The following is a 56,909-nucleotide window of genomic DNA, read 5'->3' as shown; positions in this document are numbered from 1 at the left end:
GTACCCGACGCCATCCTGCTCGACGGCATGATGCCGGGCCTCTCGGGCTTCGAGACCTGCCGCCGCATCAAGGCCAACCCGGCGCTGGCGCACATCCCGGTCTTGTTCATGACCGGCATGTCGGAGACGCACGACGTGGTCGAAGGCTTTGCCAGCGGCGGTGTCGACTATGTGGTGAAACCGATTCGTGCGCAGGAGGTGCTGGCGCGACTGCACACGCATGCCCGTAACGCGCGCATCACCCGGATGGCGCGCGACGCCGTCGATGTGGCTGGCATGGGCGTGGTGTTCGTCGACACGCGCGGCCGGCTGGCTTGGCGCTCACCGCAAGCTGCCCTGTGGCTGCATGCGCTCGGCGAACCCGCCGAGCCCGGCCATTTGCCGGCGGCGCTCGAAGACTCATTGGTCCACGGCAGCACGCACGTCGTCACCACCGCAGGCGGCACGCGGCTGTCGGTGCGCAACCTAGGCGCGGCCACGCTGGGCGAAACCATGCTGCTGCTGGCCTTGCACAAAGAAGGCCCCGCCGCATTGGCGCGCCTCACCGAAGCCGCGCTCACGCCGCGCGAAACCGAGGTGCTGTCATGGCTCGCCAAGGGCAAGACCAACCGCGATATCGGAGACATCCTGGGCATGAGCCCGCGCACGGTGAACAAGCACCTGGAGCACATCTTCGAGAAGCTGGGGGTGGAGACGCGTTCTGCTGCGGCGGCGTTGGCGAGTGGGCATCTGGTGTGACGCGAAATGAGGCGCCCTCAAGCAGTCTTGCGTTTGACGATCTGCGCCGATGATTTTGGCCGGCCGCGCTGCTTCTCCCGGATCAGGTCTGCCAATAGCTTTACTTTGGGCTGCGGCGAGTCCTTGCGCCAAATGAGCATCGTCCTCACCGTCCGGAAATCACCCTTGAGTTTGTGCTCCGAAAGCCTCGCGCGCTCGGTGTAGGTGTCCAATACGGCGGCCGGAATGAGCGCGACACCCATGCCCGCTACGCAACACCCAAGGATGGCGTGGTAGGAGCCGACCTCGATGATCCGACGCGGCGCCATGTTGTCTCGAGCGCACCAGGCCTCCAGTCGTTGACGATGTGGACAGTCGGGCTCGAAAACCAACAGCGTTCCCTTGCGGATGTCGTGGGCAGAGCGAATCGGCGGGTGACCGACAGGACCAATAATTACCAGTTGCTCCGTACACACTGCAAGGCTGTCCAACCGCGGATCGGAGACTGGTTCAGCGACCAGCGCTGCGTCGAGTTCCCCCGACAACACGCGGATCGTCAGCGGACGAGGCGCGCCCGTGCGAAGTTCTATCGACAGCTCCGGGTAGCGCTCGTGGATTTGCCCGAGAAGCGACGGTAGACGGATGGCCGCTGTGCTTTCCATAGAGCCCAGATGAAGTACCCCGCGTGGCATTTGTTCGTGCATGGCACCACGCGCTTCCTCGGCTAGCAAAAGCAGGCGGTTAGCGAATTCAAGAAGCACCTTGCCCTGCGGTGACAACTGGAGACGCCGGCCCTCCCGGCCGAAGAGTGCGACACCGAGGTCGTCTTCAAGATTCTTGATGCGCGTCGTGACATTGGACGGAACACGATGCAGGAGCGCGGCCGCCCGCGTGATACCGCCGGCCGTGGCGACAGCTTGGAAAACGCGCAAATCGGACAAGTCCATATTCTCAATTCAAGAATAAAATAATTTTAATTATTCACTTTATAAGACAGCATCAGATTCCTAAACTGCGATCACTTCATTGTCGAAGTCTCACCGCTCCTTGAAAGACGCCCCATGATCGTGACCGTTTTCAGATCCAGACTGAACGCCGAATCCCAGAACGAATACCAACAATCTGCCGCACGGATGAGTGAACTTGCCAAGGGCATTGCCGGCTACATCTCGCACAAGGGATTCACCGCCGCAGATGGCGAACGTGTGACGATCGTTGAGTTTGATTCCGAGGAAGGCCTGCGGGCCTGGGCGACCCATCCCGAGCACGTGGAGGCCAAGAAAATGGGGCGGCAGGTGTTCTTCTCGGAGTACCGCGTGCAGGTTTGCAACGTCGTTCGGGACACCGCCAACAGAAAGCCCGCCACGCATCGCGTCGATGCTTGAATACGAAAAGGATGTCGATGCGGATGCGATCGTTCGCAACGCGGAGCGATCCAGCGACAAGCCGCGTCAACTTCAGGGTCGTTCCGCGGTACTGAATTCCTCCGGCGTGGCAGCACATCTCCGCCGTCACGAAATCTGGTCAACCCGTTCCAGGCCTGCGCTAACCGACTGCTTCTGGGCCGATAGCGGTCATTCAATGTGATTGCCCGTATCGGTCAGTTCGACGTGGGAGCATTGCTACTCCGCTTGCTCACGCGTTCTAGGAAGCCATCTACGACCGGCCCCCACAGCCCGGTCAAGGAAAGGATGTGATGGCCGTCTTGCCCCGAACGTGTTTCGAGCACATGAAACTGCCCCTGCCCCCCGGCAATCTCGAAGGCGTCGAAGCTCTTGCGACTGTGAGCAACGCTATAGAAAGGATCGTTTTCCGCATACAACCATAGGCTCGGCCCGGGGAACTTTGCTCCTCTCTCGGCGATGACGGGATTGATCATCTCGGATGCGAACCCATGTTCATCAACCCAGCCGCCTACAAAATTCAGAACGCCGCCGAAGAGATCGGGGTGCGACGCAGCGGATGCCAACGCAAGGAAGCCCCCACGAGAATGGCCTCCGATCAGAAGGTGGTCGCGGCTCACGTCAGCTCTCTCGAGCAGATGCTCTACAACGCACGCCAGGTCTCGCAGTGCGCGCTCGAATCCTGGAAGAGCGTATTGGGGATCGTCAGAGTACTGCGACCGATCTGGTTTGAAGCCTTCGTCGTAAAGTCCTCCCGACTTTCCGCGCCCGCGTCGCTGGGGGAAGACGACCATCCAACCGCGATCATTGAAGTGCTTCGCCAACGTTGGACTGGTCACCGTGCTGGTAAACAGCGACGGATCGTTTCCAACACCCGTCGAACCATGATTGAACACAAGCGTCGGGAAGGGACCCAGCCCATTCGGCTTGAACGTCACCATCTCGAGCGTGATCTCTTCGCCATGCTCGAACTCGCCGGTAGGCACGCGTTCGATGACGCGCCTCACTCCTGCACTCCCGTGTGATAGGACACCCGCTATCCATCTGCCGTCGACCTCGCGCCACAAAAGTTCAACAACCTCCGGATTTCTCATTCGAAACCGGAGGCTTGCGCCGTTTGTGAATCGACCTCGAAGTTCATTTCCATGAATCTGAGCGAGTACACGTTCGCTATAGACACCCTGACCATCGGATGCGCGCGCACAAACGATGGTGGCAGCGTGGAGAGAAAGATTCTCAACTATCAGCTTGACGTCGCAGCTCCGGCCCTGGCCGGCCCATCCGGACCACACCCCGGACCAGGCTGAGATCAATGCCGGCAGATCGCTCGGCGGCTGTATTACCGCGACGTCGGCTGGTGCGGCAGCTTCAACTGTGCTCTCAGAAGCTTCCGGCTCCAGAGCACTCATGAACTCGGGCCAAATTGCGGTGGTCTCTTGTTCGGCGGACATAGGCTGTCGAGTGCTACCTTCAAACATCGGGTTGTACCCGTACCCTTAAGCCGGCAATTCCAACGTCTCCCACTGACGCAGCAATGCGACCTGTCGGCGGAGCTGGTCAGAGGGCATCGTTTGCGAACCCCATACGGGGACTCGTCCTGCGTACTCTCCGAGCAACCAAAATTGCCGCACTGCCATGAACCGTGCGATGGCGGCAAAGTCCGCGTCTGCGACCGGTCTTTTAGCTCGGTAGGCGGAGATGTAATGTTTCCACTGCATCTCCGCCTTGTCGGTCACCTTGGCGTCCGGTACGCGCGGGTACAGGTTCCATGGGTAGACCGCGAGCTCATATGCCAGGTAGCCCGGTCCCGCCTCGTCAAAATCGAAAAAAACGGCTCGGCGTTGCCCTTGGGCGTCGGTAACAACGAAGTTGTTTTGGCCATGCGCGTCGCCGTGGCACAGCACGCGACTCAGTTCACCCAGGCCCAGGATTGCATCGTGTAGTCGCAAGCCCAGCTTCTCGAACTGGGGACGTAATTCGTCAGTCATGGACGGCGCGCGAAGCAGGCCTTCCAGCGGCCGCAGCAGAAGGTAATCCAGGTCAAGCACGTAGTCGCTTGCCGGGCCCTGGTAGCTTTCGCCACCTCTGTGCAAGTCGACCATTCCGTGCGCAAAGGCTTGGATGTCAGCAGTTGCCTCTCCGGTGAACTCCCCATCCAGATAGTCGAAGAGCATCAGCATCCGGGGGCCTTCCGGCAGCAGCACCTTTATGGCAACTTCGCCGGTCGCCGTAGTCACGCACCGAGAGACTTGGCAGCCGACGTGGGCCCAGTGCTCGAGCGCCGCAGCCTCGAACAAGATATTGGGACCACCTCGCGGGCGCTCGGCACAAAGCCTCGCCACAACGCGCCGCCCGCTGGCAAAGCTCAGGCGATAAACCTGATTAAAACTTCTGCGTAGGAATTCACTCTCGACGACATTGCCGAGGCCGTAGCGGTCCTGGACCAAGGCGGCGATGCTGACAGCCGTTGGCGTCGATTGCGCGATTTCCAATGGCATGTCGCCCCGCAAGAAAAGGGCGCGATTATGGCGCAACGATCGGTCGGGCTGGAACGACGGCCTCTGGCCGCTCTGCGCTTCTACATCGCACGAGCCAAGAGCGCTTGCGCGAGCAGCGTTTCTGCGAACGCTACTGCGGATCAGCCACACGATGGAACGTCGATCGTCTGATTCAGAGGTCTTGCCGTCGACCACATCGTCCGTCATGACCGCCCGATGACCCGATGACCCGATGACCCGATGACCCGGCGGCACAAGGCGTCAGCCGACTCGGCTTGCCAGTAAGCACCGACACGAACTATCGCGCTAACCGTTAGAGTTTTTAGCGAGGTTCACCTCGCACAACAAAGACTCGATGAACAACCAACAGCTCCCACCTGACCGATCCGCCGGCTCGACCCCGCTTCGACTGGCGCTGATCGCGGCCGTCGTCGCAGTGATCGCAGCCGCCTTCGCTTACACCGCGGGCTGGCTTTCGCCCGACCGCGTCACGCAGACCAAAATCGTCGACAACCTCGCGCCACCCGCCGGTGCAGCATTGGGTTTCCGCCGCAATCATTCGAAAGGCATCTGCTTCACCGGCACCTTCGACTCCAATGGCGCAGGCGCTGCGTTGTCCAAGGCGCAGGTCCTTTCGCCCGGCAGCTTTCCGGTCACTGGCCGCTTCAATCTTGCAGTCGCCGACCCGAATACCGAAGACGCGACCTCGCGCGTGCGAGGGTTGAGTCTGCGCATTCAATCGCCTGACGGGCAGGAGTGGCGCTCCGCCATGATCGATGCGCCGTTTTTTCCAGTCGCGAGTCCGCAAGCTTTCTACGACCTGCAATTGGCACAGCAGTCGAAGGCTCCTGACGCGATGAAGAACTTCGTCGGCACCCATCCGGAGCTGGCAGTGTTCGGCAAGTGGGCGGGCAGCGCACCCTTTACCGGCTCCTATGCGGAGGAGGCCTACAACAGCCTGAACAGCTTCATTTTTACCAACGCGCAGGGCCAGGATCAGGCAATACGCTGGTCGTTCATTCCGGCCGCGTCGCCGGTCGCGGTGCCGTTAGACGAGCTCAAGAAACGCGGCCCCGATTTCCTGGGCAAGGACATCACAGACCGTGTCGCGCAGTCGCCTCAACGCTGGAGCTTGATGGTCACCGCGGCCAACCCGGGCGACCCCACCGCAGACCCGAGCAAGGCCTGGCCTGAAGACCGCCGCAAGATCGATGTGGGCGCACTCGTCGTGCGCAAGATCGAGCCCGAAGCCGACGGCCCCTGCCGCGACATCAACTTCGATCCCGTCGTGCTGCCCGCGGGCATGCGCACTTCAGATGACCCGTTCCCGGCCGCGCGATCGGCTGCCTACTCGGTGTCTTACAACCGCCGGACCGCCGAAGAAAGCAGCTATCCGCGTACCGCTTCGGGAGCCAAGCAATGATTGCCAACACGAGCCCGATCAAGCATCGATTCACGCCACTCCAGCGTGCACTCCACTGGCTGATGGCGATCTGCATCATCGCGATGCTCTTCATCGGTGTCGGCATGGTCTCGACGATTAAGCCGCAGTACCTCACGCTGGTGTCGATCCACAAGCCACTGGGCATCACCATCCTCGTGCTCGCACTCATTAGGCTGATCGTTCGATGGCGTGATGGTGCACCGCCGCTGCCGATCGGCATGCCCGAGCCGATGAAGCTGGCGGCGCGCCTGTCGCATGTCGTTTTCTACCTGCTAATGATCGCGATGCCTCTGATCGGCTGGGCGATGTTGTCGGCAGCCGACTATCCGGTGATCGTTGCCGGCCTGCATCTGCCGGCCAACGTGCCGCCGAACCCAGGCTTGCACAGCGTGTTGTGGAAGACGCACCAGTTCCTGGCATTCACCTTCTTCGCGTTGATCCTCATTCATCTGGCGGCGGCACTGTTTCACAAGCTCGTGCGACGCGATGGCGTGTACGAGGCGATGGGGCCGACCGGTGGATCAGTTGCTGCAAGTCGCGCTGATTGAGCGGTCGTAGCTCGAGCCTGTTGAACCAGATGAGAACCGTCTTCCTCGTGAGTCGCGCCACATTGCTGGTGGGCGCCTTTTTGCTGGCCGAGTGGTCCAGCTTCGTCGTGAAGGCTGCCACCGAAGTCATGTAGCACCGCACCGCACCGCACCGCACCGCATCATCCAGCCTTCAACCGACACGCCGCCCGAACAATCCTGTTCACCGGATTCGGCTCCATGTCCCGAAACAACATCGGCCGCGGGTTGCCGCCGTAGTCCGCCACGGTGTGCGGCTCGCCTTGCCACAGCGGCTGCGCGTAGTACCTTGCCTGCACATAGGCTGCACGCCGCGCCTGGCAGTCGAAAACCACCTGCGACTCATAAGACCGGTAAGGGATGTTGTCCCAGTTGACGCGTTCCGCCGATCGATTGACTCGGACGTTCATGCGCTTGGACGCCGCCCTGTTGTCGCCTTCGACGCCGATAGCCACCGGGTCGACCTGCACCGTGTTGGAGGCCGGATCACCCGGATTGCCCGCCACGGTGAACCACTCAATTTGCAAGGGTGTTTGCGCATGCGCCGCCGAGGCCGCCGCCATCACCACCACCACCGCCGCTCCCGCCAGCCGCACCCTCATTTCGTCATCTCCGCTCTTTGTCGATGTAAACGTTTTCGAACATCGCGCGTCAAGCCGCTCAAGACGCACTCCCAAGCCGCTGCAACGCCTCCAACGACCGCAGCTCGATGCGGCCGTAGCCTAACCCGATCACTCGATCCTTTGCCAGCGCATTCAGTTCCTTGGACAGGGTCTGCCGCGTGACGCCGAGCATCATTGCCAGCGCCTCTTGCGGCAACCTGACACTGCGCCGAGGCTCGGCAGCTTGGGTTGCGTCACCCCGCGCCAGCGTGAGCAGACGCCGCGCAACACGAGCCCGCAGGCCGCGCAGCGTGGCGTCTTCCATCATCGCGTAGAGGCCGCGCACGCGCGCCGCCAGCAGGGCCGCGATGGCGTTGGCAAAGGCGACGTCGCGCATCTGCTGCGCGAAGGTTTCAGGCGGCACCACCAGCAGGTCGAGGGCGGTGAGCGCGGTCGCATCGTGCGTGCGGGGCGAGCCGTCGATAAGCGTGATTTCGCCGAACCAGTTGCCTGGCTCCAGCACAGCGAGGATCGCTTCGCGGCCGTCTTGCCGCAACGTCGAGATCTTGATGCGGCCAGCGGCCAGGCCATGAAAGCCGCCACCGGTCGACGGCAACGCATCGCCCTGCCGGAAGACCATCGTGCCCTTCGGCACATGCACCACCTCGGCCGCGGCGAGCAATGCGTCGCGTTGCGCGCGGGGGATGCCGGCAAACCACGGGTTGGACTCCATCGCGGCGCGATGCGGCGCTGAAAGACGAGGTTTTACAGGCGACGGCATGGGCTAGAACTGGAGATGTACCGGAGGCAGACCGGGGGTTTACCAGAGGTGATTATTGTCAAATTTTTGACAGTTGCACCGCGGGTGCAGGACTACAGTGGTCGCACGCCCTCAAACAACAACGGAAGACAGACACGATGAATGCAAGAGCGAACTTCGTCCGCATGCAGGACAGCACACGCGAAGACTGGCAAACGATCGGCGGTGAATTCATGCAGTTCGCAGGCGGCCTGCCGCAGCGCGTGGTCAAGCATCTGCAGATCCTGGAAGGCGACTACGGCGGCTTTCCGATCGACCGCTACACGCACTCGCTGCAGACCGCGACGCGCGCGCTGCGTGATGGCCGCGACGACGAGTACGTGGTGTGCGCACTGCTGCACGACATCGGCGACACGCTCGGCGCCTTCAACCACCCAGACATCGCTGCCGCCATCCTCAAGCCCTTCGTGACCGAAGACAACCTCTGGATGGTGCAGCACCACGGCATCTTTCAGGGCCACTACTTCTTTCACCACATCGGGCTCGATCGCAACATGCGCGACAACTTCCGCGAGAGCCCGCACTACGACCGTACGGCTGAATTTTGCGAGCTCTACGACAACCCGGCCTTCGACGCCACCGCCGAGACGCTGCCGATTGCCGAGTTCATGCCGATGCTGCAGCGCGTGATGGCGCAGCCACGGCAAAGCATCTACAAAGCGGCCGCAGTCAAGACCGCACCCGCGACCCCCGAAACCGTCTGAAGGAACACCCCATGAACGCCAGCACCCAAAACGTCAAGCAACTCGTCTCCGCCGAAGAATGGCAACTGCGTGTCGATCTCGCCGCCTGCTATCGCCTGGTCGCGCACTACGGCTGGAGCGACCTCGTCTTTACGCACATCACCGCGCGCATCCCCGGCCCGGAGCACCACTTCCTCATCAACCCGTATGGCCTGATGTTCGACGAGATCACCGCGTCGAGCCTGGTGAAGATCGACATGCAGTGCAACAAGGTGATCGACTCGCCCTACCCGGTGAACCCGGCCGGCTTCGTCATCCACAGCGCCGTGCACGAAGCGCGCGAAGACATCGTCTGCGTCATGCACACGCACACGCGTGCGGGCGTCGGCGTCAGCGCGCAAAAGAACGGCATCCTGCCGATCAGCCAGCAATCGACCTTCGTCCTGGGCTCGCTGGCGTATCACAACTACGAAGGCGTGGCCTTCCGTGAAGACGAAAAACCGCGCCTGCAGGCCGCCCTGGGCACCGCCAATTTCCTGATGCTGCGCAACCACGGGCTGCTGGTCTGCGGCAAGACAATCGCAGATGCGTTCTTGTCGATGTACACCTTCGAGAGCACCTGCCAGATCCAGATCGCGGCGCAGGCCGGCGGTGGCGAGCTGACGCAAGTGAATCCCAAGATCGTCGAAGGCGTGGGCCTGGCAATGAAGGTGCAGACCGGCGGCCTGGGCGGCACGTTCGTCTGGCCGTCGCTGATCCGCAAGCTCGACAAGCTGGACCCGACGTACAAGGACTAGCCCGGGAAGATCGATAGCGGCGTGCCCGAGCTGACCCGGGCACGCGCCAGAGCCCCGGCGCGCATACTCCGCACTTTGCGGGCCACCGCTGTGCGGCCCGGCTCACATGCCCGGTTACCAAGTCAAGCTGGAGCACATCGCCATCGAGGGCGTCCACGACCTCGTCATTCGCTCGCTGCTCGACCGCCAGCAATTCTCCGATCCGCAAGGCGAAGCGCACGACCTCGGGATCTCTTCCGCGACCTGGCCGCTCTTCGGGCTGCTCTGGCCTTCGGGCGCAGAGCTCGCGGCACGCATGGCACTTCGACCGGTGATCGCAGGCAGCCGCATTCTTGAAATCGGCTGCGGACTGGCACTGGCGAGCTTGGTCGGCCATCGACTCGGCAACGATATGACGGCCAGCGATTGCCATCCACTGGCCGCCGTGTTCTTGCTCGAAAACTTGCGGCTCAACAACCTGCCGCCGATGAAGTACCGGCACGGCGACTGGCGACTGGCGCCGCCGCATTCGACGCGCGCCCTGGTGCACGGCTTCTTCGATCTGATCATCGGCAGCGATCTCCTTTACGAACGGGACGACGATGCGCACTTGGCAGGCTTTATCGGCCGCCACGCCGCTGTTGGCGCCGAGGTGTGGATCGTCGACCCGAACCGCAGCAACCGCCCGGCCTTCAATCGTCAAATGGCGAACGAGGGGTTCTCGATGCAGGAAGAAAAGCTCGACCGGCTGGCGACGGCGCAAAGCGCTGCGTACAAGGGGCGCATGCTGACCTATCGGCGGGATTGAACGCTACGTTGTTGCGTGGCGGGCGACCGTAGACTTGTCTGCAATGACCCATACGATCTCTCCTGCGGTCGTCGCCGCCTTCGCACCGACCGGCACGCTGCGCGCGTCGATCAACCTCGGCAACCCGATTCTTGCCAACAAGGACGCGACCGGTGCACCGGTCGGCGTGTCGATCGACCTGGCCCACGAGCTTGCGCGTCGGCTCGGTGTCGGCATCGAACTGGTGCTGTTCGATAAGGCTGCAGCCTCGGTCGAGGCCGTCAAGAACGAGAAGGCCGACATCGGCTTCTTCGCCATCGATCCGGCACGCAGCGAAGGCTTGCGATTCACCGCGCCCTATGTACTCATCGAAGGCAGCTATCTGGTGCCGGACTTGTCTTCGCTCACCGACAACGCCGAGGTCGATCGTACCGGGCAGCGCATCGCCGTCGGCTCAGGCAGCGCCTACGACCTCTTCCTCACGCGCGAAATCAAGCAGGCCGAAATCGTTCGCATGGCCAGCGCTCCGGCGGTGCTTGCCGCACTGCGTGACGGCCAAGTCGAGGTCGCGGCCGGCATTCGGCAACTGCTTGAAGGCGAGGCGCAACGTGCGGCCGGCGTGCGGATGCTGCCCGGCCGCTTCATGGTGATTCAGCAGGCGATGGGACTGCCGGCATGTCGCGGCGCAGAAGCGCAAAGCGTGCTCGCCGCCTTCGTCGAAGAAATGAAAAGCACAGGCTTCGTTGCCGATGCGCTGAAGCGTCATCGCATTGAAGGGGCTGCCGTGGCGCCATCGCAGCCGGCGCCCGCCAAATCAATCTGAACTCGCAAGAAAGAACATATGACCACTCTCATCCAAACGAAGAGTCTGGGCGGCGCATTGCTCATCGCAGCACTGCTCGGCGCCTGCACCTCCACAGCCGTGAAAGTCGGCGGCGCCCCGGACAAGGCGCGCACCGATTGCATCACCGCCGCCGCGCGTCAATACAGCGTGCCGCGGGAGAGCCTGGCGATCACCAGCGCATCGTCACCACGCGATGGGCTCTATGAAATTCGTATTGCCAGTGCCGATGGTCGTCGCCAGGTGGTTTGCAATGCGGACGACAACGGAGCTGTGTTGGGGATCGTCCACGCGCGTTAGGTCGCACCAGCCCAACGTCGGGGGGAAGCCGCACCCGCTCCGACGCGATCAGCGATAACGCGCGACCGTCAGGCCTTCCGTATCGATCTCCGGCTTGCGCCCATCGATCAGATCCGCCATCACGCGGCCTGTACCCGCCGCCATGGTCCAGCCCAATGTGCCGTGGCCGGTCGCCAACATCAGGTTGTCGATGGACGTTGCACCGATGACGGGCGTGCCGTCCGGCGTCATGGGGCGCAGGCCCGTCCAGAAGGTCGCATCTTTGACAGGACCGCCGCGCGGGAACAGGTCGGTGACGACGTGTTCGAGCGTGTCACGCCGACCCTGATCGAGCGCGAGGTCGAAGCCCGACAACTGTGCCGTGCCACCGACGCGGATGCGATCGCCCAGGCGCGTCACCGCGACCTTGAAGGTCTCGTCCATCACCGTCGATTCGGGTGCGCCACTGGCGTCGGTGATCGGCACGGTGATCGAGAAGCCCTTGACCGGGTACACCGGCAAGCCGATGCCGAGCGGCTTGAGTACGGCCGGCGAATAGCTGCCGAGCGCGACCACATAGCGATCGGCTTCGAAGGTGCCGGCATCGGTACGCACGCCCGTGATACCGACGCCGTGACGTTCGATCGCCTGGATCGAAACGCCAAAGCGGAAGGTCGCGCCTGCGGCTTCGGCCAGCTTGGCCAGCGCCTGGGTGAACTTGAAGCAGTCGCCCGTCTCATCGCCCGGCAACCGCAAGCCGCCGACGAACTTTTCCTTGACGCCGGCGAGTGCCGGTTCGTACTGCACGCAACCTTCGCGGTCGAGCACTTGGTACGGCACGCCGGATTTCTTCAGCACTTCGACGTCTTGCGCGGTGCCGTCGAGCTGGTGTTGCGTGCGGAACAGTTGCAGCGTGCCCTGTGCACGATCGTCGTACTGGATGCCGGTGTCGGCGCGCAAGGCTTTGAGGCAATCGCGGCTGTATTCGGCCAGGCGCACCATGCGGCCCTTGTTGATCTCGTAGCGCGCCTCGGTGCAGTTGCGCAGCATCGACAAGCCCCAGCGCCACATGGCGGGGTCGAGCATCGGCTTGATGACCAGCGGGCTGTGCTGCATCAACATCCACTTGATGGCCTTGAGCGGCACGCCGGGACCAGCCCAAGGTGCCGAATAACCAGGAGAGACTTCGCCGGCATTGCCGAAGCTGGTCTCCATGGCCGGTGCGGGCTGGCGGTCGAGCACCGTGACTTCATGGCCGGCGCGGGCCAGGTAATAAGCGGTCGAGGTGCCGATCACACCGCTGCCCAGGATCAAGACTCTCATTCCAACCTTTGTTCGTTTCTTACAGATCCAGCGCGTCGTGCAATTGCTGTGCCGACCAGCGCTGCCGCATCGGCGACGCACCGGAAGACTGGCCCGCCTGCGCCGCCGCTTCCAGCAATGCGACCATCTTCGCATTGCGTGGCGCGGTGGCGTTCAGCGATTGGGCGAGCCGCACGACCTCGCCGCTCAGCGCATCGATCTCGGTGCGGCGGCCCAGCGCGAGGTCGTCGGCCATGCTGGAACGCGCCTTGGCATCGATCTTCAGCATGCGCGCGGCGACGATGCGAAAGAGCCAGTCGGGCAGCCTGAGCAAGCCCGGCAAGCGATGGGCCGGCACGGCAGCCACTTGCGCTGGCGCGATGCCCGCGCGCTGCAGCACCGACAGTGCCTCGTCGATCAACGCCGCGAAGCAGCGGCGATAACCGCGCTGCAGGAGTTGATCGCGCAGCGGCAAACCCGACAGCGCATTGACCGGGTTGTTGAGGTTGAGCAGCAGCTTGCCCCATTGCACGGGCAACAGGTTGGCATGCAGGTCGAGCGGAACACCCGCGCGCTCGAAGACTGCGGTCCATTCACGAAGCGATGCGTCGTCCTGCGCCGCGAGCCGGCCCGGCGTGCCGCGATGGAATGCACCGGGACCGATCTCCGCCACGTTGTACGGCACCATGCCGGGCAACACGTTCAGATGCGGCGCAGCACGCGAGGCCACGGCCGCGTTGGAGATGCCGTTCTGCAACGAGAGAACCGGCGTGCCGGGCGGCAAGACGGCGCCGAGTTGTGCGGCCGCCTCGGCGGTCGCGCCGCTCTTGACCGCAAGCAGCACGAGTGCGGGCCGGGCATTCGCCGGCACCTCGGCGAGCAATTGCAGATCGGCGGCGGCAACGTGATGCTTCGCGCCATCGAGGTCGGTCAATGACAGGCCATGCTGCGCGAGCGACTGCAGCACGCGTGGCCGGCCGACGAGGGTCACGCGCACGCCCGCCGCCGCGAGACTGCCGCCGATGAAGCAGCCGATGGTTCCCGCGCCCATCACCAGTACCTCTGGCACTTCGCCGGGCACACCGTTGGCAAAGGCACCGGTGATGGCTTGCACCGTGTTCAGGCGCGTTCCGCCACCCAGGCGTGCACGGACTTCAAAGCCGCCGGCAATGCGGCTGCATCGGTGCCGCCCGCCATCGCCATGTCGGCCTTGCCGCCGCCCTTGCCGCCCACTTGCTGAGCGACGAAATTGACCAACTCTCCAGCCTTGATCTTGGTCACGCTGTCGGACGTGACGCCGGCCGCGATCTGCACCTTGCTGCCATCGACGGCAGCAAGCACGATCACCGCGCTCTTCAGCTTGTCCTTGAGCTTGTCCATGGTGTCGCGCAAAGTCTTTGCATCGCCACCGTCGAGCTTGGCCACCAACAGCTTGATGCCGTTGACGTCGATCGCCTGCGCGATCAGCTCGTCGCCCTTCGACGAGGCGAGCTTGCCCTTGAGGGCCGTGACTTCCCGCTCCAGCGCCCGGGTCTGATCCAGCATTTGAGTGAGCCGGCTTTGCAGCTCGGCGGTCGGCGTCTTGAGCGTGGCGGCCACGCTGTGCACGGTCGATTCGAGGTCTTGCAGATAGTGCAGCACGTTAGCGCCGGTCACGGCTTCGATACGTCGCACGCCCGCGGCCACGCCGCCTTCGCTGACGATCTTGAACATGCCGATGTCGCCGGTTCGGCTCACGTGCGTGCCCCCGCACAGCTCGCGACTGGAGCCGATGTCGAGCACGCGAACCGACTCGCCGTACTTCTCGCCGAACAGCATCATGGCGCCGGTCTTCTGGGCCGATTCCATGTCCATCACGCGCGACTGCGTCGCAACGTTGGCAAGAATCTCGGCGTTGACGCGCTTCTCGATTTCGAGCGTCTGCTCGTGCGTGACCGCGCCGTTGTGCGCAAAGTCGAAGCGCGTCTTGTCGGCATCGACCAGCGAGCCCTTTTGCTGCACGTGCTCGCCGAGCACTTCGCGCAAGGCCTTGTGCATCAGGTGCGTCACGCTGTGATTGCGCATCGTTGCGGCACGGCGCACGCCATCGACCGCCGCCTTGACCGCATCGCCGACCTTCAGCGTGCCCTGCGTTTGCGTGCCGTGATGACCGAACACGTCGGCCTTGATCTTCTGCGTGTCTTCGACGCCGAACTGCACGCCTTCGGCCGTGATGAAACCCTGGTCGCCGACCTGGCCGCCGCTCTCGGAATAGAAGGGCGTGGTGTCGAGCACGACGATGCCGGGCTGGCCTTCCTTGAGCTCGGACACCGGCGCGCCTTCGAAGTAGAGCGCCTGCACGATGGCCCGCTCTTCGAGGTGCTCGTAGCCGGTGAAGGTGTTGCTGGTGCCGCCGTATTCGACGTTGCGGTCCATCTTGAACTTACCGGCCGCGCGGCCCTTGGCTTTCTGCTGTTCCATGGCGGCGTTGAAGCCGGCCTCGTCGACCGTGACGCCACGCTCGCGGCACACGTCGGCCGACAGGTCCAGCGGGAAGCCGAAGGTATCGTGCAGCTTGAAAGCGACGTCGCCGGGCAGCGCCTTGGTATCGCCGCCGAGTGCCGCGTCGAGGATTTCCATGCCGTTGGCCAGCGTCTCGAAGAAGCGCTCTTCCTCCTGCTTCAGCACGGCAGTGATGCGCTTCTCATCCGCCACCAGCTTCGGGTAAGCCTCGCCCATCAACGCCACCAGATCGGGCACCAGCTTGTGGAAGAACGGTTTCTTCTGCCCGAGCTTGTAGCCATGCCGAATGGCGCGGCGAATGATGCGGCGCTGCACGTAGCCGCGGCCTTCGTTCGAAGGGATCACGCCGTCAGCCACCAGGAACGCCGTTGCGCGGATGTGGTCGGCGATGACCCGCAGGCTCTTGTTGCTCTCGTCGGTTTCGCCGGTCTCCCGTGCCGCGGCCTTGACGAGCCTGTCGAAAAGGTCGATCTCGTAGTTGTTGTGCACGTGCTGCAGGATGGCGGCCAGCCGCTCCAGGCCCATGCCGGTATCGACGCACGGCGCGGGCAGCTTCTTGACCGATCCGTCGGGCTGCATGTCGAACTGCATGAACACGTTGTTCCAGATCTCGATGTAGCGGTCGCCGTCTTCGTCCGGGCTGCCGGGCGGGCCGCCAGCGATCTCGGGGCCGTGGTCGTAGAAGATTTCCGAGCACGGGCCGCAAGGACCGGTGTCGGCCATCATCCAGAAGTTGTCGGACATATAGCGTCCGCCCTTGTTGTCGCCGATGCGCACCACGCGTTCTGGCGGCAGGCCGATCTCCTTGGTCCAGATGTCGTAGGCCTCGTCGTCCTCGATGTAGACGGTGGCCCAGAGCTTTTCGGCCGGCAGCTTGTAGACCTTGGTGAGCAGCTCGAAGGCCCATGTGAGCGACTCGCGCTTGAAGTAGTCGCCGAAGCTCCAGTTGCCCAGCATCTCGAAGAAGGTGTGGTGCCGTGCCGTGTAGCCGACGTTCTCCAGGTCGTTGTGCTTGCCGCCGGCCCGCAGGCAGGCCTGTACCGACGCTGCGCGGACATACGAGCGCTTGTCTTCCCCGAGGAACACGTCCTTGAACTGGACCATGCCCGAGTTGGTGAACATGAGCGTCGGGTCGTTGCCAGGCACCAGCGAGCTCGACGGCACGACCGTGTGCCCCTTGGAGGCGAAGAAGTCGAGGAAGGTCTTGCGGATGTCGGCGACGGTGGCGTTGGCGGTGACGTTCGCCGAGCTGGAAGGAGATTGGGACATGGTGGTGGCTTTTCGCCGGCTTCGCGCAGCCGACTTGTTTCTTCGCAGTTTGGGGGCGTCCGTGAATCGTCGATGGGGGTCGTCGACCGGCCCGGAGGCTTCAATTTTAACGGTTCGGCAAGGCCCGGCACACCCGCGGGGACAGATGCAGGCATCCGACTTGCTAGTCTGCTTGCCAGTGAGGCAAGGTCTGTTCATCATGGCGGGCAACTTCGCGACACCCCATTGAATATTCCAACGACCGCCGAACCCCTAGTGCGCTTCCAGCGCGTCCAGAAGACCTACGACGGCGAGCATCTCGTGGTGCGCCAGCTCGACCTGGACATCCATCGCGGCGAGTTTCTGAGCCTGCTCGGCCCGTCGGGCTCGGGCAAGACGACCACGCTCATGATGTTGGCGGGTTTCGAGTCGCCGACCTCGGGCGACATCCTGCTCGATGGCCGGCAGATCACCGGCACGCCGCCGCACAAGCGGCACTTCGGCATGGTGTTCCAGAACTACGCGCTGTTCCCGCACCTGACGGTCGGGCAGAACGTGGCCTACCCGCTCACGGTGCGCAAGGTGTCGAAGGACGATCAGACGACTCGGGTGAAGCGCGCGCTCGACATGGTGCAGCTCGAGGGGATGACCGATCGACTGCCGGGCCAGCTCTCCGGCGGCCAGCAGCAACGTGTGGCGCTCGCGCGCGCGCTGGTCTTCGAGCCACAGCTTGTGCTGATGGACGAGCCGCTGGGCGCGCTCGACAAGCAGTTGCGCGAGCACATGCAACTCGAGCTGAAAGAAATCCATCGCCAGCTCGGCGTGACCTTCGTCTACGTGACGCACGACCAGGGCGAAGCGCTGACCATGAGCGACCGCGTGGCGGTGTTCAACGAGGGCGTGATCCAGCAGCTCGACACGGTCGACCGGCTGTACGAGATGCCTGCCAACCGCTTCGTGGCGGGGTTCGTCGGTGACAACACTGTGCTCAAGGGAACGCTCCAGACCGCGGGAGAGCATGCCGTCATGGCGTTGCCGAATGGCGGCCTGCTCGGTGGGTTGAACGTCGGCGGCTCGGCTACCGGCGCCGCGGTCGAGATGTGCATCCGGCCCGAGCGCGTGGTACTGCACTCCGCCGACGCAGCACCCGGTACAAACACGCTGGCGGCCGAGGTGGCGCGTGTCATCTACTACGGCGACCACCTGCGGCTGCTCTGCAACGTCGGCGCCGGGCAGACCGAAGCCACCGTCAAGCTGCCGATGTCAGGGCTCATCGGCCTGGCGCCGCCGCGGGCTGGCGACAGCGTTTCGCTTGAGTTCCCGGTCGCTCATGCGCGTATCTACGCGGTGTAGCCCCGCTGTTCTGTTCTTATTCTTATTCTTGTTTTTGCCCCGTCAACATAAAGGAAGACTCACCATGAAAAAGACTTTTCTCGCTTGTACCGTTGCCTTGGTGGCCGGCCTCGCCGCGCCGGCCTTCGCGCAGACGCAGATCACCGTCGTGAACTTCGGCGGAGCCAACGCCAACGCGCAGAAGAAGGCCTATTACGAGCCGATCGAGAAAGCGGGCATCAAGGTGGTGCCGGTCGAATACAACGGCGAGCAGGCCAAGATCAAGGCCATGGTCGAGACCAAGAAGGTTACCTGGGACGTGGTCGAGGTCGAGTCCCCCGACGTGGCGCGCGGCTGCGACGAGGGCCTGTTCGAAAAGCTCGACTATTCGAAAATCGGCAGTAAGGCCGACTTCCTGCCCTCGGCCGTCACCGACTGCGGCGTCGGCGTTTTCGTGTGGTCGACCGTGATGGCCTACAACGGCGAAAAGCTCAAGACCGCACCCACCAGCTGGGCCGATTTCTGGGACGTGAAGAAGATCCCCGGCAAGCGCGGCATGCGCAAGGGCGCACGCTACAACCTCGAGTTCGCGCTGATGGCCGATGGCGTGAAGCCGGCCGATGTCTACAAGGTGCTGGCCACCAAGGACGGCGCGGAGCGCGCCTTCAAGAAGCTGACCGAGCTCAAGCCCAACATCCAGTGGTGGGAAGCCGGTGCGCAGCCACCCCAGTTCCTGGTGGCGGGCGACGTGGTGCTGACCACTGTGTACAACGGCCGCATCGACGCGGCCAACCGCGAAGGCCGCGACCTCAAGATCTACTGGCCGGGCGGCATCTACGACCTGGACTACTGGGTCATCCCCAAGGGCGCACCCAATAAGGAAGCCTCGCTCAAGTTCATCCAGTTCGCGATGAAGCCGGAGAACCAGGCCGTCTATTCGCAGGCTATTCCGTATGGCCCGACCAACACAAAGACGCTGGCTTCGCTGGACAAGAAGGTGCTCGCAGACCTGCCGACCTCGGCGTCCAACGCCAAGGAGGCGCTGCAGTTCAACGTGTCGTTCTGGGCCGACCAGGGCGAGGCGCTGGAGAAGCGCTTCGCTTCGTGGGCGACACAGTAATCGCGCAAGCGACGCTGCCGTTTTTTAGATGACGATGAGCACGGCGGCGCTGGGCGCTGGCATCTCCGCGGAAGCGCCACCGGGCGACCTGCGGCATGCCCTGGCGCGCGCCGAGTCACGCCGAAAATGGCGCGCCTTTGCGCTCACGCTGCCGCTGCTGATCTTCCTGCTGCTGACGCTGCTGGTGCCGATCGTGGCGCTGCTGCAGCGCGCCATCCAAAACCCTGAAGTCGCGAACGCACTGCCCCGCACGGTGCGCGCGCTCGACGAATGGGACCGCAAGGATGCGCCGACTGCCGCGGCCTATGCGGCTGTCGCAGCCGATCTGGCCCAGCTGCCCGACAGCTCCGACGCGGGCGCCCTGGCGCGCCGCCTGAATACCGAAATCGCCGGCGCCCGTTCGCTGGTGATGGGCACCTTTCGCGCACTGCCGATCACCGGTACCCCGGACGAAGTCAAAGCTCGCCTGATCGAACTCGACCCGCGCTGGGGCGAGGCGCCGTACTGGCAGGCGATCGCCAAGAACGGCTCGCGCTGGACGGCCGACTATCTGCTCGCGTCGGTCGACCTGCGTCGCGACGCTGACGGCAGCATCGAACGCATGCCGCCCGACCAGCGCGCCTTCACCGGCATCCTTCTGCGCACTTTCAACATCAGCGCGGTGGTGACTTTCTTCTGCCTGCTGCTGGCCTACCCGCTCGCCTGGTGGCTGGCGTCGCTGCCGGCTCGCAAGGCCAACGTTCTGATGATCCTGGTGCTGGTGCCGTTCTGGACATCCATCCTGGTGCGCGTAGCGGCGTGGATCGTGCTGCTGCAGTCCGAAGGGCTGGTCAACCGCGGGCTGATCGGCATCGGCCTCATCGACAACCCGCTGCCGCTGCTCTTCAACCGCACCGGCGTGATCATCTCGATGGTGCATATCCTGTTGCCCTTCATGATCCTGCCGCTCTACAGCGTGATGAAGAGCGTGCCGCCGACCTACGTGCGCGCGGCCATCTCGCTCGGCAGTCCGCCGCTGGCCGCGTTCTTCCGGGTGTACGTGCCGCAGACCTATCCGGGCATCGGTGCCGGTGCGCTGCTGGTCTTTATCCTGGCCATCGGCTACTACGTGACGCCGGCTTTGCTGGGCGGCGCAAGCGACCAGATGCTGAGCTACTACGTCGCGCGCTATACGAATGTCGAGGTCAACTGGGGCATGGCATGCGCGCTGGGCTCGCTGTTGCTGGTCGCCACGCTGGTGCTTTATGCGGTGTATCGGCGCATCGGCAAGGCCGATCTGAGCTTGGGCTGAAACAGCCAATCTACCCGATACGCAAACGACGGCCATGCCCAAGTTCCTCGACCTCCCGGTGTTTCCGGTGTTCCCGGCTTACGCCACCTTCGCCGACAAGCTCGGCTGGTGGGCGGTGCGCTGCTTCTGCGTGCTGGTGCTGGGCTTCCTCCTGGCGCCGATCCTGGTAGTGATCCCGCTGTCGTTCTCCGACAGTTCCTTTCTTGCGTACCCGATCCCGGCATGGTCGCTCAAGTGGTATCGCAACCTGTTCGAGTCGTCCGAATGGGGACGCGCAGCGCGCAACAGCTTTATCGTCGCACCCGCGGCAACGGTGGTCGCAACCGCACTGGGCACCCTGGCAGCAGTCGGCTTGTCGCGCACCGACTTCCGCTTCAAGGGCCTGCTGATGGCCGTGCTGATCTCGCCGATGGTGGTGCCCATCGTGGTGGTCGGCGTCGCAACGTACCTCTACTTCGCGCCGATCGGGCTGGCCGACACTTACTTCGGGCTGATCGTGGTGCATGCAGCGCTCGGTGCACCCTTCGTGCTGACGACGGTGCTGGCCACGCTGGCGAGCTTCGATCACAACCTGGTGCGAGCCTCGCTCAGCCTGGGCGAGACGCCGTTCAATACGTTCTGGCGCATCACGCTGCCGATCATCGCGCCGGGCGTGATCTCCGGTGCGCTGTTCGCTTTCGCAACCTCGTTCGATGAAGTGGTGGTGACGCTGTTTCTTGCCGGACCCGATCAGGTCACGTTGCCGCGCCAGATGTTCACCGGTATCCGCGAGAACATCTCGCCGACCATCGCTGCAGTGGCGACGTTGCTGATCGTGTTCACAACCATTTTGCTGCTGGTGCTCGAGTGGTTGCGCGGGCGGCGCCGCTGAGAACGATGCGGGTGCCATGACCGCGCGCTGGCTGGCCGATGCCGTGTTGGTACTGCACGGCCTTTTTATCGTCTTCGTGCTGATCGGCGCGGTCGGCGTTGCGCGCTGGCCGCGGCTGGCCTGGGCGCACCTCGCGGCCGTTGCGTGGGCCGTGTACGTGGCGGCAGCAGGCCGCATCTGCCCGCTCACACCCATCGAAAACACCCTGCGCCGGGCGGCAGGAGAAGCCGGCTACGACGGCGGCTTCATCGAACACTACCTGCTCGCCTCGATCTACCCGGACGGGCTGACGCGCGGCGTGCAGATCGGGCTCGGCATCTTCGTGCTGGCGCTCAATTTCGCACTGTATGCGCGATGGCTTGCAAGGCGCCGACGCGCTTCAGACCGGCCCTAGACTGGCCTTAGACCGACCACTTGGCCATCAGCTTTTCAGCACCCATCGAGTCGTAGTTCTCGAAGGGCTGATGGATCCACGGATTGGTCGGCAAGAACTCGACCGAATAGTCAGGTGTAAACGTCGACAACGCCTTGGTCCAGATCACTGCGCTGCGCAGCTCGGAGATCGGCGCGTAGTTGGTGCGCAGCATCTCCATGACGGCGTGCAGCGTGTGGCCCGAGTCGGCCAGGTCGTCGACCAGCAGCACGCGTCCCGCGATCTCGCCCTTCGGCGTGGTGATGAAGCGCGCAATATCGAGATGGCCTTGCACCGTGCCGGCGTCGGCGCGATACGAGCTGGTCGACATGATGGCCAGTGGCTTGTCGAAGATGCGCGACAGCACATCGCCGGGCCGCATGCCGCCGCGAGCGAGGCAAAGGATGGTGTCGAACTCCCACTCCGACTGGAAGATCTTGATCGCGAGCTTCTCGACCAGATTGTTGTACTCGTCGTAACTTACGTAGAGGTGCTTGCCGTCTTCGGTCAACATGGGAACGGTCTCCTGGGATCAGTCTGCGAGAAAAGGGTGCCGCATCATGATCGTGTGATCGCGATCCGGGCTGGTCGACACCATGTGAATCGGCACGCCGGTGACGTGTTCGATGCGCTGCAAATACAGACGCGCCGCGATGGGCAACTTGTCGTACTGCGTGACGCCGACCGTGCTTTCGCTCCAGCCTTCGAGCTTTTCGTAGATGGGCGTGCACTGTTCGATTTCGTCAGCGCCCATCGGCAGGATGTCGGTGTATTCGCCATCGAGCATGTAGCCGGTGCAAAGCAACAACTCGTCGATCCCATCGAGCACGTCGAGCTTGGTGATGCAAAGGCCTGAAAGTCCGTTGACCTGCGCCGATCGCTTGAGCAGCGCCGCGTCGAACCAGCCGCAACGACGGCTGCGGCCGGTCGTCACGCCTTTTTCTGCACCGACGGTGCTCAGGTGATAGCCCACGGTGCCGGGCGTTTCCCAGTCGAGCTCGGTCGGGAACGGGCCGCCGCCGACGCGCGTGCAATAAGCCTTCGTGATGCCGAGCACATAGTGCAGCATGCCGGGGCCAACACCCGAACCCGCCGCCGCATTGCCGGCCACGCAATTGCTCGACGTCACGTAGGGATAGGTGCCGTGGTCGACATCGAGCAGCGTGCCCTGCGCGCCTTCGAACAACAGGTTGGCGCCCGCCTTGTGTGCATCGTTGAGCTCACGCGACACGTCGGCCATCATCGGCTTAAGCAGCACGGCGTGACGCATGGCTTCTTCGAACACCATGTCGTAGTCGATGGCCGGCGCGCTGAGCACCTGGGTCAGCACATGGTTGTGCAGGTCGAGCAACACGCGCAGCTTTTGCGCGAAGCGCTCCGGATGCTTCAGGTCTTGCACGCGCAGTGCGCGGCGTGCGATCTTGTCTTCATACGCTGGGCCGATGCCGCGCCCGGTGGTGCCGATCTTCTCGCTGCCGCCCTTCTCGCGATAGGTCTCGCGAGCGATGTCAAGCGCGGCATGGAACGGAAGAATCAGCGGGCAAGCCTCGCTGATGCGCAGCCGCGAACGCACCTCGACGCCGGCCTTCTCCAGCCCTTCGATTTCCTCGAAGAGCTTGGCAGCCGACAGGACGACGCCGTTGCCGATGTAGCACTTGACGCCCGGCCGCATGATGCCGCTCGGGATCAGGTGCAGGGCGGTTTTCACGCCGTTGATGACGAGCGTGTGGCCCGCGTTGTGGCCGCCCTGGAAGCGGACCACGCCCTGGGCGCTCTCGGTCAGCCAGTCGACCAGCTTGCCCTTGCCCTCATCGCCCCATTGGGTGCCGACGACGACCACATTTCTTCCGGTGGTTACGCTCATTTGAATTTCCTGAATCAGATCACTTGCACACTCCATTGGCCGGCGCGCTCGACGAGCTCGCGGTCGCAATGGAATTCTTCGATTTCGCTGCCGTGTCCCGGTAGCACGCACACCACGGTTTCCCCGGTTTGGCGCAGATCGGCGATCGCCTTGCGAAGCCCCGATGCATCGCTCCATGGCGCACGGATGGCGGCGCGCAACGGACGCGTCGGCACCACGCCGACGAGCTCACGCAGGTCGAGGCTGAAACCGACCGCCGGCCGATTGCGCCCGAACACCGCGCCGACTTCGTCGTAGCGGCCGCCACGCACCAGGGCATCTGCTGCGCCCGGCACGTAGATGCCAAAGCGCATGCCGCTGTAATACGCATAGCCTCGCAGATCGGCCAGGTCGAAGCTCACCTCGGCGCCATCGAGCCGCGCGGCGAGTTGCCTCAGATTGGCCAGCGCCGGCAGCACGCCGGGGATGGCCCTCAATGCCTTCTCGGCTTCGTCGAGCACGCTGACATCGCCATAGAGCTGCACCAGTGCCGCAAGCCCTTCACGCGATGTCGTCGGAAATTTCTGCGTGAGCGAATTAAGCTCGCTCGCATCCTTGGCGGCCAGCGCCGCATGCACGCGACCGATGGTCGCCGCATCGACCAGCACGCCTGCCAACAGTGCACGCACGATGCGCGCGTCAGCCATGTCGACGATGGCACCTTGCGGCACGTCAGCGGCATGAAGACAGTCGAGCGCCAGCAGCAAGGTTTCGGTGTCGGCTTCGAGGCCGGCATGGCCATAGATCTCGGCGCCGAACTGCAGCGGCTCGCGCGTGGCATGCGGCCTGTCCGGCTTGGTGTGCAGCACCGGGCCGCAGTAGCACAGCCGTGCGACGCCTTCCCGGTTCAGCAGGTGGGCGTCGATGCGCGCGACTTGTGGCGTGGTGTCTGCGCGCAGCCCCATGCTTCGGCCGGAAAGCTGGTCGACGAGTTTGAAAGTCTGAAGATCGAGTGCCTCGCCGGTGCCGGACAGCAACGATTCGAGGTGCTCGAGCAACGGCGGCATTACCAACTCATAGCCGTAGCCGCGGGCGGTATCGAGCAGTTGGCGACGAAGTTCTTCGATGTGGCGTGCCTCGGAAGGCAGTACATCGGCAATGTGATCCGGGAGGACCCAAGCGGACATGAGAAATGACGGGTGGGTTAAACCGGAATTCTAATTGCTGGGGCCGACGGCCCCGCGCTCAGATTGGCTGGGTCGAACGTTGGGCTAGCTCACCAGCCAAAGCAACACTAGCCCAAGGACGATGCTGCAAAGGCCGAAGAAGCGCAGCTGGCCATCGCGCAACTGAAGCAGTTGACTGAAGGCGCGTCGCCAGCCGCCCGGCGAGACCAGAGGCAGGATGCCTTCGATCACCAGCACCAGAGCCAGCGCGCTCCAGAATGTTTCAGCAGTCACACGGGCCCGGCATCAAGGCGGCACGTCAGCCAGCAACGCACATCAGCCGGCCATCAACGGCGCGGTGCCGCTGCAGGCGTCGTAGTCGAGCCCGAACTCTGCATCGCCCTGAAGAAGTCGGACGAAGGATCGAGCACCAGAACGTCGCTCTTCTTGTTGAAGCTCTGCTTGTACGCGTCAAGGCTGCGATAGAACTGCGCGAACTGCGGATCTTTGCCGAACGACTCGCTGTAGGCCGCAGCAGCTTGTGCATCGCCCTCGCCCTTGATTTTCTGTGCATCGCGGTAAGCGTTGGCGACCGTGACCTCACGCTGGCGATCCGCATCGGCACGGATCTTTTCGCCTTCGGCAAAACCGGTCGAGCGCAATTCGTTGGCGACCCGCTTGCGCTCGGCCTCCATGCGTCGATAGACCGACTCGGTAATGGCTTCGACATAGTCGACACGTGTAATGCGCACATCGACGATGTCAACGCCCCACGGCTTCGCGCCCTTGACCACGGCGAGCACTTCGCGCTGAACGTCCGCCATCAGCGCTTCACGTCGTACCGAAATCAGGTCGCGCACAGTGCGCTTGTTGATGTTCTCTTGGAACGCGTTGCGCACCACGCGGTTGAGTTGCACTGCACCTGCGTTCTCATCGATTCCGACGTTTCGAATGTATTCCGACGCATCGCTGATGCGCCAGCGCACATACCAGTCGATAACGACTCGCTGCTTTTCAGCCGTCAGCATCGGTTCGGTTTCGAGGCTGGAGAGCATCAACAAACGCTTGTCAAGATACGAGACATTCTGGAACGGTGGCGGCAGCTTGAAGTTCAAGCCTGGCTCTTTGATGACCTGCTTGATCTGGCCGAGCGCATACACGACCCCGAACTGGCGCTGATCGACAACGAATAGCGTGGAGCTGAGCAACACGAGAACCACCAGGATGGTGGAAGCGATGAAACCGATTCTGTTCATGTTCATGCTCCGGCTCAACGCGCGTCACGGTCGCGGGAACGACCATCGCGCGCTCGGGCTTCGCCACCATTGGGAATGACCGGAATCACCGATGACTGCGGAGTAGCGGTGCCCGCCACATTTGGCGAGGCACCATCGGCGGGCGCAGGCACCGGGCTGACGCCGCTCGATGCCATGAGTTTGTCGAGAGGCAGGTAGAGCAAGTTGGAGCCCGATTTGGAGTCGACCAGAACCTTGGTCGTATTGCTGTAGATCTGCTGCATCGCGTCGGTGTACATGCGGTCACGGGTGACCTGCGGAGCCTTCTGGTATTCGGTGAGCACGGCGCCGAAGCGTCCGGCATCGCCCTGAGCCTGGGCGACGATTCGCGCCTTGTAGGCATCGGATTCTTCTTTCAGGCGCGACGCGGTACCGGTCGCACGGGGAATGACGTCGTTGGCATACGCCTGGGCCTCGTTCTTGGCACGCTCCCTCTCCTGACCAGCCTTCAGCACATCATCGAACGCCGCCTGCACTTGCTCGGGAGGACGCACGCCGCCTTGCTGCAAATTGATCGCCACCACGTCGACGCCGACCTTGTAACGGTCGAGGATGGTCTGCATCAGTATGCGCACGCGCGGCGAGATCTGGTCGCGCTCTTCGGCGAGCGCCGCGTCCATCTTCATCTTGCCGACGACTTCGCGAACGGCTGTTTCAGCAACCTGGACAACCGTGTCTGCCGGTGCCTTGCTCTCGAAAAGATATGCCTGCGCGTTGCTCAAACGGTACTGCACCGCGAACTTGATTTCGACGATGTTCTCGTCTTCGGTCAACATGGCCGACTCACGCAGCCCGGTTGAACGCACGATGCTGTCGCGCCCGACGTCGACCGAACGGATCTGCGAGGTAACGACAAGCTCGTGACGCTGGATCGGGTACGGCAACCGCCAGTTGAAGCCTGCGCCCACCGTCTCTTTGAAGCGACCGAACTGGGTAATGACGGCCTGCTGGCCTTCGTTCACGATGAAGAAGCCGGTGCCGAGCCAGATGAGCACGGCAACCGCCGCCACCAGGCCGAGGCCGACGCCCGCGTTCTTCATGTCGGGGCGGAAGCCGCCGGGGCCACCGCCACCGTTGCCGCTAGGCCGGTTCTTGTCGCCACCGCCACCACGACCGCCGCCGAAGAGACCGCCGAGCTTGCGATTGAAGTCACGCCACAACTCATCGAGGTCAGGGGGGCCCTGGTTCGGGCCCTGGCCGCGCGGCCGATTGTTGTTGCCCGAAGGCGGTGGTGGCGGTGTACTTGGCGGATCGGCATCGGGCCGATTGGCGCCCGCGCGCTCGCCATTAGACGAGGGCTCGTCACCTCGCCCCCATTTTCCGTCGTTCAGGTTAAACATTCCCTGAAACCGGCTCCACACTGGCTTTGCATTCATTCGCTTCTGTTCTCTCGTCAGTGACGGGATTGTGCCCAATCAGTTTGCAGCATCGTGCAATTCAGCGTCGGACGCTAAGGTCATGGTCGCATCGGAAACCGAACCGGAGCGCAGTGCCAACTCGGCTCGCAATGCCGGCAGGCCTTCACCCGTATGCGCGCTCAGAAAAATCCTGGGAATCCGTACTCCCTCTATTTCCATCTCGTCAACCAGATGCAGCGGTTGTCGTCCAGTTTCAAGGGCGTCGATCTTGTTGAACACCACCAATTGCGGAACGCTGTCGGCACCGATCTCTTTCAGCACCGTTTGGACCTCGGCCATTTGCTCGGGGTAATGGGGATTCGACGCGTCGACGACATGCAAAAGCAGATCGGCATCGATGGCCTCCTGCAGCGTCGCCTTGAAGGCATCGACCAGCCCGTGCGGCAGATCGCGGATGAAGCCGACGGTGTCGGAGATGGAAACCTGGCGACGCGCGTCGCCCAAGTAGAGTGACCGAGTTGTCGTGTCGAGCGTGGCGAAGAGCTGGTCTGCCGCATAGGCACGCGCCTTGACCAGCGCGTTGAACAGCGACGACTTGCCAGCATTTGTATAGCCGACCAGCGAGATATTGAAAATCTCGCGGCGCTCGCGCTGACGGCGCTGGGTTCCGCGTTGCTTTTGCACCTTGGCCAGGCGTTCGCGCGTGCGCTTGATCGACTCGCTGATCATTCGACGGTCGAGCTCGATCTGCTTTTCACCGGGGCCACCACGGACACCGGCACCGCCGGTCTGGCGCTCCAAATGAGACCAGCGACGAACCAGTCGCGTGCTCAGATATTGGAGGCGCGCAAGCTCGACCTGCAGCTTGCCTTCATGCGAGCGGGCGCGTTGAGCGAAGATTTCAAGGATGAGAAAGGTTCGGTCATACACCGCCATGTCGAGCGTTCGCTCCAGATTGCGCTGCTGTGCCGGACTCAGGCTCTGGTCGAAGATGACTTCACTGGCGCGATGCATTTCGGCCAGTTCTTTGATCTCTTCGGCTTTGCCGCTGCCGATGAACAATGCGGCGTCGGGGGCTTTGCGCTTGCACACCACCCGTGCAATAGGGGTCAATCCGGCCGTTTGCGCGAGAAGGCCAAGTTCTTCGAGCTCTGCGTCGAAATGCGGCAACCCGAAGTCCACGCCGACGAGAACGGCGGCGCCTTCCTGGCGGGGAATCAGATCAGACAAGCGGAGTCAAATATGGAGAAAGGCGCGGCAGGCGAACCCGCCGCGCCGTTCAAGCGGCAACGTCGTCGTTCTCGGCAGCCGAGAAATTGACGGCGCGACCCGGCACGATGGTGGAAATAGCGTGCTTGTAGACCATCTGTGTCACCGTATTGCGAAGCAAAACGACGTACTGGTCGAACGACTCGATCTGGCCCTGCAGCTTGATGCCGTTGACCAGATAGATCGAAACCGGCACGTGCTCGCGACGCAGGGTGTTCAGAAAGGGGTCTTGAAGAAGCTGCCCTTTATTGCTCACGATATTCTCCGTGTTCAAGAGTTGTTGTTGGAAATCTCACCTTAACACAGGGTTTCTGCGCTGCAGCATTGGCATCCAAAACCCTCTGAAAATAACGGCACTCAAAATCCGGAACTTGAGGCGCTGTAGTGAGTCATCCGCGCTCTTTGGCATGCAATCCGTTACTTGCGATCTTTGTCGGCAAATGGGTTTGTCGACGTTTTGAACTCGATGCGCATCGGTGTGCCGACCAAATCGAATTCTTTTCGAATGCGTCCTTCGAGAAAGCGCTTGTACGCCTCGGTCACGTGTTCGAGCGAATTCCCGTGAATCACGATCACCGGTGGATTCATTCCGCCCTGGTGCGCGTAACGCATCTTCGGGCGGAACATTCCGGCACGTTGAGGCGACTGGAACTGCACCGCTTCGAGCAGCAAGCGTGTCAGCACGGGTGTCGACATCTTTCGGGTTGCCGATTTATGCGCCTGCGCAATCGACTGCCAGACCGGGCCCAGGCCTTGACGCTTGATCGCTGAGATGAAGTGCAGCGCCGCGAACTTCAAAAACGGTAACCGCGTTTCGATCTGCCGCTGAATCTGTTCTCGCTGGTAGCTGTCGATCGATTCCCATTTGTTGATGGCGATGACCACCGCGCGACCGCTCTCCAGAATGTAGCCGGCAATATGCGCGTCCTGGTCGGTCACGCCCTGTGATGCGTCGAGCAGCAGCAGCACGACGTTGGCCGATTCGATAGCCTGCAAGGTCTTCACGACCGAGAACTTCTCTATGGCCTCGAAGACTTTGCCCTTGCGGCGCAGGCCGGCCGTATCGATCAGCTCGAACTTCTGGCCGTTGCGCTCGAAGGGCACGGTGATCGCGTCGCGCGTCGTGCCGGGCAAATCGAAAGCGACCAGACGCTCTTCGCCGAGCCAGGTGTTGATCAGGGTCGACTTGCCGACGTTGGGACGCCCCGCGACCGCCAGCTTGATGGGCTTGTTCGGGTCGTCTTCGTCAGCGTCTTCTTCAGGGTCGACCAGATTCAGCGGCTCGAGTGCCAGCTCGACCAGATCGCGAATGCCCTGACCGTGCGCGGCCGAAATACCATGCACATCGCCCAGGCCCAGCTCGTAAAAGTCGACCAGCTTGGTGCCGTCCTGCATGCCTTCGGCTTTGTTGGCCACCAGCACCGTTGGCTTGCCCAGGCGTCGCAGTTCGTTCGCGATGTCATGGTCCTGCGCCGAGATGCCTTCCCGCGCGTCGACCACGAACACGACGACATCGGCCTCGGCGACCGCCTGCCGTGTCTGCTTGGCCATCTCCTTGAAGATGCCGCTGCCCGCGTCGGGTTCGAAGCCGCCGGTATCGATCACGATGAACTCGTGCTTGCCCTGGCGACCATTTCCGTAGTGGCGGTCGCGGGTCAGCCCGGCATAGTCCGCGACGATGGCGTCGCGCGTTTGCGTCAGTCGGTTGAAAAGGGTCGATTTTCCGACGTTGGGACGCCCGACCAGAGCAATGACGGGTTTCACAGTCGGGCTTTCAAAACTTATTCAGGCCGGTAGCCGTACACGCCGCCATTGCGGGTGACGACGACGACCGTGTTGCCGGCAAGGACCGGCGTGGCAGCGATGGCCGAACCATCGGTGGTCACGCGGTTGAGCGGCGAGCCGTCTTCGCGCGACAGGAAATGGACCAGGCCCGTGCTGTCGCCGACGACGACAGAGCGGCCGACCGAGAGGGGTGCTGTCAGATCGCGGTACTTCAGACGCTCGCTGACCCATCCGCGCTCGCCATCGGCACGACGCCAGGCCATCACGTTACCGTTCGATTCGGTGCCGTAGACGAAGCGATCGTCACCGCTGAGGCCTTCGGCGCCGGACGCCGGCTTGCTCCAGATGAGCGTGCCGCGCTGCGAATCGACGCAGCCCACGCTGGCGTAATAGGCACGCGCGCAGACGGTATCGCCAACCCGGCTCACGGTGCCGGTCAGGTCGACCAGGCGCTCCACGTCGTTGGTGCCGCGCGGCGCCGCGATCGGCGATTCCCAGCGCGACGAACCGTTGTTCGGATTGAGGCCGACGAGTCGCCCACCCACGCCGGTCACCAGGGTGTCGCCGACAGCGACCAGCACGCCGGGCTTCTTCAGCACGAGGTTTTCTGCGGTGCGCTGCTGCGACCAGAGACGGCGACCGGTTTGCCCATCCCACGCGCTGGTGGTGCGATCAGCGGCTTGCACGAACACCCTACGTCCCGCGACCAGCGGTGCCGTGTATGACTCGGCACTGAGGCGCTGCTTCCAGAGCACCTTGCCGTTTTCGAGCGCAACGAGTTCGTTGTTCCGAGTGACGACCGCGACGATAGTGCCGTCGCTGCCGACACCGGCCGTGAGAGGTGCACCGGCATTGCCACGCCAGGCTTCCTTGCCGGAACGCGAGTCGAGCATGACGACAGTGCCATCGGCACTGGCCACGACCAGCATGTCGCCGCTGACATCGGTCTGCAGCGGGAAGGTCACTGCCGGCAGTTTGGCGGTCCAGGCCTGGCGCACGCCGAGCACGGCGACGTTGGCCGGGAGTTCGGCCGGCTTCGGCTTTTCAGTGCCGGAACAGGCGGCGAGCACGGTGATCGCGACGATCGCGGCGCCCGCTCGCAGGGCGTGCTTCAGAGACACTAATCGCTTCAAATTCATGATGTGGTCTTGGCTGGGGTAACGGTGATGGTCGGCGCCAGGGTCTTCGGATCAACGCCGACGGCATTCAGCTTGATTTCGATCAGGCGGCGATAGTCACCACGACCTTCGAAGCCGGTCCAGGCTTTGCGGTATTCGGTCTTCGCTTCTTCACGCTTGCCCTGGGCCAGATAGATGTCGCCTTTGCGATCCGCCACCAGGGGCTCGAATTCTTTGGGCATGCCGCCGGAGAGCTGCTTCAAAGCGTCGTCGTAGGCCTTGCTGTCGAGCAACTCGGCCGACAGGCGTAGCTTGGCGATGGCCTGATAACCAGGGTCGACGGCCTTGTCGGCGACCCATGCGAGCGCGGCACGCGATGCCTCGTCGTTGCCCTTTTCATGCAGCGTCTTGGCCGCGAGCAGCCCCGCTTGCTGGGCATAGGCGGTGCCTGCGAATTTCTCTTTCATGTCCGCCAGCGCGCGCTCGATGCGCGCCGTGTCGCCGGCCTGTGCGCCACGTTCCAGCTCGTCATAGAGAGCAGCGGCCTGAGCAGCTTTGGTGCGCTGCAAGTACTGCCAGCCGTTCCACGCCATGAACGCGCCAGCCGCAATCAGCACGACCCAGGTGATGAGGCTGCCGTAGGTGGTCCAGAAATGCTTGAGCTGGTCGAGCTGTTCCTGTTCTTCGAGATCGAGTGGAGTTGCCATGCGCTGTCAGATGTAGAGAGCCCGAGATTGTAGGGTGGCGGCCCAGGTGGCCACCTCGGCGAGCGGTCGTGCGGTCTGGGCACCGCTGCCATCTCGTAGCGCTTTGACCATGACTTCGCCGCGGGTCAGCTCGTCGGCACCGAAGATCAGCGCGTACAAAGCGCCGCTGGCATCGGCCTTCTTGAACTGCGACTTGAAGCTGCCGAAGCCGTCGGCCGTGCCGGCATGCATCTGCACGGCAACGCCGGCCGCGCGCAGTTGCTGCAGCACCGGCATGGCTTGCGCGAGCGCTGCCGCATCCGGGATCACCGCATAAGCGTCTGGCACTGGCAAAGCGGTCGCACCGGCCTGCTCCTTCAGCAGCTCAAGCACGCGTTCAAGCCCCATGCCCCATCCCACGGCGGGCGTCGGCTTGCCACCGAGCACTTCGAACAGGCCGTCGTAGCGACCGCCGCCGCACAGGGTTCCCTGCGCGCCGAGTTCGGAGGTGATGAACTCGAACACCGTGTGACTGTAGTAATCCAGACCGCGCACCAGGCGGGGGTTAATCGTCCATTCGACGCCGCAAGCGGTCAACAGGGACTGCACGGTTTCGAGATGGCGGCGCGACGCGTCGCCCAGATAGTCCAGCAGGCGCGGCGCTGCCTCGACCAGCGGCTGCATCGCCGGGTTCTTGGTGTCGAGGATGCGCAGCGGATTGGTCTCGAGGCGACGCTGCGCGTCGGCGTCGAGCATGTCGGCGTTCTGCTGAAAGTGGGTGATGAGCGCCGCGCGATGCGCCTGACGTTCCACCGGCACACCGAGGCTATTGAGTTCGACACGGATGTTGCGCAGCCCGAGCGTCTGGAACAGCTGGTGCGCCAGCAGCATCAACTCGGCATCGACCTCCGGGCCCGAGAAGCCCAGTGCTTCCGCGCCGAGTTGGTAGAACTGGCGGTAGCGCCCGCGCTGCGGTCGCTCGTGCCGGAACATCGGGCCGGTGTACCAGAGCCGCTTGCCGCCGTCATAGGTCAGGTTGTGCTCGATGGCCGCACGCGCGACACCGGGCGTGTTTTCGGGGCGCAGCGTGAGCTGCTCGCCGTTGAGCCGGTCTTCGAAGGAATACATCTCCTTCTCGACGATGTCGGTGGTTTGCCCGGTGCCGCGCACGAAGAGCGCAGTGGGCTCGACGATCGGCGTGCGGATATTGCGATAGGCATAGCGCCCCATAAGTTCGCGCACCGTCTGCTCGAGCGCCTCCCAGCGCGCCGATTCGGGCGGCAATATGTCGTTCATGCCTTTGACGGCATTCAATTTATCGGCCATGGATTCCGGAAGGTCAGGCGACGACGGCGTGCTCGCCACCAAAGCGCTTTTCAATGTAGTTTTCGACGAGCTGATGAAACTCGTTGGCGATGTTGTCGCCGCGCAGTGTGAGTGCCTTTTCGCCGTCGATAAAAACGGGTGCGGCAGGTGCCTCGCCGTTGCCCGGCAAGCTGATGCCGATGTCCGCGTGCTTGCTTTCGCCGGGCCCATTGACGATGCAGCCCATCACCGCCACCTTCATGGTTTCGACGCCCGGGTACTTGGTGCGCCACACCGGCATCTGTGCGCGAAGGTAGTCGTCGATTTGCTTGGCGAGTTCCTGGAACGTGGTGCTGGTGGTGCGACCGCAACCGGGACACGCGGTCACGCTCGGCACGAACATGCGCAGGCCCAGCGCCTGCAGGATCTCGTTGGCGATCACGACTTCTTGGGTGCGTGCTTCGCCGGGTTGCGGCGTGAGCGACACGCGGATGGTGTCGCCGATGCCCTCTTGCAGCAGGATCGACAAGGCCGTAGCAGAAGCCACGGTGCCCTTGGTACCCATGCCTGCTTCGGTCAGGCCCAAATGCAGAGGATAGTCGCAACGCTTTGCCAGTTCGCGGTAGACCGATATCAGGTCTTGCACACCGCTGACCTTGCAGCTCAGTATGACCTGATTGCCGTCCATGCCCATCGATTCAGCGAGCTTGGCCGAATCGATGGCCGAAGTGATGAGTGCTTCGTACATGACCTGCTTCGCGTCCCAGGGCGCAGCACGCTGGCTGTTGATGTCCATCAAGCCCGACAGCAGCTCCTGGTCGAGGCTGCCCCAGTTCACGCCGATGCGCACTGGCTTGTTCCAGCGCATCGCGACATCGATCATCTGACCGAACTGGCGATCATGCTTGTCGCCCTTGCCAACGTTGCCGGGGTTGATGCGGTACTTGCTGAGCGCTTCGGCGCAGGCCGGATAGTCGGTGAGCAGACGGTGCCCGTTGTAGTGGAAGTCTCCGATCAACGGCACGTCGATGCCCATGCGGTCGAGCTGCTCGCGGATGTACGGAACCTGGGCCGCCGCCTCGGGCGTGTTTACCGTGATGCGGACCATCTCGGAGCCCGCGATCGCGAGTTCCTTGACTTGGATCGCGGTACCGATGGCATCGACCGTGTCGGTGTTGGTCATTGACTGCACGCGCACCGGTGCGTCGCCGCCAACCGTGACCGTGCGCGCGCCCCACGTCACCGTCGCCTGACGCGAACGCCGCGCCTTGGGCGCCGCTGACTCGATCGGAAAGCAATCGTTCATGATTTCACCTCGAAGCGTGCAACGCCGCCGCCCTTGGTCACAGGGCCCAAATCGAAAGCTTTGCCACGCACCTTCACATCGATGCCGGACGCGCGGCCGACGACGACGGTCAGCGGCAGACTGCCGGTGACCGAAACAGTCTCTCCGGTCTGCACGGTGCGGCGAAGCACCTGCTTGCCGTCGCCTTCAGTCACGGTCACCCAGGAGTCCGCGCGGGCGACGAAAACCAGGATGTCGCTGCCTGCAGCGACGGCTGCAGTCGTCGCGGTAGCACTGCCGACAGCACCGACTTGCGCTCCCGGGGACCCCACAGGGGCGGTGGTCGCAGGCGTCGCGGGCTGCACCGTCGCCGGCATGGCGGGCTCGACCACGGTGCCGGGTGCGCTTGCGGAGACGGGAGCCGATTCGGTCTCGGCGGGAGTTTCGGCCGCACTGCGCGACGTGATGCGCGCGAAGGCCGAGCTCACCTGGTCGAATGCGGACTGGGGAAGCCAGAACAACGCAGCGGCACCGATGAGCAAGAGCGCGACGACCGCAAGCAACGCGCCTGAAGGCAACAAATTCGAGCCTCGTCCCGATCGCGGCGCACCGGATCGGAAGCTACTGCTGATGGTGCGGTCGGCGTCGGCGAGCGCGGCGCGAGGCGAGCCGGGCATCTTCGCCAGTACCTTGACCGGATCGATCTTGAGCGCTCGCGCGACGCTGGCGGCAAGTGCGCGAGCGAAAGCCGGATCGGGCAAGGAGTCGATGTCATCGTCTTCGAGGGCCTGCAGCTTTTGCGCTGGCACCTTCAGCGCCGCAGCCACGACTTCGATGTGCAGGCCATGGGCTTCGCGCGCCTCGCGCAGCATGTCGCCAGCGCTCATGTTCGTGCTGTCGCCGACCACCAGCGGCGCCCCTTGCGAAGCGCCGAACTCACTGGCGCGTTCAATCATTGAAATTTCCGCGTTCGTACGCAATGGCCTCCCGCGACTGAGAGAAGCGGCGCTGCAACTGGCTGGCGAGTTGGCCCAGTGCTTCGCGATTATTCAGGCGGCGTTCGATCTTGATGCCGAGCCAGAGTGATTCGGCATTGGCGGACGGGCTGTTGTTGACGCGCCGGATGTAGAACTGGGCGCGTGTCATGTCGTCGCGCTGGAACAGCAAGGTGGCCAGATTGAACCCAATCACCGGGTTGCCGGGATCGATTTCATAAGCCTGCGTGAGGCTGCGCTCGGCATCGGCACGGTCGCCTGCCTTGATCTGGCACACGCCCTGCGTCATGAGCGTCTTGGCACGATCGGAGTAGCCCGGAATTGCCAGAGCCTGCCCAAACTGCTGCATGGCATCGCCGTTGCGGCCTTGCTGACACAGCAGCCAGCCGTAGTTGTGCAGCGTGTTTGGTTCGCGCGGATTGAGCGCGATGGCGCGGCGGAAGCTGTCTTCGGCCAGGCCGGCGTCGTCGAGCCGCATGTAGACAAGGCCGCGCAAGTTGTAGGCCTCCGAGTAGGTCGGGTCGGCTGTCAGGGATTGCTTGATTTCGTCGAGCGCCACCGTGGTCTGCCCGGCTTCGAAGTAGCCGATGGCGAGTTCAAGCCGCAGGCGGGCTCGCTTGCGGCCATTGCCTTCGTCGGAGTCGGTCAGCAACTGCGCGCCATTGCCGGCCGTGCTCGCCACCGCGCCGGTGCCCTTGTTGGCGCATCCGGCCAGCGCGATGCCGGTGACCAGGCAAAGAAGGAGGCGCGCCAACAGCGGTTGCGCGAACGAACGCGTCATCGAAAAAGCCATGCTCATCGCTTCAGTGCTCCTGAATGTTCGGTGTGTTCGAAGTCGTCGACATCTTCGCGGTGTTCGAACTGGGCCGCGCCTCGCGGACCGGGTGCAAAACGATGGTTCGGCCCGAGGTGGAAGCGGCACCACTCGCACGCCGTTCAGCCATGCGCTCGACAGCCCGCGTGCGGTCTTTGACATCGCCAGCCAGCTGTCCGCATGCCGCGTCGATGTCGTCACCGCGCGTCTTGCGGATGGTCGTCACCAGCCCGGCTGCACTCAGCGTCTTCGCAAAAGCCAGCACTCGGGCCTGCGGCGACCGCAGCAAACCAGACGCGGGAAACGGGTTGAAAGGAATCAAATTGAACTTGCACGAAATGCCGTGCTGGCGAACCAGCGCGACCAGTTGCTCGGCATGCTCGGGTTGGTCGTTGACGCCGTCGAGCATGCAGTACTCGAAGGTGATGAAGTCGCGCGGCGCGTGCGCCAAATAGCGCTTGCATGCTTCGAGCAATTCGACGATCGGGTACTTGCGGTTCAGCGGCACCAGGTCGTCGCGCAGTGCGTCGGTCGGCGCATGAAGCGACACCGCAAGCGCGACCGGACAGTCGGTACCGAGCCGGTCGATCATCGGCACCACGCCAGAGGTTGAGACGGTGACACGGCGACGAGACAAGCCGTAGGCGTTGTCGTCAAGCATCGTGCGAAGGGCCGGAACCAGCGCGGTGTAGTTCTGCAACGGCTCGCCCATGCCCATCATCACGACGTTCGAGATGACACGGCCTTCCTGGCCCGGATCGCGCTTCAAATGTTTGCGCAAAAAATGCTCGGCAAACCAAAGCTGCGCAACGACTTCGCCGGTCGTCAGATTGCGGCTGAAGCCTTGGTGGCCGGTCGAACAAAAGCGGCAGCCGACGGCGCACCCCGCCTGGGATGACACACACAAAGTGCCGCGATCGTCTTCGGGAATGAACACCGCCTCGACCGCATTGCCGTCGCCCACGTCGAACAGCCACTTGATGGTGCCGTCAGCGGACTCGTGCTGCGTGGTGACCGGGAGCGCTTCGATGCGCGCGGTGGTCGCCAGCTTTTCGCGCAGCGACTTCGCGAGATCGGTCATCTGCGAAAAGTCGCTGGCGCCGCGCTGATGGATCCAGCGGAAAAGCTGGGTCGCGCGGAAACGTTTTTCACCCAGCCGCTCGCAGAACGCGGCCAACCCCTCCAGATCGAACTCGAGAAGGTTGGCCGTCGTCATTGCGTCAGTCGGGCGGGCACCTCAACGTGCGTAGACGTTGAGGCCGGCGAAGAAGAAAGCGATTTCGTTCTTAGCGGTTTCAGGTGCGTCGGAGCCGTGCACTGCATTGGCATCGATGCTGTCGGCGAAGTCGGCGCGGATGGTGCCGGCAGCTGCCTTCTTGGGATCGGTCGCGCCCATCAGGTCGCGGTTCTTGGCAATGGCGTCTTCGCCTTCGAGCGCTTGCACGAACACCGGGCCGGAAATCATGAATTCAACCAAGTCCTTGAAGAACGGGCGTGCGCTGTGCACGGCATAGAACTGCTCGGCTTCATTGCGCGACAGATGCACGAGCTTCGCAGCGACGACCTTGAGGCCGGCGGCTTCGAAGCGAGAAACGATCTTGCCGATGACGTTCTTGGCGACGGCGTCAGGCTTGATGATGGAGAGAGTGCGTTCGATGGCCATTTTGAGATGCTTCCTGCTTGATTTTGAGACGATTCGTCAGCGCCGCACCCAATCGGTCGCCGCCATGACAAAGCCTCTGATTTTAACCGGCCGGGCCGAACGACCCATGACCGATCCATGAAAAACCGCGGGGCGGCGGTGCTTTCAGCGACCGCGACGGCGACCCCCGCCGCCGCCTGCATTGCCGCCACCACCACCACCGCCATAGCCGCCACCCGATCCACCGCCGCGCCGCGGCGCCTGGCGTTGCTCCTTGCGCTGCCTTGAAAAGCTGTCGGCGCCGATGTAGCCGACCGACGTCTTCATCGGATCGGGCTGATTGGCACCGCTCGGCGGACGGTCTTCGCCCTTGAAGCCGGGCTGACTGCCGCCGCGGTTGTTTCCACCGCCGCCGCCCTGGCCACCACGGCGAGGACCGCCGGGCGGGCCGCCATTTCCGCCACCACCGCCTCCGCCACCACCGCCTCGATTAGCGCCGCGTCCGCGGTCGCCACGCGGCGCTTGCCCGTCGCCGAGCGGACTAGGGATCGGGGCTTCACGCGAGTCGTCGCGCGGACCGCCGGCGTTGCGATCATTTCGGTTGCCGCGACGGTTCTTGTTCCGGTTGTTGCGACCGCCACCTTCAGGGCCCGGACCACGCGGACCTTGACCCTGTCCTTGCCCGAAGCCGGGCCGTGGCGCGCGCTCGGCACCGCCGGCACCCCCGCCTGCGGCGTCGAACAGCGAGCGAATATCTTTCTCGTCGAGCTCCATCCACGCGCCCCGCTTCAGGCCGCGCGGCAGCAGCATGGCGCCGTAACGAATGCGGATCAATCGGCTGACCGCGTGGCCGACAGATTCGAACAGCCGACGCACTTCCCGGTTGCGGCCTTCTGAAATCGTGACGCGGTACCAAAGGTTGGAGCCTTCGCCGCCGCCGTCTTCGATGCTGCCGAACTGCGCCATGCCGTCGTCCAACCGCACGCCTTCGAGCAGCTTTTGACGCTCTTCCTTGTTGATCGCGCCGAGCACGCGCACCGCGTACTCGCGCTCCAGGCCAAAGCGCGGATGCATCAACTGATTCGCCAGTTCGCCAGAACTCGTGAAAAGCAACAGACCTTCGGTATTCAGATCGAGCCGCCCGACCGACTGCCACTTGCCTTGTTGCAGACGCGGCAGCTTGCGGAACACCGTCGGACGGTTTTGTGGATCGTCGTGCGTCACCACTTCACCGATCGGCTTGTGATACGCGATGACGCGCGCCGGCGGTGGCGCGATGCGATAGCGAATCGGCTTGCCGTTGATCTTGACCTGATCGCCGTGCTGAATACGCTGGCCGATATGCGCGGGCTCGGCGTTGACAGAGATCCGACCCTGCAGGATCAGCGCTTCCATCTCAAGACGCGAACCGAGGCCAGCCTGGGCCAACACCTTGTGCAGCTTGGGGGAGTCGGCTTCGGGCAGCAGCACGCGCTTGAGCGCCGGCACCTCGGGGCTGTCTTCGTCGGCGTCGAACTGGCCTGAGACGACGTCGGCAAAGCGGATCGGCTGCGGCGGCGGTGCATTGCGCTGCTCCCGGTCAGCAGCCTTGCGGGCGCGATCGAGGTCGTCGTCTTCATCGTCGTCCTCGTCTTCTTCTTCGTCGTCGTCCTGATCGAAGTCCTCGTTGCGCGCGGGGGGCTCGGGCTGGCCGACGGCTGGCCCGGCGGTTACAGCGGCCACGATTGCGGGCGGCGCTGCGGCGTCCGAGGCCATGTCCGCAACAGACGGCAAGGCGTCCGACTGTGACGGCCCGATTTTCGCCGGGGTCTCGTCTGCGATCGGCTCCGCCGACTCCACGGCCTTCGGCCGACGCGGACGGCGTTTCTTCGGCGGTGGATCGGCCTGATCAATGTCAGCAAGCACAGCGGGCTTCGCGCCCACTTCGTCTTCAGCGGCAGGACCGGCCGGCAGCATCGCCGCGTCGTCGGAGTCGGAGGGGCTCATGGTGCAGTTCCGGAAGGGGCAGCGGTGGTGTCGACAGGCTCGGCTGCGGCATCGACGGGGGGGATGGTTGAGACGTGTGCTTCGGCTTCGACGGCAACTTCAACTGCGACTTCTGCAGCCGGCTCGTCCATCGGCAACGAGGCCTGGTCGGACTCGCCGAGTTGCTCCAGCGCATCGACCAAAGAGCCTTGCTGCATCGGCGAGCCGATCACCGGCAACTGATCGAGCGACTCGAGCCCGAGGTCGTCGAGAAACTGGCGCGTGGTGGCAAAGAGCGCCGGGCGCCCGACTGTTTCGCGATGCCCGATCACCTCGACCCAGTTGCGGTCTTCGAGCTGCTTCAGGATCAGCGAGTTGATGGTGACGCCGCGGATGTCTTCCATGTCGCCGCGCGTGACAGGCTGGCGGTAGGCAATGATGGCCAGGGTTTCGAGTACGGCACGCGTGTAGCGTGGCGGCTTCTCGGGATGCAACCGGTCGAGGTGGTCGCGCATCTCCGGCCGGCTCTGAAAGCGCCAGCCGGAGCCGACGCTTACGAGCTCCAGGCCGCGTTGCGCCCAGTCTTCCTGCAATTCGACGAGCAGCGTCTTGATGGTGTCGGCACCGAGTTCGTCGCCGAACAGCACGCGAAGGTCGCGAACCGGCAGCGGCTGGGCCGAACAGATCAATGCGGTTTCGAGAATGCGCTTGGCATCCGCCGTATTCATGGTTCGCGTTATCCGGGAAAAGGCGCTTTGGGGGCGCTTCGTTTCATTGGGATGGAAAGTGGCGCTGCCGGCACGCGGGCGTTGGCAGCGCAGGGCCGGATCATTGCCCGGCGAGGCCCTGAGGGCCGTCAAGCTCGATTGTAGTCCAGCCCCCAGGCTAGCAAGCCTGCGGCCAGATCGGCCGGCACCGGCGCATTGAACGACATCGGCTCCTGTGTCATCGGGTGCACGAAAGCCAGCCGGAACGCATGCAATGCCTGCCGCGAAAGCCCCGCTGCTGCCGCGCCGCCATACAGCGTGTCGCCCACCAGCGGATGCCCAAGAGACGCCATGTGCACGCGGATCTGATGTGTGCGGCCGGTTTCCAGCGTGCAACGCACGCTGCAGCCATGCGCATTGCTGTCGAGCCGCTCGACCAGCGTGCGCGCCGCCTTGCCTGGATGCCGTTCCAGATCGACGATGGCCATCCGGAGACGGTTGCGCGGGTCGCGGCCGATCGGCGCATCGACCTGCCGCGCCGCACCGCCTTCCCACGGCTTGTGCCCCATCGCGAGGTACTGGCGCTTGACCTCACGCGCGGCGATCAGCTCGACCAGCGCATCCATCGTGGCGCGCGTACGAGCGACCATCATCAGGCCGCTCGTGTCCTTGTCGAGCCGGTGCACGATGCCGGCTCGCGGCAGCAGAACCGCTTTGGGATCGAGCGCCAGCAAGCCGTTCAAGAGGGTGCCGCTCCAGTTGCCTGGCGCCGGATGCACCACCAAACCAGCGGGCTTGTTGATGACGCGCAGATGCTCGTCTTCGAACACGACGTCGATCGCCATCGCCTCGGGTCGAAAGGCCTGGCTCTGCGGTGTCGGTCGCAACTCGATCTGGCCGGCCTGGCCCGCGCGGACCGTCGTCGACGTCTTGGTCACCGTCCGCCCTTGCAGGGTCACCAGTCCGCCGTTGATCATTTGCTGTAAGTAGCTGCGCGAGAACTCGGGCACCAGCGTTGCCAAAGCTCGATCGAGCCGCTGCCCGTGCTCGTCGACGCCGATCGTGAAGGCACGCAATTCGCTCGCTTCGGCGATGTCAGCCAGGTCGCCTGGCTCGCTCGGGTCGCCGCCCTCCTCTGACGCCGATGCGCTAGGGAGATTGACGAAGGGGTCGGTCGATATAATTGAAGGCAACTGTTTCACGAAAGCCGTATGTGATGTTTCGCGCCAAATTATCGATGGTCCCCGCGTGGCTCGCGCTTTGCGCCGCAGCGTGGCTTGTCGCCGGCTGCTCGTCCACCAAAGAAGACAAGACCGCCAACTGGAGCCCGAACAAGATTTACTCAGAAGCCAAGGACGAGGCCGATGGCGGCTCGTACGACAAGGCCATCCCGTTGTACGAAAAGCTCGAGGGCCGCGCCGCGGGCACCCCGCTAGCGCAGCAAGCAGAACTGGACAAGGCCTACGCGCAATACAAGTCCGGCGAAAGGCCGGCAGCCATCGCCACCGTCGATCGCTTCATCAAGCTCCATCCGGCAAGCCCCGCACTCGACTACGCGTTCTACCTCAAGGGCGTGATCAACTTCAACGACGACCTCGGCCTGTTCTCTTTTGCAACCCGTCAAGACTTGTCCGAGCGCGACCAGAAGGCCGCCAAGGAATCGTTCCAGGCCTTCAAGGAACTGGTAACGCGCTTCCCGGCATCGCGCTATACGCCCGACGCCCGCCAGCGCATGAATTACATCGTGAATTCGCTCGCGCAATACGAAGTTCACGTAGCCCGCTACTACTACCAGCGCGGTGCCTACCTGGCCGCCATCAACCGTGCACAGCTGGCACTGGCTGACTACCGCGAGGTGCCGGCGCTTGAAGAGGCGCTCTACATCATGGTGAAGTCGTACGAGGCCCTCGGCATGAAGGAACTGCGCGACGACGCGCAACGCGTGCTGGCCACCAATTATCCGAAGAGCGAGTTCATGGCGACGGGGTTCCGGAAGAACGACGACCCGTGGTGGAAGGTCTGGTAACCCGGATCGACTGGATCGAGACCAACTGCCGCCGGCCTGTCGGTACCGATACGCTGAATCCCTAGGCTCGGAGTTCGGATAACGCCGCATCGAACTCTTCAGCGCTTTCGATACGCCGCATCGGCGGCAGCGCGGCAACAAGGCGGCGACCGTAGCCCATGGTGGCGAGACGGGCATCGCAGATCACCAGCACGCCGCGATCGGATTCGCGCCGGATCAACCGACCGGCACCCTGTTTGAGCGCCACGGCCGCCTCGGGCAATGAATAGTCGCCGAATGCGTTGCGACCCTGGGCCTCGAGCCGTTGCGAGCGGGCTTCGACCAGTGGATCGTTCGGCGGCGGAAACGGCAGCTTGTCGATCACGACCAGCTGCAGTACATCACCCGGTGCATCGAAACCCTCCCAGAATGACGCCGACGCGACCAGCACGCAGCCTGCGCGACCGACACCGGCGCCTTCCCTGAAGCGCTCCATCAGCACGCGCTTGGGCAACTCGCCTTGCGCCAACACTTCGGGACGGATCGACGGATCGATTGGCTCAAGTGCGAGCCGCAGCGTGTCGGCGATGGTTCGCAGTGCGCGCAAGGTCGTCGTCAGTACCAACGTTCTTCCGCCCAGCGCCGCCGCACCGCGGGCTGCGAGTCGGGCCACTTCGGTACCGTGCGCCGGATCGGCCGGCTTCGGAAAAGTGCGCGGCACGTAGAGAGCTGCCTGACGCGCGTAGTCGAACGGACTTTGAACGCGCAACACTTCGGCGGACTCCAGACCGCACGGCTCGGTGAACCAGCGCAGCTTGGGGTCGTCGCCCAGAGTGGCCGAAGTAAAGACCCAGGCACGGCCTCGTTCGCCGCCCTCCTTAGGCTTGGCGGCGCCAGCCGTATCCACAGCACAGGATCCATCCATTGCTTCGTCGGCTTCTCGGGCGCTAACCTGCTCGATCTTCAGAACCCGTCCACGCATGGCCTCGGCGATATCGAGTGGCGACTCGACCAGTCGCAGCTGTGTGCCGACATCCAGCCAGCGCACGGAGTCGGTCGCACAGGGCGTCGCGAAGCGTGCAGCGCGCTCGGCAAGCTGCCCGGCGCGGTCATGCAAGCGGACGAAGTCGGGGGCGATTTCGCTGACCGTGGCCAAGTTCTCGGCAGCATCTTCAAATGCGTGCTGCAGCATGTCGAGCGCGGCCTGCCACCCTTCGGCTGGCACGGTGTCTGGCGACGGACCCGCCCAGCGCAATTTGGTCCCTGGCCATTGCTTTCCGACCACCAGCCTAAGCTCGCGCGCTGCGCGCTCCAGTGCTGCGGCGAGTTGATGCCAGTCAACCAAACCGCGTGCATGTTGCAGCCCGGCAGCCAGCAGGTCACGCGAGAAGTCGAGTGCCTGCCCGCTGCCAAGCTGCGCGCCCAGGAACTGAACGCCGATTTCGTTGAGTTGATGCGCCTCGTCGAACACCACCACCCGCACGCTCGGCAGTAGCTCGGCCATGCCGGATTCGCGCACCGCGAGATCGGCAAAAAAGAGATGGTGGTTGATGACGACCACGTCGGCTGCAAGCGCCTCGCGCCTCGCCAGGTTCACATGGCACGGTTTGAATTGCGGGCACTGCGCCCCGAGGCAGTTCTCGCGCGTCGACGTCACCAATGGAATAAGCGGCGAACGTTCGTCGAGACCCGGTAGCTCGGCAAGATCACCGGTGCGCGTCGACTTGGACCACTGCTCGATCTTTGCCAGCGTGCGCACGGTGCCGCGCTCGGGCAGCGATGCGTCATGCCGCGCCAGATCGAGCCGGTGCAGGCACACGTAGCTGCCGCGCCCTTTAAGAAGAGCCGTGCGAACGGGCAGGCCGAGCGCTTCAACCAGTCGCGGCAGATCGCGGCCGAACAACTGGTCTTGCAACGTCTTGGTGGCGGTCGACAGCAGCACACGCTCACCGCTCAGCAGTGCCGGTACGAGGTAAGAAAAGGTCTTGCCGACACCGGTGCCCGCCTCGACGACCAGCACGCCGCCATGCTCGATAGTGCGGGCAACGGCGAGCGCCATCTGCGTTTGTCCGTCGCGTTCGCGAAACTGTTCGGCGGCACGCGACAACACACCGTCATGCGCGAACGCGTCGCGCACCTCCGACTCGAGTGCGCCCATCAGGCAGGCTCTTGTGGCGCGATGTCCCGAGCGACGCGGTCGATCCTGTCGCGCAATGCAAGCCGACGCTTCTTCAGTCGACGCAGCAACAGGTCGTCCTGCGGCGGCGCCACCTCGACGAGGCGATCGATGGTGGCGTCAAGATCGGCGTGCTCGATGCGCAGGTCGATCAGCTGGCGAGAAAGGGAGTGAAGATTGGTGTCCAACGGAGTAAATGCGGACCGGGTCAGGCGGGCTCCAGCGGCCGCGGTGCATGATCGCCCGATAATACGTCCACACATCTCCTCTGCACCCATGATTCGAGGTTTCCGACTCGCTGCCGCCACCGGTCTCCACAAGGGAGACCGGCCGTATCAACAAGACCAGGTTTTGATGCTGTCGCACGCCCGTACGCCGGGTTGCGTGCTGGGAGTCATCGCCGATGGCATGGGCGGTCGCAGCGGCGGCCGCAAGGCATCCGACCAGGTGATGATGACGGCGCGCCAGCTCTTTGCGCGCTACCGTCCGGAGCACGACGAACCCGGCAACATCCTGCGACGCCTGCTCGACGACGCGCACACGGTCATCAAGCTGACAGCGCTGTCAAGTGAGCAGGAACCTCACAGCACAGTGGCCGCGTTCTTGATGAACCCGCACGGCGACTGTGCCTGGATTCATGCGGGCGATTCGCGCATCTATCATTTCCAGCGCGGCCGGCTTATCAAGCGCACGCGGGATCACTCGTATGTTCAGGTGCTGATCGACCGTGGCGAGATCACCGAGCAAGAAGCCAACATTCACCCTCAGGGCAACATCCTGCTCGGCTGCCTCGGCATGACGGCCACGCCGCCGCCGATCGAAACCCATTTCATTCCGCAACTGCAACCCGGCGACGTGCTGATGGCCTGCAGCGACGGCTTGTGGCACTACTTCACCCCGGAAGAAATGGGTGCGGTGCTGTCGGAGCAGTCGCCGCGCGAAGCGGTCGAACTGCTGGTAAACGAAGCCCGCAAGCGGGCGCGTGGCACAGGCGACAACCTGTCGCTGGCGGTACTCAAGCTCGAGCCTCTGCCAAAGTAATCACCGGGCCGGCTGCGGTGCGGCCAAGGTGGCGCGCCCGCCTCGGGCTTGTGACGATCAGGGCGGCGGCGGCAGCGATGCCGAGCGCGGCTTGGTACGGTCGGCATTGCGCTTCTCGACCTCGGCACGGTGTGCCTCGGCCTTCCTTGCCTTGTCGTCGAACTGCTGCTGTTCGACCGGCGCCTGCGCACGCGACTTGGCAGTCTTCGCCAGATGCTCGGCGTTCGCTTTTTGCCTGTTCTCGAATTGCTCGCGCTTGGCGGCTTCGCCCGCAACGGCAGCCTCGCGACCGGTTGTGTGATCGGCCGCCCGTTGCTCGCGGTCAGCCTGTGACTTGAGTGCTTTGTCGCGTTGCTCAGCGGCCTCTTGCGCGCGCTGCGGTGCAGACTTGTCGTCGAGTCGGTCAAGGGCAGCGGCACCGCGACGCTTGCGCTCGGCATCGTTGATGATCGCTTCTTGCCGCTTGATGTTGTCCAGAGCAGCGCGCTTGCCCCTGCGACTGTCTTCGAGACAACTCTCGACCGCGAACTTCTTGAAGCAGGCAAACCGCTCCTCCTCGAACTTCTTGTCGACAGCGGCGCGCTCAGCAGTGAGTCGTGAGCGCTCTGCCGCCATGTCGGTGTTGCCGGCCGTCGCGACCGACTGCGCACAAAGCGGCGAAGACGCAACCGCGGCAGCCGCCATCAAAAGCGAAGTGAACATCTTCTTCATGTGAGCCCGGTATCGACATTGCGCCGCTCGAGCGCTAAAAATTCGGCCGACTGCATCTCGTTGAGCCGCGAGACCGTGCGAGGAAACTCGTGCGCCAGCGGGCCTTCGGTGTACAACGCCTCGGGCGCGACCTGTGCCGACATGATGAGCTTGACCCGTCGATCGTAGAACACGTCGACCAGCCAGGTGAAACGACGTGCCTCAGAGGCTCGGCTCACCGACATCTGCGGCACGTCCGACAGCAGCACCGTATGGAACTGCGCTGCGATCTCAAGGTAGTCGTTTTGCGAGCGCGGTCCGCCGCACAACGTCTTGAAGTCGAACCACACCACGCCGCCGGCGCGCCGCCTCGCATGGATTTCGCGCGACTCGATGTGGAGCACCGGGTTGTCGTCGGGCGTTTCCGCCAACCGATTGAAAGCGTCCCGCATTTCCTGATCGGCGGCAGCCCCGTTGGGCGTGAGGTACATGCGCAACTGGTGCAGGGTGCGGGTCCGGTAGTCGGTGCCGTTGTCGACACCGATGACTTCCAGCTGCTCCTTCAACAATTCGATGGCCGGAAGAATTCGATCGCGGTGCAAGCCGTTCGGGTACAGGTCGTCCGGCTTGAAATTGGAAGTCGTGACAAAGCCGACGCCGTTATTGAACAGCGCGGCGAGCAGCCGATGCAGGATCATGGCGTCGGTGATGTCCGCCACATGGAACTCGTCGAAACAGATCAGCTTGTAGCGCTTGGACATGCGCAGGCCGAGCTCGTCCAGCGGATTGACCGTGCCCTGCAGGTCGGCCAACTCACGGTGCACTTCGCGCATGAACTCGTGAAAGTGCAGGCGCGTCTTGCGCCGCAGCGGCACGGCGTTGAAGAACAGGTCCATCAAGAACGACTTGCCGCGACCGACGCCGCCGTACATGTAGACGCCGCGCGGAATCTCCGGCCGGTTGATGAACTTCTTGAGCGCGTTCGAGCGTTGCGCCTTGTAATCGGCCCACTCGTTGACGCAGCGATCCAGCGCCTCCACGGCACGCAATTGCGCCGGGTCGCTATGGAAGCCCCGCTTTGCGAGCTCCGCCTCGTAAGCCTGCTTGACGCTCAAGAGATCAGAAGTTGAGCGTGCGTTTTTCGACCGCCAGCGCCGCTTCCTTCGTGGCTTCCGACAGCGACGGATGCGCGTGGCAGATGCGCGCGATGTCTTCGCTGCTCGCCTTGAACTCCATCGCGACAACGGCTTCGGAGATCAGCTCGCTGACTTGCGGGCCCACCATGTGCACGCCGAGGATCTCGTCGGTGGTCGCATCCGCAAGGAACTTGACCATGCCGGTGGTGTCGCCCAGCGCACGTGCGCGGCCGTTCGCCAGGAACGGGAAGGTACCGGCCTTGTAGGCTCGGCCTTCGGCCTTGAGCTGTTGCTCGGTCTGCCCGACCCAGGCAATTTCCGGATGTGTGTAGATAACCCATGGAACGGTATTGAAGTTGACGTGCCCATGCTGGCCGGCAATGCGCTCGGCCACGGCCACGCCCTCTTCTTCGGCCTTGTGCGCCAGCATCGGGCCGCGCACCACGTCGCCGACCGCCCAGACGTTCGGCAGGTTGGTCTTGCACTCGTCGTCGACCACCACCGCACCGCGCTCGTCGAGCTTGAGGCCGACCGCTTCGGGGTTGAGGCCGATGGTGTTGGCGACGCGGCCGATCGAAATGATCAGCTTGTCGACGTCGAGCGTCTGCGCTTCGCCCTTGGCGTTGGTCCATGCGATGGAAACGCCTTTCTTGCCAGTCTTGATCTCACCGACCTTGACGCCGAGTTCGATTTTCAGGCCCTGCTTGTCGAACGCCTTTTTCGCTTCCTTGGCGATCTGCTCGTCGACCGCGCCGAGGAAAGTCGGCAGGCCTTCCAGCACCGTGACGTCGGCACCCAGGCGGCGCCAGACGGAACCCATCTCCAGACCGATCACGCCGGCACCGATCAGCGCCAACTTCTTCGGCACCGCGCCGACACGCAAGGCGCCGTCGTTCGACAAGATGTTCTCTTCGTCGAACGGCGCACCCGGCAAAGCACGGGCATTGGAGCCCGTCGCCACGATGATGTGCTTGCCGCTGATGGCTTCTTCGCCTGCTGCGCCGACGACCTTGAGCTCGTAGCCGGTTTCATCGGTCTTGACGAACGACGCGCGACCATGGAACGAGGTGATCTTGTTCTTCTTGAACAGGTACGTGATGCCGTCGTTGTTCTGCTTCACGACGTGGTCCTTGCGGGCCATCATCTTGCCGATATCGAGCGAGAGGCCCGACACGTTGATGCCATGGTCGGCAAAGGTGTGGCCGGCCTGCTCGTAGTGCTCCGACGACTGCAGCAGCGCCTTGGAAGGAATGCAGCCGACGTTGGTGCAGGTACCGCCCAGCGCCGGGCCACCCTTTGCGTTTTTCCACTCGTCGACGCAGGCGACGTTGAATCCGAGTTGGGCCGCACGAATCGCGGCGATATAGCCGCCGGGGCCGCCACCGACCACGATCACGTCGAACTGTTTGTTTGCCATCTGTGTCTTCGCCTCAGATGTCGAACAAGAGGCGCGATGGATCTTCCAGCGCTTCCTTCATGGCGACCAGGCCCAGCACGGCTTCACGGCCGTCGATGATGCGGTGGTCGTAGCTCATGGCGAGGTAGTTCATCGGACGGATCACGATCTGCCCGTTCTCGACCACCGCGCGGTCCTTGGTGGCGTGTACGCCCAGGATGGCCGACTGCGGCGGGTTGATGATGGGCGTCGACAGCATGGAACCGAAGGTGCCGCCGTTGCTGATCGAGAAGGTGCCACCGGTCATTTCTTCGATGCCCAGCTTGCCGTCCTTGGCCTTCTGACCGTACTCGGCGATCTTCTTCTCGATGTCCGCAAAGCTCATCTGGTCGGCGTTGCGCAAGATCGGCACCACCAGACCGCGCGGTGAACCGACGGCGATGCCGATGTCGAAGTAGCCGTGGTAGAGGATGTCGTTGCCGTCGACCGACGCGTTGATGACCGGGTACTTCTTGAGCGCGTGCACTGCCGCCTTCACGAAGAAGCTCATGAAGCCGATCTTGACGCCGTGCTCCTTGCTGAATGCATCCTGGAACTTCTTGCGCATCTCCATGACCGGGGCCATGTTGACTTCGTTGAAGGTCGTCAGGATGGCGTTGGTCGATTGCGATTGCAGCAAGCGCTCGGCGATGCGGGCGCGCAGGCGGCTCATCGGCACGCGCTGCTCCGGGCGGTCGCCCAGGTCAGGAGCGGCGGTCGGCGATGCGACCTGCGTCAGCAACGGCTTGGCGGCGGGGGCCGGAGCGGCGGCGGGTGCCGGCGCCTTGGCTGCGGTGGTGCCCGAGGCGACGGCGCCGAGCACGTCGCCCTTGGTCACGCGGCCGTCCTTGCCGGAACCGGCCACGTCGCTGGTCTTCAGGTTGTTGTCGGCCAGCAACTTTGCTGCGGCTGGCATGGCGACATCGGACTTCGAGCCGCCCATCACCGCGGCTGCAGCAGCGGCAGGCGCCGGTGCAGCAACCGCCGGAGCGGGCGCGGCCTCAGGCGCAGCGGCCGCGGCGCCTGCCTTGCCTTCTGTGTCGATCCGCGCGATCAATTGCTCTGCGAGGACCGTGGCGCCATCGGGTTGCAAGATTTCCACCAGCACGCCCGCCGACGGCGCCGGCACTTCGAGCACGACCTTGTCGGTCTCGATCTCGATCAGGATTTCATCGACGGCAACGGCATCACCGGCTTTTTTCTTCCAGGTGAGCATGGTGGCTTCAGACACCGATTCGGACAGCTGGGGGACTTTGACTTCTACGATGGACATTTTGAATTTTCGGTTCTAGTTATTTGGTCAGCACGAAGCCCTTGAGCTTGCCGAACGCGCCGTCGACCAGCGCTTTTTGTTGTTCCTGATGGAGGTGCGAGTAGCCGACCGCCGGCGATGCCGAAGCGGCACGACCGGAGTAGCCCAGCTTTTGCCCGTCGTGCATGTTCTCGTGGATGTAGTGCTGCACGAAGAACCATGCGCCCTGGTTTTGCGGCTCGTCCTGCGCCCACACCACGTCGACCAGGTTGGGGTACTTCTTCAGCTCGGTGCCGAAAGCCTTGTGCGGGAACGGATACAGCTGTTCGACGCGGATGATCGCGACGTCGTCAGCACCCCGCTCTTCGCGCTTCTTGGCCAAGTCGTAGTACACCTTGCCAGAACATGCGATCACGCGCTTGACCTTGTCGGCCTTGAGGTCGCGACTGTCGGGGATGACGGTCTGGAAAGCGCCCTTAGTGAACTCGGACAACGGCGAGGTCGCATCCTTGTTACGCAGCAGCGACTTGGGCGTCATGATGATCAGCGGCTTGCGCAGGTTGCGCACCATCTGACGACGCAGGATGTGGAAGATCTGGCTGGCTGTGGTGGGCTGCACCACCTGCATGTTGGTGTCGGCCGACAGCTGCATGAAGCGTTCGAGGCGCGCCGAACTGTGCTCCGGACCCTGGCCTTCATAGCCGTGCGGCAGCATCAGCGTGATGCCGTTGACGCGGCCCCACTTCACTTCGCCGGAAGCGATGAATTGGTCGATCACCACCTGGGCGCCATTGGCGAAGTCGCCGAACTGCGCTTCCCAGATCACGAAGGTGTTGGGGTCGTTCGACGCATAGCCGTACTCGAAAGCCAGCACGGCTTCTTCGGACAGGATCGAGTCGATCACGAGGAACGGGGCCTGGTTCTCGGTCACGTTCTGCAACGGCGTGTAGGTGCCGACGTCGAACTTTTCGCGGTTCTGGTCGTGCAACACGGCATGACGGTGCGTGAAGGTGCCGCGGCCCGAGTCTTCACCCGAAAGCCGAATCGGATAGCCGCTCGCCACGAGCGAAGCAAAGGCCATGTGCTCGCCCATGCCCCAGTCGACGTTCATGTCGCCGCGGCCCATGGCGGCACGGTCGTCCAGCACCTTCTTCACCAGCGGGTGCACGGTGAAGCCAGCCGGCACGGTCGTGATCTTCTCCGCAAGGCGCTTCCATTCCGAACTCGGAATGGCGGTGTCGCCGGCGTCGGTCCACTTCTTGTTGAGGTAAGGGCTCCAGTCGACGGCGTATTTGCTCTTGAAGTTGGTCAACACCGGGTCGACCGTGTTCTTGCCTTCGTCGAAAGCGGCGCGCTGCGCCTTCACCATGTCGTCGCCGAGGGTGGCGCCGAGCCCTTGCGCGGCGAGGCGGTCGGCGTACAGCTTCCGCGTTCCGGGATGCTGGGCGATCTTCTTGTACATCAGCGGCTGGGTGAGCGACGGCGTGTCCTGCTCGTTGTGGCCCAACTTGCGGAAGCAGATGATGTCGACCACGACGTCCTTCTGGAACTCCATGCGGAAGTCCAGCGCGAACTGGGTTGCCAGCACCACGGCTTCGGGGTCGTCGCCGTTCACGTGGAGCACGGGCGCTTCGATCATCTTGACGATGTCCGAGCAGTACAGCGTCGAACGGCTGTCGCGCGGATCGCTGGTGGTGAAACCGATCTGGTTGTTGATGACGATGTGCACCGTACCGCCGGTGTGATAGCCGCGCGTTTCGGCCAGCGCCAGCGTTTCCATCACGACACCCTGGCCGGCAAAGGCCGCGTCGCCGTGCACGATGATCGGCAGCACCTGCTTGCCGAGCGGATCGCCGCGACGGTCCATGCGGGCGCGCACCGAGCCTTCGACCACCGGGTTCACGATCTCGAGGTGCGACGGATTGAAGGCCAGGCTCAAATGCACCGGACCGCCAGGCGTGGTCACGTCCGAGCTGAAGCCCTGGTGGTATTTGACGTCGCCGCTGGTCAGTTCTTCAGGGGCGGTGTGGTCGAACTCCGCAAACAGGTCGGCCGGCATCTTGCCAAGCGAATTGACCAGCACGTTGAGGCGGCCACGGTGGGCCATGCCGATCACGATTTCCTGCACGCCCTGCACGCCGGCCTGGTTGATGAGTTCGTCCATCGACACGATGAAGCTTTCGCCGCCTTCCAGCGAAAAGCGCTTTTGACCGACGTACTTGGTGTGCAAGAAACGTTCGAGGCCTTCGGCCGCTGTGAGGCGATTCAGCACATGCTTCTTTTGCTCGACCGTCAGCTGCGGGTTGGTGCGCGCGCTCTCGAGCTTTTGCTGCCACCAGCGCTTGTGGTTCTGGTCGGTCGTGTACATGTACTCGGCGCCGATGGTGCCGCAGTACGTTTCACGCAAGGCGTTGAGCAGGTCGCGCAAAGACATGGTGTCTTTGCCGAAAAATGTGTTGCTGGTGTTGAAAACCGTTTCGAGGTCGGCGTCGGCAAAGCCGTAGAACGACGGTTCGAGTTCTGGAATGGCCGGGCGCTCCGTGCGCTTGAGCGGATCGAGGTCGGCCCAGCGTGCGCCGACGTTGCGGTACGCCGCGATGAGCTGCTGCACCGCTGTGCGCTTGCGACCGAGTTCGGAGTCGGCACCGCTGGCCTGCACCACGCGGGTCGTGCCCTGCTTGGCGCGTTCGGCAAAAGCGTTGACGACCGGGAGGTGCGCCACGTCTTTGGCGTTGCTGCCATCGGCTGCTGGCACGTGCTGCAAGGCGTCGAAATACGAACGCCAGTTGTCGGGCACGCTGCCTGGATTAGAGAGGTAGTTTTCGTACATCTCTTCGACATAGGGCGCATTGCCGCCGAAGAGATAGGTGTTGCCTTGATAGGCTTGGTATGCCGAGGGCGTCGAAGAATCGCTCATGATCCGCTGACCTTCGCTTCCCTGAAGGAAGCACTAGCTGGTTAAGAAACCTTCCGCGACACGGCTTGACCGATTGGCGGATGCGACTGTGGCTGGGGAAGGGCCTGAGTACCTTCTCATTGTGCCACTTCAACAATATGACACCCGTTGCGGACAACACAACCCTTCAGGGGCCGACAAGTTGCCCGATCTTCTGCAGAGTGACCGGATCGTCGATGGTGGTCAGGTCGCCCGGGTCGCGCCCTTCGCACACCGCCTGTATTGCGCGCCGCAGCAGCTTGCCGCTGCGCGTCTTGGGCAGGCCCGTCACGAAGCGGACGCGTGCCGGTCGCGCCAGCGCACCGAGCTGGTCGGCCACGCGCTTCATGATCTCGCCTTCAAGCTTCAGCGCGACGTCGGCATCGGTCACCGCGTCTCCTGCTTTCGGCACGACGAAAGCCATGGCAACCTGGCCCTTGAGTGCATCGGCGACGCCCACCACCGCCACTTCGGCAACGTTGGCGTGCCCCGAAATGCTTTCTTCGATCTCGCGTGTACCGAGCCGATGCCCGGCCACGTTGATCACGTCGTCGGTGCGACCGAGGATAAAGAAGTAGCCGTCGGCATCCCGAATGCCCCAGTCGAAGGTCGAATAAACCAGCTTGCCCGGCACGCTCTTCCAGTAGGTCTGCACGAAGCGCGCGTCGTCTTTCCAGATGGTCTGCATGAAGCCGGGCGGCGTCGGGCCTTCGATGACGACCACGCCCTTCTCGTTGGGCGCGGTGAGCTCTTCGCCGGTCGACTCGTGCAGGATCTTGACTTTGTAGCCATACATCGGCACGCCGGGGCTGCCGAACTTGCTCGGCTTGGCCTCGACGCCATTGGCGATCGTGATGATCGGCCAGCCCGATTCGGTCTGCCAGTAGTTGTCGATGATGGGCACGCCAAGGCCGTCGCTGATCCAGCGGGCCGTGGGCTCATCGAGCGGCTCGCCAGCCAGGAACAGCGCGCGCAGGCTGGAAAGGTCGTACTTTTTCAGCAGCGACGGGTCTTGCTTCTTGAGCACACGTACAGCGGTGGGCGCGCTGAACATCACCGTTACCTTGTACTTTTCCACCAGCCACCACCAGATGCCGCCGTCGGGCTGCTGGTCGATGCCCTGCGTGGGCAGGCCTTCGTACAGGATCGTCGCCATGCCGGCGATCAGCGGGCCGTAGACGATGTAGCTATGGCCGACGACCCAGCCGATGTCGCTGGTCGAGAAATACGTTTCGCCGGCACGGCCGTCGAAGATGTGCTTCATGCTGGCGGCCAGCGCCACGGCATAGCCGCCGGTGTCGCGCTGCACGCCCTTGGGTTTGCCGGTGGTGCCGCTGGTGTAGATGGTGTAGCTGATGTCGGTCGACGCCAGCCAGACGCACGGCACCACCGCATCTCGGCGCGAGGCCGCCATGTCGCTGTCCAGGTGATCACGCCCCGCGACAAGCTCCATCGGCGCCAAACCGCGGTCGGTCAGCAGCACGGCGGCCGGCTTGTACTTCGACAGGCGAATCGCTTCGTCGAGCAGTGGCTTGTACGGCACCACCTTGCTGCCACGCGAACCGGCGTCGGCGCTTATCACGACCTTCGGCTCGGCGTCCTCGATTCGCGTGGCCAGGGAACCACTTGCAAAGCCACCGAACACCACGCAATGGACGGCGCCGATGCGGGCGCAGGCCAGCATCGCGAATACCGCTTCCGGAATCATCGGCATGTAGATCAGGACGCGGTCGCCCTTGCCGGCGCCCAGCGCCATCAGGCTGGCGGCGGTGCGCTGCACTTCAGCGTGCAGCTGGTTGAAGCTGAAAGTCTTTTCGACGCCGGTTTCGGTAGAGACGAAGATCAATGCAGCCTGATCGCCACGCGTCGCCAGATGCCGATCGACCGCGTTGTGGCACAGGTTGGTCGTACCGCCGACGAACCAGTTGGCGAACGGTGGGTTGCTCGCATCGAGGATCTGCTTAGGCGGCGTCTGCCAGTCGATCAACTGGGCTTGCTCGGACCAGAAACCGTCAGGATCTTCGATGGAACGGGCGTGGAAATCCTCGTAGCGGCTCATCTGGTTTTGTCTCCTTCAAGTTCTGTATCGCAAGGCCGGCCTGGACAAAGCACTCGACTCGCGTTCCCGCAATCTGCAGAAATCGCCGGGACCTAGCGAATCAGTGCCTGCAAGTCGCGGAACGCAGGGTGCTCAGCCGTACGCAACCATTCGAATCCGACCATCTCCGTGGTGACGAGTTCTGCACCGGCACCGGCAAGGCGGTCGAACGCGGCATCGCGGTTGCGCTCGGTGCGCGAGCTGCAGGCATCGGTGACGACCCACACTTCGAACTCGTCTTCAAGCAAGTCGAGCGCTGTTTGCAGCAAGCAGACGTGCGCCTCACAACCGGCGATAACGATGGTGCCGCGCTCGTCGACCGGCGGTGCCGGCTTCTGCAGGTGTTTGGGCAGGCTGCGTGCGTTACCGCGTTGCGCCTGAGGTTGCGGCTCGGTCGGCCGCAACCAGTCGCCCAGCCCTTCTTCGACACCGCTGAAATGCATCTTGGCCAGTGTGCGCTGACACAACGCGCGGATGTCGGGCAGGTTCTCGCCGAGCTTCGACGGGTTCTGCTCGGTGCCCCAAACGGGGACCTCGACCAGTTGCGCCATTTTGCCGAGTCGAACGGCGTTCTTGGCGACCGCTTCCGACTCGAATATCGCCGGCATGAGTCGCGCCTGGTAATCGACCAGCACGAGTTGGGAAAGCGAGGCATCGAGCAGCATGGTCGGATCTTGTTGGAAGTGAAGCTAAACCGTACCACCGATCTGATCGCGCCGGTCCGCCACCCCGCACCGGGCAACCAGTTGCGCCACATAGGTTCTGAACAGCAGTTCCGCCGACTGTCGAAACATCCGGATGCGCCCGGTGTGCTGCATCAGCAGCAGGCCGACGCCTTGCGCAAAAAGAGCGGTGTTCTCCCGCAGTGCGCGCTTTGCATCGAGCCCCATTGCCAGCAACGCGTCTTCACAGGGGCGAAGGGCGTCGTAGAGGCGGTCGTTTAACTCGTGATCGAGCTCGCTGGTGAGGCCGCGCGGGCGCATGCCGTGCACCAAGTAGAAGCCCAGGTCCAGATCACGCGGGTTTGCGGCATAGAAATCGAACCAGGCCAGCGCCTTGGACAACAGCGTCTTCTCGGGTTTCGCTTTGAACACGCGCGCATCGGCGACAGCCGCTTGCAGCCGCGTCAACGACTCGTCGAGCAATGCGGCATACACCGCCTCCTTGCTCTCGAAGTACGAGTAGATAGCCCCGGGGGTGTAGCCGGCGCGCTTGGCGATCTCGCGAATGCTGGCGCCTTCAATGCCCGCTTCGGAGAACACCGAACGCGCAGCATCGAGCACCAGTGCCCGGCGTGCATCGGTGAGTGTTTGCTGACGCTGGAGCTTGGCATGCATGCTTCGAATATAGCGCCACCCTGCACACACCTCCATTTATTCGAGCAGTTGAACAAAGAATTGAACAGTGTTCAAAT

54 protein-coding genes (1 of these 54 only partly in view) are annotated in these 56,909 nt (G+C 63.5%); 16 read left to right on the top strand and 38 right to left on the bottom strand.

The window, feature by feature from the left end; genetic code table 11:
* Positions 1-738, top strand: the 3' portion of a protein-coding gene (locus tag QN413_RS10140; RefSeq protein ID WP_323496486.1) for a response regulator transcription factor. Its footprint begins 156 nt before the window's first position; the window shows 738 of its 894 coding nt (coding positions 157-894); its start codon lies off the left edge, out of view; it ends in the stop codon at positions 736-738.
* 17 nt (positions 739-755) lie between these two features.
* Here the strand turns inward: QN413_RS10140 and QN413_RS10135 are convergent, their stop codons facing one another.
* The gene (locus QN413_RS10135; protein WP_323496484.1) at positions 756-1,664 is read right to left on the bottom strand and encodes a LysR family transcriptional regulator; all 909 of its coding nucleotides are present in this window, start codon (positions 1,662-1,664) and stop codon (positions 756-758) included.
* A 114-nt stretch (positions 1,665-1,778) separates the two neighbouring features.
* Between QN413_RS10135 and QN413_RS10130 the strand changes: the two genes are divergently transcribed.
* Positions 1,779-2,102 carry an antibiotic biosynthesis monooxygenase gene (locus QN413_RS10130; RefSeq protein ID WP_323496482.1) on the top strand — a complete coding sequence of 108 codons (324 nt, stop codon included), beginning with the start codon at positions 1,779-1,781 and terminating at the stop codon, positions 2,100-2,102.
* A 215-nt stretch (positions 2,103-2,317) separates the two neighbouring features.
* Here QN413_RS10130 and QN413_RS10125 read toward each other — a convergent pair whose 3' ends face one another.
* A complete protein-coding gene (locus QN413_RS10125; RefSeq protein WP_323496480.1) occupies positions 2,318-3,571 on the bottom strand; it encodes an alpha/beta hydrolase family protein in 1,254 nt (417 codons plus the stop codon).
* Between the two features lie 45 nt (positions 3,572-3,616).
* Positions 3,617-4,825, bottom strand: a complete 1,209-nt coding sequence (locus QN413_RS10120; protein ID WP_323496479.1) for a phosphotransferase enzyme family protein — start codon at positions 4,823-4,825, stop codon at positions 3,617-3,619.
* 148 nt (positions 4,826-4,973) lie between these two features.
* Here QN413_RS10120 and QN413_RS10115 point away from each other — a divergent pair, with 148 nt between their 5' ends.
* Together QN413_RS10115 and QN413_RS10110 are read left to right on the top strand one after the other, a co-directional pair.
* Entirely contained in the window at positions 4,974-6,041 is a 1,068-nt protein-coding gene (locus QN413_RS10115; protein WP_323496478.1) for a catalase family peroxidase, read from the top strand.
* A complete protein-coding gene (locus QN413_RS10110) occupies positions 6,038-6,610 on the top strand; it encodes a cytochrome b (protein WP_323496477.1) in 573 nt (190 codons plus the stop codon). Before QN413_RS10115 ends, QN413_RS10110 begins: the two co-directional genes overlap by 4 nt.
* 161 nt (positions 6,611-6,771) lie before the next feature.
* Here the strand turns inward: QN413_RS10110 and QN413_RS10105 are convergent, their stop codons facing one another.
* Entirely contained in the window at positions 6,772-7,230 is a 459-nt protein-coding gene (locus QN413_RS10105) for a surface-adhesin E family protein (RefSeq protein ID WP_323496476.1), read from the bottom strand.
* 58 nt (positions 7,231-7,288) lie between these two features.
* Positions 7,289-8,011, bottom strand: coding sequence for a Crp/Fnr family transcriptional regulator (locus tag QN413_RS10100; protein WP_323496475.1), 723 nt, complete (start codon positions 8,009-8,011; stop codon positions 7,289-7,291).
* Positions 8,012-8,148: 137 nt separating this feature from the next.
* Here QN413_RS10100 and QN413_RS10095 point away from each other — a divergent pair, with 137 nt between their 5' ends.
* The 5 genes from QN413_RS10095 (at position 8,149) to QN413_RS10075 (ending at position 11,437) form a co-directional block, all read left to right on the top strand.
* On the top strand, positions 8,149-8,754 hold the full coding sequence (locus tag QN413_RS10095) for an HD domain-containing protein (protein ID WP_323496474.1): 606 nt from the start codon (positions 8,149-8,151) through the stop codon (positions 8,752-8,754).
* Between the two features lie 11 nt (positions 8,755-8,765).
* On the top strand, positions 8,766-9,530 hold the full coding sequence (locus tag QN413_RS10090) for a class II aldolase/adducin family protein (protein ID WP_323496472.1): 765 nt from the start codon (positions 8,766-8,768) through the stop codon (positions 9,528-9,530).
* Between the two features lie 106 nt (positions 9,531-9,636).
* Positions 9,637-10,317, top strand: coding sequence for an SAM-dependent methyltransferase (locus QN413_RS10085; RefSeq protein WP_323496471.1), 681 nt, complete (start codon positions 9,637-9,639; stop codon positions 10,315-10,317).
* Between the two features lie 43 nt (positions 10,318-10,360).
* Positions 10,361-11,119, top strand: coding sequence for an ABC transporter substrate-binding protein (locus QN413_RS10080; RefSeq protein WP_323496470.1), 759 nt, complete (start codon positions 10,361-10,363; stop codon positions 11,117-11,119).
* An 18-nt stretch (positions 11,120-11,137) separates the two neighbouring features.
* The gene (locus tag QN413_RS10075; protein ID WP_323496469.1) at positions 11,138-11,437 is read left to right on the top strand and encodes a hypothetical protein; all 300 of its coding nucleotides are present in this window, start codon (positions 11,138-11,140) and stop codon (positions 11,435-11,437) included.
* A 48-nt stretch (positions 11,438-11,485) separates the two neighbouring features.
* On the opposite strand, the gene QN413_RS10070 is transcribed toward QN413_RS10075, so the two are convergent.
* From QN413_RS10070 to alaS, 3 genes are all read right to left on the bottom strand, one after another.
* The gene (locus QN413_RS10070; RefSeq protein ID WP_323496467.1) at positions 11,486-12,739 is read right to left on the bottom strand and encodes a D-amino acid dehydrogenase; all 1,254 of its coding nucleotides are present in this window, start codon (positions 12,737-12,739) and stop codon (positions 11,486-11,488) included.
* 19 nt (positions 12,740-12,758) lie between these two features.
* Entirely contained in the window at positions 12,759-13,769 is a 1,011-nt protein-coding gene (locus QN413_RS10065; protein ID WP_416352166.1) for a 2-dehydropantoate 2-reductase, read from the bottom strand.
* 68 nt (positions 13,770-13,837) lie between these two features.
* Positions 13,838-16,489, bottom strand: a complete 2,652-nt coding sequence (gene alaS, locus QN413_RS10060; RefSeq protein WP_323496465.1) for an alanine--tRNA ligase — start codon at positions 16,487-16,489, stop codon at positions 13,838-13,840.
* Between the two features lie 231 nt (positions 16,490-16,720).
* Here alaS and QN413_RS10055 point away from each other — a divergent pair, with 231 nt between their 5' ends.
* The 5 genes from QN413_RS10055 to QN413_RS10035 all read left to right on the top strand — a co-directional run bounded on the left by QN413_RS10055 (position 16,721) and on the right by QN413_RS10035 (position 21,476).
* Positions 16,721-17,821, top strand: coding sequence for an ABC transporter ATP-binding protein (locus tag QN413_RS10055; RefSeq protein WP_323496513.1), 1,101 nt, complete (start codon positions 16,721-16,723; stop codon positions 17,819-17,821).
* Positions 17,822-17,885: 64 nt separating this feature from the next.
* The gene (locus QN413_RS10050; protein WP_323496464.1) at positions 17,886-18,920 is read left to right on the top strand and encodes an ABC transporter substrate-binding protein; all 1,035 of its coding nucleotides are present in this window, start codon (positions 17,886-17,888) and stop codon (positions 18,918-18,920) included.
* Between the two features lie 28 nt (positions 18,921-18,948).
* Positions 18,949-20,211 carry an ABC transporter permease gene (locus tag QN413_RS10045; RefSeq protein WP_323496462.1) on the top strand — a complete coding sequence of 421 codons (1,263 nt, stop codon included), beginning with the start codon at positions 18,949-18,951 and terminating at the stop codon, positions 20,209-20,211.
* Positions 20,212-20,245: 34 nt separating this feature from the next.
* A complete protein-coding gene (locus QN413_RS10040; RefSeq protein WP_323496461.1) occupies positions 20,246-21,082 on the top strand; it encodes an ABC transporter permease in 837 nt (278 codons plus the stop codon).
* Positions 21,083-21,098: 16 nt separating this feature from the next.
* A complete protein-coding gene (locus tag QN413_RS10035) occupies positions 21,099-21,476 on the top strand; it encodes a DUF2784 domain-containing protein (RefSeq protein WP_323496459.1) in 378 nt (125 codons plus the stop codon).
* Positions 21,477-21,483: 7 nt separating this feature from the next.
* On the opposite strand, the gene QN413_RS10030 is transcribed toward QN413_RS10035, so the two are convergent.
* The 20 genes from QN413_RS10030 to QN413_RS09935 all read right to left on the bottom strand — a co-directional run bounded on the left by QN413_RS10030 (position 21,484) and on the right by QN413_RS09935 (position 41,920).
* Positions 21,484-22,008 carry a phosphoribosyltransferase gene (locus QN413_RS10030; RefSeq protein ID WP_323496457.1) on the bottom strand — a complete coding sequence of 175 codons (525 nt, stop codon included), beginning with the start codon at positions 22,006-22,008 and terminating at the stop codon, positions 21,484-21,486.
* Between the two features lie 18 nt (positions 22,009-22,026).
* Entirely contained in the window at positions 22,027-23,358 is a 1,332-nt protein-coding gene (locus tag QN413_RS10025) for an adenylosuccinate synthase (protein ID WP_187052442.1), read from the bottom strand.
* A gap of 14 nt (positions 23,359-23,372) precedes the next feature.
* Positions 23,373-24,524 carry an ATP phosphoribosyltransferase regulatory subunit gene (locus QN413_RS10020; RefSeq protein WP_323496456.1) on the bottom strand — a complete coding sequence of 384 codons (1,152 nt, stop codon included), beginning with the start codon at positions 24,522-24,524 and terminating at the stop codon, positions 23,373-23,375.
* An 84-nt stretch (positions 24,525-24,608) separates the two neighbouring features.
* Positions 24,609-24,797 carry a DUF2065 domain-containing protein gene (locus tag QN413_RS10015; protein WP_187052444.1) on the bottom strand — a complete coding sequence of 63 codons (189 nt, stop codon included), beginning with the start codon at positions 24,795-24,797 and terminating at the stop codon, positions 24,609-24,611.
* 53 nt (positions 24,798-24,850) lie between these two features.
* A complete protein-coding gene (gene hflC / locus QN413_RS10010) occupies positions 24,851-25,759 on the bottom strand; it encodes a protease modulator HflC (protein ID WP_323496454.1) in 909 nt (302 codons plus the stop codon).
* 14 nt (positions 25,760-25,773) lie between these two features.
* Positions 25,774-27,138, bottom strand: a complete 1,365-nt coding sequence (gene hflK, locus QN413_RS10005) for an FtsH protease activity modulator HflK (RefSeq protein WP_323496512.1) — start codon at positions 27,136-27,138, stop codon at positions 25,774-25,776.
* Between the two features lie 75 nt (positions 27,139-27,213).
* The gene (gene hflX, locus QN413_RS10000) at positions 27,214-28,386 is read right to left on the bottom strand and encodes a GTPase HflX (protein ID WP_323496452.1); all 1,173 of its coding nucleotides are present in this window, start codon (positions 28,384-28,386) and stop codon (positions 27,214-27,216) included.
* A 49-nt stretch (positions 28,387-28,435) separates the two neighbouring features.
* Positions 28,436-28,681, bottom strand: a complete 246-nt coding sequence (gene hfq, locus QN413_RS09995; protein ID WP_261802415.1) for an RNA chaperone Hfq — start codon at positions 28,679-28,681, stop codon at positions 28,436-28,438.
* 161 nt (positions 28,682-28,842) lie between these two features.
* On the bottom strand, positions 28,843-30,189 hold the full coding sequence (der, locus tag QN413_RS09990) for a ribosome biogenesis GTPase Der (protein ID WP_323496449.1): 1,347 nt from the start codon (positions 30,187-30,189) through the stop codon (positions 28,843-28,845).
* 17 nt (positions 30,190-30,206) lie between these two features.
* Positions 30,207-31,349 carry an outer membrane protein assembly factor BamB gene (gene bamB / locus QN413_RS09985; protein WP_323496448.1) on the bottom strand — a complete coding sequence of 381 codons (1,143 nt, stop codon included), beginning with the start codon at positions 31,347-31,349 and terminating at the stop codon, positions 30,207-30,209.
* Positions 31,346-32,035: a tetratricopeptide repeat protein gene (locus QN413_RS09980; RefSeq protein WP_323496447.1), complete on the bottom strand. Its 690-nt coding sequence runs from the start codon at positions 32,033-32,035 to the stop codon at positions 31,346-31,348. Before QN413_RS09980 ends, bamB begins: the two co-directional genes overlap by 4 nt.
* Positions 32,036-32,041: 6 nt before the next feature.
* On the bottom strand, positions 32,042-33,340 hold the full coding sequence (gene hisS / locus QN413_RS09975; protein ID WP_323496446.1) for a histidine--tRNA ligase: 1,299 nt from the start codon (positions 33,338-33,340) through the stop codon (positions 32,042-32,044).
* 13 nt (positions 33,341-33,353) lie between these two features.
* Complete coding sequence (gene ispG, locus QN413_RS09970; RefSeq protein WP_323496445.1) at positions 33,354-34,625, bottom strand: flavodoxin-dependent (E)-4-hydroxy-3-methylbut-2-enyl-diphosphate synthase; 1,272 nt, start codon at positions 34,623-34,625, stop codon at positions 33,354-33,356.
* Entirely contained in the window at positions 34,622-35,560 is a 939-nt protein-coding gene (locus QN413_RS09965) for a helix-turn-helix domain-containing protein (RefSeq protein WP_323496444.1), read from the bottom strand. Before QN413_RS09965 ends, ispG begins: the two co-directional genes overlap by 4 nt.
* Positions 35,553-36,398, bottom strand: coding sequence for a type IV pilus biogenesis/stability protein PilW (gene pilW / locus QN413_RS09960; protein ID WP_323496442.1), 846 nt, complete (start codon positions 36,396-36,398; stop codon positions 35,553-35,555). Before pilW ends, QN413_RS09965 begins: the two co-directional genes overlap by 8 nt.
* A gap of 4 nt (positions 36,399-36,402) precedes the next feature.
* Complete coding sequence (gene rlmN, locus QN413_RS09955) at positions 36,403-37,629, bottom strand: 23S rRNA (adenine(2503)-C(2))-methyltransferase RlmN (protein WP_323496441.1); 1,227 nt, start codon at positions 37,627-37,629, stop codon at positions 36,403-36,405.
* A gap of 21 nt (positions 37,630-37,650) precedes the next feature.
* Positions 37,651-38,076: a nucleoside-diphosphate kinase gene (gene ndk, locus QN413_RS09950; protein WP_187052455.1), complete on the bottom strand. Its 426-nt coding sequence runs from the start codon at positions 38,074-38,076 to the stop codon at positions 37,651-37,653.
* 144 nt (positions 38,077-38,220) lie between these two features.
* On the bottom strand, positions 38,221-40,041 hold the full coding sequence (locus QN413_RS09945) for a pseudouridine synthase (protein ID WP_323496439.1): 1,821 nt from the start codon (positions 40,039-40,041) through the stop codon (positions 38,221-38,223).
* On the bottom strand, positions 40,038-40,748 hold the full coding sequence (gene scpB / locus QN413_RS09940; RefSeq protein WP_323496438.1) for an SMC-Scp complex subunit ScpB: 711 nt from the start codon (positions 40,746-40,748) through the stop codon (positions 40,038-40,040). Before scpB ends, QN413_RS09945 begins: the two co-directional genes overlap by 4 nt.
* A gap of 128 nt (positions 40,749-40,876) precedes the next feature.
* Positions 40,877-41,920: an RluA family pseudouridine synthase gene (locus QN413_RS09935; protein WP_416352165.1), complete on the bottom strand. Its 1,044-nt coding sequence runs from the start codon at positions 41,918-41,920 to the stop codon at positions 40,877-40,879.
* A gap of 23 nt (positions 41,921-41,943) precedes the next feature.
* On the opposite strand from QN413_RS09935, the gene QN413_RS09930 reads away from it, so the two are divergent.
* Positions 41,944-42,753 (top strand): outer membrane protein assembly factor BamD, encoded by an 810-nt coding sequence (locus QN413_RS09930; protein ID WP_187052458.1) that lies wholly within the window; start codon positions 41,944-41,946, stop codon positions 42,751-42,753.
* Between the two features lie 61 nt (positions 42,754-42,814).
* Here the strand turns inward: QN413_RS09930 and QN413_RS09925 are convergent, their stop codons facing one another.
* Entirely contained in the window at positions 42,815-44,890 is a 2,076-nt protein-coding gene (locus tag QN413_RS09925) for an ATP-dependent DNA helicase (RefSeq protein WP_416352162.1), read from the bottom strand.
* On the bottom strand, positions 44,890-45,096 hold the full coding sequence (locus QN413_RS09920) for a DUF465 domain-containing protein (RefSeq protein WP_187052459.1): 207 nt from the start codon (positions 45,094-45,096) through the stop codon (positions 44,890-44,892). Before QN413_RS09920 ends, QN413_RS09925 begins: the two co-directional genes overlap by 1 nt.
* 88 nt (positions 45,097-45,184) lie before the next feature.
* On the opposite strand from QN413_RS09920, the gene QN413_RS09915 reads away from it, so the two are divergent.
* Entirely contained in the window at positions 45,185-45,949 is a 765-nt protein-coding gene (locus QN413_RS09915) for a PP2C family protein-serine/threonine phosphatase (RefSeq protein WP_323496437.1), read from the top strand.
* Between the two features lie 57 nt (positions 45,950-46,006).
* Here QN413_RS09915 and QN413_RS09910 read toward each other — a convergent pair whose 3' ends face one another.
* The 8 genes from QN413_RS09910 to QN413_RS09875 all read right to left on the bottom strand — a co-directional run bounded on the left by QN413_RS09910 (position 46,007) and on the right by QN413_RS09875 (position 56,832).
* Complete coding sequence (locus QN413_RS09910) at positions 46,007-46,651, bottom strand: hypothetical protein (protein ID WP_323496436.1); 645 nt, start codon at positions 46,649-46,651, stop codon at positions 46,007-46,009.
* Between the two features lie 5 nt (positions 46,652-46,656).
* Entirely contained in the window at positions 46,657-47,754 is a 1,098-nt protein-coding gene (gene zapE, locus QN413_RS09905; protein WP_187052462.1) for a cell division protein ZapE, read from the bottom strand.
* A gap of 4 nt (positions 47,755-47,758) precedes the next feature.
* Complete coding sequence (gene lpdA / locus QN413_RS09900; RefSeq protein WP_323496435.1) at positions 47,759-49,192, bottom strand: dihydrolipoyl dehydrogenase; 1,434 nt, start codon at positions 49,190-49,192, stop codon at positions 47,759-47,761.
* Positions 49,193-49,205: 13 nt separating this feature from the next.
* Positions 49,206-50,483: a 2-oxoglutarate dehydrogenase complex dihydrolipoyllysine-residue succinyltransferase gene (gene odhB / locus QN413_RS09895; protein WP_323496434.1), complete on the bottom strand. Its 1,278-nt coding sequence runs from the start codon at positions 50,481-50,483 to the stop codon at positions 49,206-49,208.
* A gap of 19 nt (positions 50,484-50,502) precedes the next feature.
* Positions 50,503-53,379, bottom strand: coding sequence for a 2-oxoglutarate dehydrogenase E1 component (locus QN413_RS09890; protein ID WP_323496433.1), 2,877 nt, complete (start codon positions 53,377-53,379; stop codon positions 50,503-50,505).
* A 166-nt stretch (positions 53,380-53,545) separates the two neighbouring features.
* Positions 53,546-55,456 carry a propionate--CoA ligase gene (locus QN413_RS09885; RefSeq protein ID WP_323496432.1) on the bottom strand — a complete coding sequence of 637 codons (1,911 nt, stop codon included), beginning with the start codon at positions 55,454-55,456 and terminating at the stop codon, positions 53,546-53,548.
* A gap of 92 nt (positions 55,457-55,548) precedes the next feature.
* A complete protein-coding gene (locus tag QN413_RS09880; RefSeq protein ID WP_323496431.1) occupies positions 55,549-56,160 on the bottom strand; it encodes an isochorismatase family protein in 612 nt (203 codons plus the stop codon).
* Between the two features lie 24 nt (positions 56,161-56,184).
* Complete coding sequence (locus QN413_RS09875; RefSeq protein ID WP_323496430.1) at positions 56,185-56,832, bottom strand: TetR/AcrR family transcriptional regulator; 648 nt, start codon at positions 56,830-56,832, stop codon at positions 56,185-56,187.
* Positions 56,833-56,909 lie beyond the last annotated feature (77 nt).

It is taken from the genome of Variovorax sp. LG9.2 (assembly GCF_035018885.1).
Classification (GTDB): Bacteria; Pseudomonadota; Gammaproteobacteria; order Burkholderiales; family Burkholderiaceae_C; genus Variovorax.
This window is presented reverse-complemented; position numbering and strand designations above follow the sequence as displayed.

What these genes read in the sequence shown, in the direction of transcription:
- alaS (WP_323496465.1), bottom strand. Translation starts at nt 16,489, where the DNA reads ATGTCCCAATCTCCTTCCAGCTCGGCGAACGTCACCGCCAACGCCACC.
- QN413_RS10125 (WP_323496480.1), bottom strand. Translation starts at nt 3,571, where the DNA reads ATGTCCGCCGAACAAGAGACCACCGCAATTTGGCCCGAGTTCATGAGT.
- QN413_RS10130 (WP_323496482.1), top strand. Translation starts at nt 1,779, where the DNA reads ATGATCGTGACCGTTTTCAGATCCAGACTGAACGCCGAATCCCAGAAC.
- QN413_RS10085 (WP_323496471.1), top strand. Translation starts at nt 9,637, where the DNA reads ATGCCCGGTTACCAAGTCAAGCTGGAGCACATCGCCATCGAGGGCGTC.
- QN413_RS10050 (WP_323496464.1), top strand. Translation starts at nt 17,886, where the DNA reads ATGAAAAAGACTTTTCTCGCTTGTACCGTTGCCTTGGTGGCCGGCCTC.
- scpB (WP_323496438.1), bottom strand. Translation starts at nt 40,748, where the DNA reads ATGAATACGGCGGATGCCAAGCGCATTCTCGAAACCGCATTGATCTGT.
- QN413_RS10070 (WP_323496467.1), bottom strand. Translation starts at nt 12,739, where the DNA reads ATGAGAGTCTTGATCCTGGGCAGCGGTGTGATCGGCACCTCGACCGCT.
- QN413_RS10115 (WP_323496478.1), top strand. Translation starts at nt 4,974, where the DNA reads ATGAACAACCAACAGCTCCCACCTGACCGATCCGCCGGCTCGACCCCG.
- lpdA (WP_323496435.1), bottom strand. Translation starts at nt 49,192, where the DNA reads ATGGCAAACAAACAGTTCGACGTGATCGTGGTCGGTGGCGGCCCCGGC.
- hisS (WP_323496446.1), bottom strand. Translation starts at nt 33,340, where the DNA reads ATGGCCGATAAATTGAATGCCGTCAAAGGCATGAACGACATATTGCCG.
- QN413_RS10025 (WP_187052442.1), bottom strand. Translation starts at nt 23,358, where the DNA reads ATGAGCGTAACCACCGGAAGAAATGTGGTCGTCGTCGGCACCCAATGG.
- QN413_RS10120 (WP_323496479.1), bottom strand. Translation starts at nt 4,825, where the DNA reads ATGACGGACGATGTGGTCGACGGCAAGACCTCTGAATCAGACGATCGA.
- hflK (WP_323496512.1), bottom strand. Translation starts at nt 27,138, where the DNA reads ATGTTTAACCTGAACGACGGAAAATGGGGGCGAGGTGACGAGCCCTCG.
- QN413_RS09890 (WP_323496433.1), bottom strand. Translation starts at nt 53,379, where the DNA reads ATGAGCGATTCTTCGACGCCCTCGGCATACCAAGCCTATCAAGGCAAC.
- QN413_RS10045 (WP_323496462.1), top strand. Translation starts at nt 18,949, where the DNA reads ATGACGATGAGCACGGCGGCGCTGGGCGCTGGCATCTCCGCGGAAGCG.
- QN413_RS10075 (WP_323496469.1), top strand. Translation starts at nt 11,138, where the DNA reads ATGACCACTCTCATCCAAACGAAGAGTCTGGGCGGCGCATTGCTCATC.
- QN413_RS09965 (WP_323496444.1), bottom strand. Translation starts at nt 35,560, where the DNA reads ATGATTGAACGCGCCAGTGAGTTCGGCGCTTCGCAAGGGGCGCCGCTG.
- QN413_RS09915 (WP_323496437.1), top strand. Translation starts at nt 45,185, where the DNA reads ATGATTCGAGGTTTCCGACTCGCTGCCGCCACCGGTCTCCACAAGGGA.
- QN413_RS09945 (WP_323496439.1), bottom strand. Translation starts at nt 40,041, where the DNA reads ATGAGCCCCTCCGACTCCGACGACGCGGCGATGCTGCCGGCCGGTCCT.
- rlmN (WP_323496441.1), bottom strand. Translation starts at nt 37,629, where the DNA reads ATGACGACGGCCAACCTTCTCGAGTTCGATCTGGAGGGGTTGGCCGCG.
- QN413_RS09980 (WP_323496447.1), bottom strand. Translation starts at nt 32,035, where the DNA reads ATGGCAACTCCACTCGATCTCGAAGAACAGGAACAGCTCGACCAGCTC.
- QN413_RS10105 (WP_323496476.1), bottom strand. Translation starts at nt 7,230, where the DNA reads ATGAGGGTGCGGCTGGCGGGAGCGGCGGTGGTGGTGGTGATGGCGGCG.
- QN413_RS10020 (WP_323496456.1), bottom strand. Translation starts at nt 24,524, where the DNA reads ATGTCCGCTTGGGTCCTCCCGGATCACATTGCCGATGTACTGCCTTCC.
- QN413_RS10135 (WP_323496484.1), bottom strand. Translation starts at nt 1,664, where the DNA reads ATGGACTTGTCCGATTTGCGCGTTTTCCAAGCTGTCGCCACGGCCGGC.
- QN413_RS10040 (WP_323496461.1), top strand. Translation starts at nt 20,246, where the DNA reads ATGCCCAAGTTCCTCGACCTCCCGGTGTTTCCGGTGTTCCCGGCTTAC.
- pilW (WP_323496442.1), bottom strand. Translation starts at nt 36,398, where the DNA reads ATGAGCATGGCTTTTTCGATGACGCGTTCGTTCGCGCAACCGCTGTTG.
- QN413_RS10065 (WP_416352166.1), bottom strand. Translation starts at nt 13,769, where the DNA reads ATGGGCGCGGGAACCATCGGCTGCTTCATCGGCGGCAGTCTCGCGGCG.
- ispG (WP_323496445.1), bottom strand. Translation starts at nt 34,625, where the DNA reads ATGAACGATTGCTTTCCGATCGAGTCAGCGGCGCCCAAGGCGCGGCGT.
- QN413_RS09910 (WP_323496436.1), bottom strand. Translation starts at nt 46,651, where the DNA reads ATGTTCACTTCGCTTTTGATGGCGGCTGCCGCGGTTGCGTCTTCGCCG.
- QN413_RS09925 (WP_416352162.1), bottom strand. Translation starts at nt 44,890, where the DNA reads ATGGGCGCACTCGAGTCGGAGGTGCGCGACGCGTTCGCGCATGACGGT.
- QN413_RS09885 (WP_323496432.1), bottom strand. Translation starts at nt 55,456, where the DNA reads ATGAGCCGCTACGAGGATTTCCACGCCCGTTCCATCGAAGATCCTGAC.
- QN413_RS09880 (WP_323496431.1), bottom strand. Translation starts at nt 56,160, where the DNA reads ATGCTGCTCGATGCCTCGCTTTCCCAACTCGTGCTGGTCGATTACCAG.
- QN413_RS10035 (WP_323496459.1), top strand. Translation starts at nt 21,099, where the DNA reads ATGACCGCGCGCTGGCTGGCCGATGCCGTGTTGGTACTGCACGGCCTT.
- QN413_RS10080 (WP_323496470.1), top strand. Translation starts at nt 10,361, where the DNA reads ATGACCCATACGATCTCTCCTGCGGTCGTCGCCGCCTTCGCACCGACC.
- ndk (WP_187052455.1), bottom strand. Translation starts at nt 38,076, where the DNA reads ATGGCCATCGAACGCACTCTCTCCATCATCAAGCCTGACGCCGTCGCC.
- hflC (WP_323496454.1), bottom strand. Translation starts at nt 25,759, where the DNA reads ATGAACAGAATCGGTTTCATCGCTTCCACCATCCTGGTGGTTCTCGTG.
- QN413_RS10100 (WP_323496475.1), bottom strand. Translation starts at nt 8,011, where the DNA reads ATGCCGTCGCCTGTAAAACCTCGTCTTTCAGCGCCGCATCGCGCCGCG.
- odhB (WP_323496434.1), bottom strand. Translation starts at nt 50,483, where the DNA reads ATGTCCATCGTAGAAGTCAAAGTCCCCCAGCTGTCCGAATCGGTGTCT.
- QN413_RS10095 (WP_323496474.1), top strand. Translation starts at nt 8,149, where the DNA reads ATGAATGCAAGAGCGAACTTCGTCCGCATGCAGGACAGCACACGCGAA.
- QN413_RS09930 (WP_187052458.1), top strand. Translation starts at nt 41,944, where the DNA reads ATGTTTCGCGCCAAATTATCGATGGTCCCCGCGTGGCTCGCGCTTTGC.
- bamB (WP_323496448.1), bottom strand. Translation starts at nt 31,349, where the DNA reads ATGAATTTGAAGCGATTAGTGTCTCTGAAGCACGCCCTGCGAGCGGGC.
- QN413_RS09875 (WP_323496430.1), bottom strand. Translation starts at nt 56,832, where the DNA reads ATGCATGCCAAGCTCCAGCGTCAGCAAACACTCACCGATGCACGCCGG.
- QN413_RS10090 (WP_323496472.1), top strand. Translation starts at nt 8,766, where the DNA reads ATGAACGCCAGCACCCAAAACGTCAAGCAACTCGTCTCCGCCGAAGAA.
- QN413_RS10030 (WP_323496457.1), bottom strand. Translation starts at nt 22,008, where the DNA reads ATGTTGACCGAAGACGGCAAGCACCTCTACGTAAGTTACGACGAGTAC.
- QN413_RS10110 (WP_323496477.1), top strand. Translation starts at nt 6,038, where the DNA reads ATGATTGCCAACACGAGCCCGATCAAGCATCGATTCACGCCACTCCAG.